Origin of the sequence: Streptomyces sp. 35G-GA-8 (assembly GCF_023534745.1) — a bacterium.
Classification (GTDB): domain Bacteria; phylum Actinomycetota; class Actinomycetes; order Streptomycetales; family Streptomycetaceae; genus Streptomyces.
The window spans coordinates 346,029-403,699 of record NZ_JAMHJQ010000004.1 but is presented as its reverse complement, the minus strand read 5'-3'; the positions used below and the strand labels follow the sequence as shown (position 1 = coordinate 403,699).

The 57,671-nt window shown below is 70.1% G+C and carries 44 protein-coding genes and 2 tRNA genes (2 of these 46 cut by a window edge); 31 read left to right on the top strand and 15 right to left on the bottom strand.

Going from position 1 to position 57,671, the window contains the following annotated elements; translation table 11 throughout:
* Nucleotides 1-1,582, bottom strand: partial view of a beta-N-acetylglucosaminidase domain-containing protein gene (locus M1203_RS10980; RefSeq protein WP_249949386.1) — the 5' portion only. It extends 1,448 nt beyond the left edge of the window; only the first 1,582 of its 3,030 coding nucleotides appear in the window; the start codon lies at nt 1,580-1,582; its stop codon lies off the left edge, out of view.
* 288 nt (nt 1,583-1,870) lie between these two features.
* Between M1203_RS10980 and M1203_RS10975 the strand changes: the two genes are divergently transcribed.
* The 3 genes from M1203_RS10975 (at nt 1,871) to M1203_RS10965 (ending at nt 4,605) form a co-directional block, all read left to right on the top strand.
* The gene (locus M1203_RS10975; RefSeq protein WP_030352405.1) at nt 1,871-2,104 is read left to right on the top strand and encodes a hypothetical protein; all 234 of its coding nucleotides are present in this window, start codon (nt 1,871-1,873) and stop codon (nt 2,102-2,104) included.
* Between the two features lie 19 nt (nt 2,105-2,123).
* Entirely contained in the window at nt 2,124-4,271 is a 2,148-nt protein-coding gene (malQ, locus tag M1203_RS10970) for a 4-alpha-glucanotransferase (protein WP_249949385.1), read from the top strand.
* Between the two features lie 103 nt (nt 4,272-4,374).
* A complete protein-coding gene (locus M1203_RS10965) occupies nt 4,375-4,605 on the top strand; it encodes a hypothetical protein (protein ID WP_249949384.1) in 231 nt (76 codons plus the stop codon).
* 353 nt (nt 4,606-4,958) lie between these two features.
* Here M1203_RS10965 and pepN (M1203_RS10960) read toward each other — a convergent pair whose 3' ends face one another.
* The gene (pepN, locus tag M1203_RS10960; RefSeq protein ID WP_249949383.1) at nt 4,959-7,535 is read right to left on the bottom strand and encodes an aminopeptidase N; all 2,577 of its coding nucleotides are present in this window, start codon (nt 7,533-7,535) and stop codon (nt 4,959-4,961) included.
* A 100-nt stretch (nt 7,536-7,635) separates the two neighbouring features.
* On the opposite strand from pepN (M1203_RS10960), the gene M1203_RS10955 reads away from it, so the two are divergent.
* Both M1203_RS10955 and M1203_RS10950 read left to right on the top strand, forming a co-directional pair.
* On the top strand, nt 7,636-7,866 hold the full coding sequence (locus M1203_RS10955) for a ribbon-helix-helix domain-containing protein (protein WP_249949382.1): 231 nt from the start codon (nt 7,636-7,638) through the stop codon (nt 7,864-7,866).
* Complete coding sequence (locus tag M1203_RS10950; RefSeq protein ID WP_249949381.1) at nt 7,853-8,200, top strand: type II toxin-antitoxin system PemK/MazF family toxin; 348 nt, start codon at nt 7,853-7,855, stop codon at nt 8,198-8,200. Before M1203_RS10955 ends, M1203_RS10950 begins: the two co-directional genes overlap by 14 nt.
* A gap of 190 nt (nt 8,201-8,390) precedes the next feature.
* On the opposite strand, the gene M1203_RS10945 is transcribed toward M1203_RS10950, so the two are convergent.
* The 4 genes from M1203_RS10945 to pepN (M1203_RS10930) form a co-directional block, all read right to left on the bottom strand.
* Nucleotides 8,391-9,419, bottom strand: coding sequence for an aspartate-semialdehyde dehydrogenase (locus tag M1203_RS10945; protein ID WP_249949380.1), 1,029 nt, complete (start codon nt 9,417-9,419; stop codon nt 8,391-8,393).
* A gap of 157 nt (nt 9,420-9,576) precedes the next feature.
* Nucleotides 9,577-12,891: a S8 family serine peptidase gene (locus M1203_RS10940; RefSeq protein WP_249949379.1), complete on the bottom strand. Its 3,315-nt coding sequence runs from the start codon at nt 12,889-12,891 to the stop codon at nt 9,577-9,579.
* Between the two features lie 253 nt (nt 12,892-13,144).
* Entirely contained in the window at nt 13,145-14,305 is a 1,161-nt protein-coding gene (locus tag M1203_RS10935) for a hypothetical protein (protein WP_249949378.1), read from the bottom strand.
* Between the two features lie 131 nt (nt 14,306-14,436).
* Nucleotides 14,437-17,052 carry an aminopeptidase N gene (gene pepN / locus M1203_RS10930; RefSeq protein WP_249949377.1) on the bottom strand — a complete coding sequence of 872 codons (2,616 nt, stop codon included), beginning with the start codon at nt 17,050-17,052 and terminating at the stop codon, nt 14,437-14,439.
* A gap of 149 nt (nt 17,053-17,201) precedes the next feature.
* Between pepN (M1203_RS10930) and M1203_RS10925 the strand changes: the two genes are divergently transcribed.
* The gene (locus tag M1203_RS10925) at nt 17,202-17,825 is read left to right on the top strand and encodes a DsbA family protein (protein ID WP_283958451.1); all 624 of its coding nucleotides are present in this window, start codon (nt 17,202-17,204) and stop codon (nt 17,823-17,825) included.
* Nucleotides 17,826-17,998: 173 nt separating this feature from the next.
* On the opposite strand, the gene M1203_RS10920 is transcribed toward M1203_RS10925, so the two are convergent.
* Nucleotides 17,999-18,643: a superoxide dismutase gene (locus M1203_RS10920; RefSeq protein ID WP_249949375.1), complete on the bottom strand. Its 645-nt coding sequence runs from the start codon at nt 18,641-18,643 to the stop codon at nt 17,999-18,001.
* A gap of 320 nt (nt 18,644-18,963) precedes the next feature.
* On the opposite strand from M1203_RS10920, the gene M1203_RS10915 reads away from it, so the two are divergent.
* Entirely contained in the window at nt 18,964-19,548 is a 585-nt protein-coding gene (locus tag M1203_RS10915) for a biotin transporter BioY (RefSeq protein ID WP_030352395.1), read from the top strand.
* Nucleotides 19,549-19,584: 36 nt separating this feature from the next.
* Here M1203_RS10915 and M1203_RS10910 read toward each other — a convergent pair whose 3' ends face one another.
* Both M1203_RS10910 and M1203_RS10905 read right to left on the bottom strand, forming a co-directional pair.
* Complete coding sequence (locus M1203_RS10910; protein ID WP_249949374.1) at nt 19,585-20,232, bottom strand: response regulator transcription factor; 648 nt, start codon at nt 20,230-20,232, stop codon at nt 19,585-19,587.
* Nucleotides 20,223-21,443, bottom strand: a complete 1,221-nt coding sequence (locus M1203_RS10905) for a sensor histidine kinase (protein ID WP_249949373.1) — start codon at nt 21,441-21,443, stop codon at nt 20,223-20,225. The genes M1203_RS10910 and M1203_RS10905 overlap by 10 nt, the downstream gene beginning before the upstream one ends.
* Nucleotides 21,444-21,553: 110 nt before the next feature.
* Here M1203_RS10905 and M1203_RS10900 point away from each other — a divergent pair, with 110 nt between their 5' ends.
* Nucleotides 21,554-23,140 carry a serine hydrolase gene (locus M1203_RS10900; protein WP_249949372.1) on the top strand — a complete coding sequence of 529 codons (1,587 nt, stop codon included), beginning with the start codon at nt 21,554-21,556 and terminating at the stop codon, nt 23,138-23,140.
* A 16-nt stretch (nt 23,141-23,156) separates the two neighbouring features.
* Here M1203_RS10900 and M1203_RS10895 read toward each other — a convergent pair whose 3' ends face one another.
* Nucleotides 23,157-24,608 (bottom strand): amino acid permease, encoded by a 1,452-nt coding sequence (locus M1203_RS10895; protein ID WP_249949371.1) that lies wholly within the window; start codon nt 24,606-24,608, stop codon nt 23,157-23,159.
* Nucleotides 24,609-24,796: 188 nt separating this feature from the next.
* Between M1203_RS10895 and M1203_RS10890 the strand changes: the two genes are divergently transcribed.
* Both M1203_RS10890 and M1203_RS10885 read left to right on the top strand, forming a co-directional pair.
* On the top strand, nt 24,797-25,285 hold the full coding sequence (locus M1203_RS10890) for a ribose-5-phosphate isomerase (protein ID WP_249949370.1): 489 nt from the start codon (nt 24,797-24,799) through the stop codon (nt 25,283-25,285).
* A gap of 82 nt (nt 25,286-25,367) precedes the next feature.
* The gene (locus M1203_RS10885; RefSeq protein ID WP_249949369.1) at nt 25,368-26,189 is read left to right on the top strand and encodes a DNA-formamidopyrimidine glycosylase family protein; all 822 of its coding nucleotides are present in this window, start codon (nt 25,368-25,370) and stop codon (nt 26,187-26,189) included.
* A 7-nt stretch (nt 26,190-26,196) separates the two neighbouring features.
* On the opposite strand, the gene M1203_RS10880 is transcribed toward M1203_RS10885, so the two are convergent.
* Nucleotides 26,197-27,432: a GNAT family N-acetyltransferase gene (locus tag M1203_RS10880; RefSeq protein ID WP_249949368.1), complete on the bottom strand. Its 1,236-nt coding sequence runs from the start codon at nt 27,430-27,432 to the stop codon at nt 26,197-26,199.
* Between the two features lie 106 nt (nt 27,433-27,538).
* Here M1203_RS10880 and M1203_RS10875 point away from each other — a divergent pair, with 106 nt between their 5' ends.
* Nucleotides 27,539-28,684 carry a PP2C family protein-serine/threonine phosphatase gene (locus M1203_RS10875; protein WP_249949367.1) on the top strand — a complete coding sequence of 382 codons (1,146 nt, stop codon included), beginning with the start codon at nt 27,539-27,541 and terminating at the stop codon, nt 28,682-28,684.
* A 107-nt stretch (nt 28,685-28,791) separates the two neighbouring features.
* Here the strand turns inward: M1203_RS10875 and M1203_RS10870 are convergent, their stop codons facing one another.
* Together M1203_RS10870 and M1203_RS10865 are read right to left on the bottom strand one after the other, a co-directional pair.
* Nucleotides 28,792-30,015, bottom strand: coding sequence for a cation:proton antiporter (locus M1203_RS10870; RefSeq protein WP_249949366.1), 1,224 nt, complete (start codon nt 30,013-30,015; stop codon nt 28,792-28,794).
* A gap of 201 nt (nt 30,016-30,216) precedes the next feature.
* Nucleotides 30,217-31,413: an acyltransferase family protein gene (locus M1203_RS10865; RefSeq protein ID WP_249949365.1), complete on the bottom strand. Its 1,197-nt coding sequence runs from the start codon at nt 31,411-31,413 to the stop codon at nt 30,217-30,219.
* Nucleotides 31,414-31,869: 456 nt separating this feature from the next.
* Here M1203_RS10865 and M1203_RS10860 point away from each other — a divergent pair, with 456 nt between their 5' ends.
* Nucleotides 31,870-32,064 carry a hypothetical protein gene (locus M1203_RS10860; RefSeq protein WP_249949364.1) on the top strand — a complete coding sequence of 65 codons (195 nt, stop codon included), beginning with the start codon at nt 31,870-31,872 and terminating at the stop codon, nt 32,062-32,064.
* Nucleotides 32,065-32,177: 113 nt separating this feature from the next.
* Here M1203_RS10860 and M1203_RS10855 read toward each other — a convergent pair.
* Nucleotides 32,178-32,248 (bottom strand) — tRNA-Gly (locus tag M1203_RS10855).
* Nucleotides 32,249-32,399: 151 nt separating this feature from the next.
* On the opposite strand from M1203_RS10855, the gene M1203_RS10850 reads away from it, so the two are divergent.
* From M1203_RS10850 to clpX, 5 genes are all read left to right on the top strand, one after another.
* Nucleotides 32,400-32,476 (top strand) — tRNA-Pro (locus M1203_RS10850).
* A 177-nt stretch (nt 32,477-32,653) separates the two neighbouring features.
* Complete coding sequence (tig, locus tag M1203_RS10845) at nt 32,654-34,048, top strand: trigger factor (RefSeq protein WP_249949363.1); 1,395 nt, start codon at nt 32,654-32,656, stop codon at nt 34,046-34,048.
* Between the two features lie 334 nt (nt 34,049-34,382).
* A complete protein-coding gene (locus M1203_RS10840; protein WP_030352383.1) occupies nt 34,383-34,988 on the top strand; it encodes an ATP-dependent Clp protease proteolytic subunit in 606 nt (201 codons plus the stop codon).
* 46 nt (nt 34,989-35,034) lie between these two features.
* Entirely contained in the window at nt 35,035-35,709 is a 675-nt protein-coding gene (locus M1203_RS10835; protein ID WP_030352382.1) for an ATP-dependent Clp protease proteolytic subunit, read from the top strand.
* Nucleotides 35,710-35,855: 146 nt separating this feature from the next.
* The gene (clpX, locus tag M1203_RS10830) at nt 35,856-37,148 is read left to right on the top strand and encodes an ATP-dependent Clp protease ATP-binding subunit ClpX (RefSeq protein WP_249949362.1); all 1,293 of its coding nucleotides are present in this window, start codon (nt 35,856-35,858) and stop codon (nt 37,146-37,148) included.
* Nucleotides 37,149-37,232: 84 nt separating this feature from the next.
* Here clpX and M1203_RS10825 read toward each other — a convergent pair whose 3' ends face one another.
* A complete protein-coding gene (locus M1203_RS10825) occupies nt 37,233-38,204 on the bottom strand; it encodes a hypothetical protein (protein WP_249949361.1) in 972 nt (323 codons plus the stop codon).
* A 136-nt stretch (nt 38,205-38,340) separates the two neighbouring features.
* On the opposite strand from M1203_RS10825, the gene M1203_RS10820 reads away from it, so the two are divergent.
* From M1203_RS10820 to M1203_RS10755, 14 genes are all read left to right on the top strand, one after another.
* Nucleotides 38,341-40,962 carry a valine--tRNA ligase gene (locus tag M1203_RS10820; RefSeq protein ID WP_249949360.1) on the top strand — a complete coding sequence of 874 codons (2,622 nt, stop codon included), beginning with the start codon at nt 38,341-38,343 and terminating at the stop codon, nt 40,960-40,962.
* Nucleotides 40,963-41,075: 113 nt separating this feature from the next.
* On the top strand, nt 41,076-42,590 hold the full coding sequence (locus tag M1203_RS10815) for a folylpolyglutamate synthase/dihydrofolate synthase family protein (RefSeq protein ID WP_249949359.1): 1,515 nt from the start codon (nt 41,076-41,078) through the stop codon (nt 42,588-42,590).
* A gap of 5 nt (nt 42,591-42,595) precedes the next feature.
* The gene (locus M1203_RS10810) at nt 42,596-42,949 is read left to right on the top strand and encodes a DUF4233 domain-containing protein (RefSeq protein ID WP_249949358.1); all 354 of its coding nucleotides are present in this window, start codon (nt 42,596-42,598) and stop codon (nt 42,947-42,949) included.
* A 65-nt stretch (nt 42,950-43,014) separates the two neighbouring features.
* On the top strand, nt 43,015-43,428 hold the full coding sequence (gene ndk, locus M1203_RS10805) for a nucleoside-diphosphate kinase (protein ID WP_249949357.1): 414 nt from the start codon (nt 43,015-43,017) through the stop codon (nt 43,426-43,428).
* Nucleotides 43,429-43,676: 248 nt separating this feature from the next.
* Nucleotides 43,677-44,696 carry a rod shape-determining protein gene (locus M1203_RS10800; protein WP_030352375.1) on the top strand — a complete coding sequence of 340 codons (1,020 nt, stop codon included), beginning with the start codon at nt 43,677-43,679 and terminating at the stop codon, nt 44,694-44,696.
* Nucleotides 44,697-44,824: 128 nt separating this feature from the next.
* Nucleotides 44,825-45,853, top strand: a complete 1,029-nt coding sequence (mreC, locus tag M1203_RS10795) for a rod shape-determining protein MreC (RefSeq protein ID WP_249949356.1) — start codon at nt 44,825-44,827, stop codon at nt 45,851-45,853.
* Between the two features lie 11 nt (nt 45,854-45,864).
* The gene (gene mreD, locus M1203_RS10790; RefSeq protein ID WP_249949355.1) at nt 45,865-46,533 is read left to right on the top strand and encodes a rod shape-determining protein MreD; all 669 of its coding nucleotides are present in this window, start codon (nt 45,865-45,867) and stop codon (nt 46,531-46,533) included.
* 88 nt (nt 46,534-46,621) lie between these two features.
* A complete protein-coding gene (gene mrdA / locus M1203_RS10785) occupies nt 46,622-48,814 on the top strand; it encodes a penicillin-binding protein 2 (RefSeq protein ID WP_249949354.1) in 2,193 nt (730 codons plus the stop codon).
* A 3-nt stretch (nt 48,815-48,817) separates the two neighbouring features.
* Nucleotides 48,818-50,017 (top strand): rod shape-determining protein RodA, encoded by a 1,200-nt coding sequence (rodA, locus tag M1203_RS10780; protein WP_249949353.1) that lies wholly within the window; start codon nt 48,818-48,820, stop codon nt 50,015-50,017.
* A gap of 72 nt (nt 50,018-50,089) precedes the next feature.
* Nucleotides 50,090-51,652, top strand: coding sequence for a CYTH and CHAD domain-containing protein (locus M1203_RS10775; protein ID WP_249949352.1), 1,563 nt, complete (start codon nt 50,090-50,092; stop codon nt 51,650-51,652).
* Nucleotides 51,653-51,705: 53 nt separating this feature from the next.
* A complete protein-coding gene (locus tag M1203_RS10770) occupies nt 51,706-53,631 on the top strand; it encodes a TIGR03960 family B12-binding radical SAM protein (protein ID WP_249949351.1) in 1,926 nt (641 codons plus the stop codon).
* Nucleotides 53,632-53,696: 65 nt separating this feature from the next.
* Nucleotides 53,697-54,230, top strand: coding sequence for a GNAT family N-acetyltransferase (locus M1203_RS10765; protein ID WP_249949350.1), 534 nt, complete (start codon nt 53,697-53,699; stop codon nt 54,228-54,230).
* Nucleotides 54,231-54,496: 266 nt separating this feature from the next.
* Entirely contained in the window at nt 54,497-55,312 is an 816-nt protein-coding gene (locus tag M1203_RS10760) for a TIGR03936 family radical SAM-associated protein (RefSeq protein WP_249949349.1), read from the top strand.
* A 232-nt stretch (nt 55,313-55,544) separates the two neighbouring features.
* Nucleotides 55,545-57,671: the beginning of an Rne/Rng family ribonuclease gene (locus M1203_RS10755; RefSeq protein ID WP_249949348.1), read on the top strand. It continues 2,172 nt past the right edge of the window; the window shows 2,127 of its 4,299 coding nt (coding positions 1-2,127); its start codon is at nt 55,545-55,547; its stop codon lies beyond the right edge, outside the window.

The window sequence follows — 57,671 nt, the reverse complement described above, 5'->3', positions numbered from 1 at the left end:
CCGACAGGCCGAGAATCGACGAGGCGTCATTGCCCGCGAGCACGCCCAGCGCCGCGCGGGCACTCCCGTCCTGGCCCGCGAGGTCGTCCAGCGCGGCCTGCCAGGACTGCCCCGGCTGGTAGCCGCGCGGGTTCCAGGCGTAGTCGGCCGCCGTGAACAGCGGGATACGGGACGCCGACGCCTGCTCCATCGCGTTGGCGAGCAGCCCGAGGGAACCGGACGCCACGGCGGGCTCCCGGCCGGTGTACGGACCGAGGAAGAGCCGGTCCTGCTCGTAGTCGTTGACCGGGTAGTTGTCCATGGTCACCAGCCGGCGCCCGAACGCCGCACGCGCGCCCGTCAGTTCGCGGCCCGTGATCGTGCGCGGCACGACCCCGACGCCCGTCCAGGCCACCTGCACCCGCGCGTCGAGCGCGCCGCCGAGCGCCGTGCGGTAGTCCGTGGGGCCGTCCTGGTAGTACTCGGTCGGCATGACCGTGAGCGGCTCGGCGTCCGCGTACCGGTCCGCCAGATGCGCGGCCACCACGTTCGCCACCCGGGCCTGTGCCCCGGCCGCCGCCTCCGGTCCCGAGCCGAACGTTTCCGTGTCCTGGTCGCAGTGCCACTCGCTGTAGCTGACGTCCTGGAACTGGAGTTGGAAGGCGCGCACGCCCAGCGCCCACATCGCGTCGATCTTGCGGATGAGCGCCTTGAGATCCGCGTCCGAGGCCATGCACATGGACTGGGCGGGGGAGACGGCCCACGCGAGCGTCACATGGTTGCGGCGGGCGCGCTCCGCCAGTTCACGGAACTCCGCGCGCCGGTCCGCCGGATAGGGATCGCGCCAGCGCGCCTGGCGGTACGGGTCGTCGCCGGGCGCGTAGAGGTAGCGGTTCTGCTTGGTGCGTCCCATGAAGTCGAGTTGGGCCAGCCGCTGCCGGTGGTCCCAGGGCTGTCCGTAGAACCCTTCCGTCGTGCCGCGTACGGCCGTGCCCGGCCAGTCGCGTACGACCACGCCGGGCAGGGCGGGCCGGTCCGGCGTCCGACGCGTGATCAGCTGGCGCAGGGTCTGCGCCGCGTGGAAGAGGCCGTCCTCGCCGACGCCGTCGAGGGCGACCGTCCCGCGGCCCGCGACCATGCCCACGGCGATGCGGTAGCCGCCGGACGGAAGGTCGGCGCGCTCGGGTGCGCGCAGGGCGCGCAGCGCGTTCCACGCGTCGCCGCCCCCGGCGAAAACGACGGGCCCGCGGTCCGGGGCCCCCGAGGACGCGGCGGACGAGGCGGACGAGGTGGTGCGGACGGTACGGACGCCGGCCGCGCGCAGCAGCTCCACCAGCGCCCGCACGGCGTATGTGTCGGCGCCCGCGCCGGTGACGACGGTCACCTCGTCCCCGAGCGTGACCGGCCTCCCCGCCGCCTTGATCGTGTGGGGCCGAGGCCAGACCGCGGGCACCGCCACCTCGCCCTCGCGGTCGGGGGTGGTGGCCGAGGGGGATCCGGGGTCCTGGGGAGCAGCCGACACGCTCGGCGCGGCGCCGAGCAGTCCGCCGATCACGGCGACCGCGACGGCGGTCGCGGTCCGTTTCGTGTGCCCGAGCCGCATGCCTTGTCCCCTCATGCTCACTGGTTTCGCTTCTTGGCACCGCCGGCGTCCCGCAGGAGTCTCGACCGGACAGCCGTCGAGCGGCATCGAGCCCACCACCCCGTGGTGACAGTGTCAATGCGCGTGGCCGTTGTGTCGCAAATGCCCGTTTGTGATAGGCAGGACCTTCAACTGCCGCACGGGGAACGGATCGTGACTCGACACACGTTTACGGGGCGAACACGTCTGCGGCTCCGTCCGCTGGGTAGGGCTGCGATGACCTGTTCCCTGTTCCTTGGAGGCGCCGTCATGGCCGCATCCGCGCAGCTTCTGCTCTCCGCCCTCTCCAAACAGGCGGAGCCCGCCCCGCTGACCAGCGAGCCCCCGCTCGGCGGCGTCGGCGCGGGACCCCTGACCAGCGAGCCTCCGCTCGCCGACGCGGCGCCCCTCACCAGCGAGCCCCCGCTCGCCGACACCGCCCCGCTGACCAGCGAGCCGACCGCTCCCGGCACGGCGGGCGGCACGGAGTCCCCAGGAGTATGACCGTCTGAACGGAGTGCGTATGGGTCTGGCCAGGCTCGCCGAGCTGCACGGTGTCGCCACCGCGCACTCACCTTCCCCGGGCGTCACCGTCCCGGTCCCCGACGACACCGTGGTCGCGGTGCTCGCCGCGCTGGGGGTCGACGCGGCCACGCCCGAGGCGGTGGACGACGCGCTCGGTGACGCCGAGTCCGCCGAGGCGAGGCGGCTGCTGCCCGCGACGCTCGTGCTGTGGAGCGCGTGGGACGGTGCCCCGGGCGCCCCTGAGGAGTCCGCCGCCTCCCTTCCCGCACCGGCCCCGCCGTCCCCCGAGCTGCCGCCCGCCCTGACCGCGCTCCCGCCGGGCTCGGTGCTCCGGGTGGAGACGGAGGAGGGCGAGTCGTTGGAGCTGCCGCACTCCGCCCCCGAGGAGCCCGCCGCGTGGGCGAGGATCCCGCTCGGGGTGCACCGGCTGGCCGTCGAGGCCCCCGACGGGCGCACCGCCTGGGTGGTGCTGATCGTCGCGCCCGCTCGGGTGCCGGGGCCGCCCGCCCGCACCCATGGCTTTCTGGTGCAGCTCTACTCCCTGCTCTCCGCGCGCTCCTGGGGCATGGGCGATCTGGGCGATCTCGCCGAGCTGGCCGGCTGGTCGGGCCGGACCCTGGGGGCCGGGTTCGTCCAGATCAATCCGCTGCACGCGGCCGTACCGGGCGATCCGACCGACCCGTCCCCCTACCGCCCCTCCTCACGCCGCTTCCCCGACCCGGTGCATCTGCGGATCGAGGACATCCCCGAGTACGCGTATGTACGGGGACCCGACCGCGCGCGCCTCGACGCGCTGGTGGAACGGGCCGCGGCGCTGCGGGAGTCCGTTCTCGACAAGACGCCGGGCGAGGGCGCGCTGATCGACCGCGACGCCGTGTGGGCGCTCAAGCGCGCGGCCCTGGACATCCTGGACACGGTCCCGCTCGGCCCCGGGCGCCGCGCCGCCTACTGGGACTTCCTGGCCGCGCAGGGCCGTGCCCTGGAGGACCACGCCACCTGGTACGCCCTCGCCGAGGTGCACGGCCCCGAGTGGCACGACTGGCCGGAGCCGCTGCGGGACCCGCGCTCCGCCGAGACGGCCGCGGCCCGCCGGGAGCTGCTCGACCGGATCGACTACCACTGCCGGCTGGCCTGGCTGACGGACGAGCAGCTGGCCGCCGCGTCCCGGGCCGCCGTGGACGCGGGGATGGCCGTCGGGATCGTCCATGACCTCGCCGTCGGGGTGCACCCGGGCGGCGCCGACGCCTGGGCCCAGCAGGACGCGTTCGCAGCGGGCATCTCGATCGGCGCGCCCCCGGACGCCTTTAACGCGCTCGGCCAGGACTGGGGCCTGCCGCCCTGGCGCCCCGATGTGCTGGCCGCGTCCGGCTACGCCCCGTTCCGCGGGCTGCTCCAAGGTCTGCTGCGGCACGCCGGAGCGCTGCGGATCGACCATGTGATGGGGCTGTTCCGGCTCTGGTGGGTTCCCCGGGGCCAGGACCCCACCCGGGGAACGTATGTCCGATACGACGCCGAGGCGATGCTCGCGGTCCTCGCCCTGGAGGCACACCGCGCGGGCACCGTCGTCATAGGGGAGGACCTGGGCACGGTCGAGCCCGGCGTACGCGAGGCGCTCCAGCGGCGCGGGGTGCTCGGCACGTCCGTGCTCTGGTTCGAGCGCGACTGGGCGGGCACGGGCCGCCCGCTGCCGCCCGAGAGCTGGCGCGAGGGGTGCGTGGCCACCGCCACCACCCATGATCTGCCGCCCACGGCGGCCCGGCTCACCGGTGAGTACGCGGAGCTGCGCCACCGGCTCGGTCTGCTCACCCGCCCGCTGGAGCAGGAGCGCTCGGAGGAGCAGGCGGAGATCGCGGAGTGGCTGGGCCGTCTCGCGCGTCTGGGGCTGCTGCCCGGGGGCGGCGGGGACGAGGAGGAGGAGATCCGCGCCTTCTACCGTTTCCTGACGCTCACACCCGCGCGGATGATCGGGGTCTGGCTGCCGGACGCGGTCGGCGACCGCAGACCGCAGAACCTGCCGGGCACCTGGAACCAGTACCCGAACTGGCGGCTGCCGGTGGCCGACGCGGAGGGCCGCCCGATGAGCCTGGAGGAACTGGCCGCCTCGCCCCGGCTGCACGGCCTGATGGAGGCCCTGCGCGGCCACTGAGGCGCTGGTGGAGGCCGCGCGCACCGGCGGAGGAGCGGCCTCACGACAGGCCCTAAGGCACCCCGGGCGCGCGGCCCGCGGACGGGTTCGCTACGTTTGCACCGTGGACAAGAAGAACGCTCTGCGCGCCGGCGCCCTGGCGACCGGTACGACGCTGATGATGCTGCTCATGTCGTCCCCGGCGCTCGCGCTGACCCGGGACGACGGCGACGACCCGGGTCCGGGCCTGAGTGTGGGCGAGACCCTCGGCCTGTTCGTGGCCGCGCCGCTGGTGATCTTCGGCATCATCGCCGGTCTGGTGATCGTGCTCGACAAGTCGCGCAAGCAGGCCTGACCCACCCGGACTTCCTGGGCGTCGCCCGGCACCTCCTGTGCCGGGCGGCGCTTTCGTGTGCCGCCGTCGCCGTCGCCGTACCGCGTCGGGCCGACCGGCCGACCTCCGACGCGGACGGGCGGGCCGGGGAACGGCTCCCACAGGATCCGCCCCGACCCGCCCGCCCTGGGCCCTGTCTGACAAATCCCGCCTGGCTCGCGACGCCTGGCACGCGCGCTCGCCGCGTTGTCGGGTCACCCCAGTACGTCCAGTACTGGGGAGACCCTCCGCCTTGCGATCGCACGCACCAGACGCCGCGAGCCCCGCCCTCCGGGCGGACGGCGCTATGTGTCAGACAGGGCCTAGGAACCGGGCTACGCGACGGCCGCCGCCGCGTCCGCCTCCTGCGCCTTCAGCGCGCGCTCGACGCCCGCCCTCGACTCCGAGATCAGCCGCCGCAACGCCGCGTTCGGGCTCGCGGAGGCCAGCCAGGCGTCCGTCGCGTCCAGCGTGGCGGGGGAGACCTGGAGCGACGGGTACAGACCGACCGCGATCTGCTGGGCCATCTCGTGCGAGCGCGACTCCCAGACCTCCCCGACCGCCGCGAAGAACTTCTCCGCGTACGGGGCCAGCAGCTCACGCTGGTCGGTCTGGACGAAGCCGCTGATCACCGCCTCCTGGAGGGCGTTCGGCAGCTTGTCGCTCTCCACCACCGACGCCCATGCCTCCGCCTTGGCCTCGGCCAGCGGTCGCGCCGAACGGGCCGCGGCGGCGTGGCGTTCGCCCGCCGCCGTGCGGTCGCGCTCGTACTCCGCCGAGATCTCCTCGTCGTCGTGCAGCCCCACCGCCGCCAGCCGCTGGACGAACGCCCAGCGCAGCTCGGTGTCGACGGTCAGGCCCTCGACCGTCTCCGTACCGTCGAGAAGGCCCTGCAACAGGTCGAGCTGCTGCGGCGTACGCGCCGTCGCGGCGAACGCGCGCGCCCACGCCAGCTGGTGGTCGCCGCCCGGCTCGGCCGCCCGCAGATGCGCCAGCGTGGCGTCCGTCCACCGGGTCAGCCCGGCCTCGCGCCAGGCGGGCGCCGCGTACAGGTCGAGCGCCAGCTTCACCTGGCGGTGCAGCGACTGCACCACCCCGATGTCCGACTCCTTCGCGATCCCCGAGAGCACCAGCTCCAGATAGTCGCGCGTGGCCAGCTCGCCGTCGCGCGTCATGTCCCAGGCCGACGCCCAGCACAGCGCGCGCGGCAGCGACTCCTCGAAGTCGCCGAGGTGTTCGGTGACGACCCGCAGGGACTCCTCGTCGAGCCGGACCTTCGCGTACGACAGGTCGTCGTCGTTGAGCAGGATGACGGCCGGGCGCGGGGTGTCCGCCGGGAACGGCACCTCCGTCAGCTCGCCGTCCACGTCCAGCTCGATCCGGCTCGTACGGACCAGCTTGCCGTTCCCGTCCAGGTCGTAGCAGCCGATCGCGATCCGGTGCGGGCGCAGTACGGGCTCACCCTTGGCCCCGGCCGGCAGCGCCGGCGCCTCCTGCCGTACGGCGAGCGAGGCCACATGGCCCGAGGCGTCCAGCTCGATCTCCGGGCGCAGGATATTGATACCGGCCGTCTCCAGCCACGCCGTCGACCAGGTCTTCAGATCACGGCCAGAGGTCTTCTCCAGCGCGCCCAGCAGATCGGACAGCTGGGTGTTCCCGAACGCGTGCGCCTTGAAGTACGCCTGCACGCCGCTGAAGAACTCGTCCTGGCCGACGTACGCGACCAGCTGCTTCAGTACGGACGCGCCTTTGGCGTAGGTGATGCCGTCGAAGTTGACCAGCACATCGTCCAGATCACGGATGTCCGCCATGATCGGGTGCGTGGAGGGCAGCTGGTCCTGCCGGTAGGCCCAGGTCTTCATGGAGTTGGCGAACGTGGTCCAGGAGTGCGGCCACTTCGAGCCCGGCGCGTACGCCTGGCAGGCGATCGAGGTATAGGTGGCGAACGACTCGTTCAGCCACAGATCGTTCCACCACTCCATGGTGACCAGATCGCCGAACCACATGTGCGCCAGCTCGTGCAGGATCGTCTCGGCCCGCGTCTCGTACGCCGCGTCCGTCACCTTCGAACGGAAGACGTACTGGTCGCGGATGGTGACCGCGCCCGCGTTCTCCATCGCGCCCGCGTTGAACTCCGGCACGAACAGCTGGTCGTACTTGGCGAAGGGGTAGTCGTAGGCGAACTTCTCCTGGAACCAGTCGAAACCCTGCCGGGTGACCTCGAAGATCGCGTCCGAGTCCAGATACTCCGCGAGCGAGGGCCGGCAGTAGACGCCCAGCGGCACGGACTGGCCGTCCTTCTCGTACGAGCTGTGCACCGAGTGGTACGGACCGACGATCAGCGCCGTGATGTACGACGAGATGCGCGGCGTCGGCTCGAAGACCCAGACATGGTCCTTGGGCTCCGGCGTCGGCGAGTTGGAGACGACCGTCCAGCCCTCGGGCGCCTTCACGGTGAACTGGAAGGTCGCCTTCAGGTCGGGCTGCTCGAACGAGGCGAAGACCCGCCGCGCGTCCGGCACCTCGAACTGTGTGTACAGATAGGCCTGCTCGTCGACCGGGTCGACAAAACGGTGCAGCCCCTCGCCGGTGTTGGTGTAGGCGCAGTCCGCGACGACCGTCAGCTCGTTGGGGCCCTCGTGCAGATGCGCCAGCGAGATCCGCGAGTCACGGAAGACGGCGGCGACGTCCAGGGCGGTGCCGTTGAGTACGACCTCGTGCACCGCGGGCGCCACCAGATCGATGAAGGTCTCCGCCCCGGCCTCCGCGCTCAGGAAGCGCACCGTGGTCACGGACCGGTACGTGCCGCCCTCCTGCGCGCCGCTGAGATCGAGATCGATCTCGTACGAGTCCACGGTGAGGAGGCGTGCGCGCCGCTGCGCCTCTTCACGGGTCAGATTTGTGCCAGGCACCCGGGTCATCTCCTCGGTATGTGACGTTTTCCGACATCCTTCCATGCCGCCCTCACGCGTGCGGTAGCAATAGTTCTGCTACCCGGGTAGCATTCGAGGTATGAAGATCAGTGTGAGCCTGCCGGAGGAGGATGTCTCCTTCGTCGACGCGTACGCCGTCGCCTCGGAATCGGCCTCCCGGTCCGCTGTCATACACGCCGCGATCGAGCTGCTGCGCGCCTCACAGCTGGAGGCGGACTACGCGGCCGCCTTCGAGGAGTGGGACGCGAGCGGGGACGCGGCCTTCTGGGAGCGGTCGACGGGGGACGGGCTGACCGATGCGCAGAGGTGACATTTTCCTGATCGACTTCGAACCGGTGCGGGGGAGCGAGGCGAACAAGTCGCGGCCTGCCGTCATCGTCTCCAACGACGCCGCCAACCGCTCCGCGGACCGGAACGGCAAGGGTGTGTTGACGGTCGTTCCCGTCACGTCGAACACCTCCCGGGTCTACCCGTTCCAGATCGTCCTGCCCGCGGAGGAGTGCGGGCTGACAAAGGACTCCAAGGCGCAGTGCGAGCAGGTGCGCGCGGTGTCGACCGACCGCATGCGTCAGCGCCTCGGCGCCGTACCGAAGCAGCGGATGACGGAACTGGACGCGGCGCTGCGGAGGCATCTGGCCCTGTGAGCGCGAAGACCCGCCCGTGTACGAAGAGCCATACGCGCGCCGCCGCCCGACCGGGAGGCCGATCGGGCTCGGCGACGAGCAGCAGCACGGGGCGGTCATGGCGGCGGGGCGGGATCCTCGTACGGCTCGTACGAAAGGAACCCCGCCCCGCCTGCCCGCCGAGTGAGCGGACCGCTCGGCCCACCGGCTCTCAGCCCTGGAGCTCGGCCGCGACCAGCTCCGCGATCTGGACGGCGTTGAGCGCCGCGCCCTTGCGCAGATTGTCGTTGGACAGGAACAGCGCCAGACCGTTCTCCACGGTCTCGTCGTTCCGGATCCGGCCGACGTACGAGGCGTCCTTGCCGGCCGCCTGGAGCGGCGTCGGGATCTCGGACAGCTCCACCCCCGGCGCGTCCTTCAGCAGCTCATAGGCGCGCTCCACACTGATCGGGCGGGCGAAGCGGGCGTTGACCTGGAGCGAGTGGCCGGTGAAGACCGGCACCCTGACACAGGTCCCGGAGACCTTCAGGTCCGGGATCTCCAGGATCTTGCGGGACTCGTTGCGGAGCTTCTGCTCCTCGTCGGTCTCGAAGGAGCCGTCGTCCACGAGGGAGCCCGCGAGCGGGAGCACATTGAAGGCGATGGGGCGCTGGTAGACGCTCGGCTCGGGGAAGTCGACGGCCCCGCCGTCATGGGTGAGCCGGTCGGCCTCGGCGACGACCTTCTGCGCCTGGCCGTGCAGCTCGGCCACGCCGGAGAGGCCGGAGCCGGACACCGCCTGGTAGGTCGTGGCGACCAGCGCGGTCAGCCCCGCCTCGGCGTGCAGCGCGCGCAGCACGGGCATGGCGGCCATCGTGGTGCAGTTCGGGTTGGCGATGATGCCCTTGGGACGGTTCTTGATCGCGTGCGCGTTGACCTCGGAGACGACCAGCGGGACCTCGGGGTCGCGCCGCCAGGCAGAGGAGTTGTCGATCACGACGGCGCCCTGTCCCGCGACCTTCTCCGCGAGCACCTTCGAGGTGGCGCCCCCGGCGGAGAAGAGCACGATGTCGAGCCCGGAGTAGTCGGCGGTGGACGCGTCCTCGACCGTGATCGCCGTGCCCTGCCACTCGATGACCGACCCCGCCGACCGCGCGGAGGCGAAGAGCCGCAGCTCGGCGACCGGGAAGCGCCGCTCGGCCAGAACCTTGCGCATGACTGTGCCGACCTGACCGGTGGCTCCGACGATTCCGACCTTCACTGGGGCTCCTTCATTCGCGACTGTCCCGGGCACGCGTCCCATTCATCATGCGTCTGTCCCGGGGCGGCTTGTCCAATCCATTGTCCAGGGAGCGGACAGAGGGCGGGCGCCCGTACGGACGCCCGCCCCCTGGTACCACCTCATACGTTACGTCCCGTTACGGGGTGACGCTCTCGATGATCACACTGCCGGTGCCCGCGGCGGTGCCGCGCGCGTTGAGCAGCCGGACCTCACCGAAGAACTGCCGGCCCGCCGGGGCCGCGCTGTTCACCAGCACCTCGGCCGCGACCTGCGCGGAAGCGCCGCTGGCGAGCTTGACGGCACCGTCCGCCTTGATCGAGCCGAGCGAGTCCGAGTAGTACACGTCGCGGTAGTCGTACGCCGTGGACCCGGCCGGGACCGCGTAGGCGTCGACGGTGATCGTGTACGTACCGGCCGCCGGGTTGACCAGGCTGACGGACTCATCCGAGCTGGCCGTCGTGGACTGACCGACCGTACGGCCGTCCTTCGCGACAAAGAGGTCGAGGTCGGCCCCCGTGTCGGACGTGCCGCCGAGCGCGATGTCGAGCCGCTCGACGCCCGCACCGATGGTGACGGTCGTCACCTGCTGCTCGCCGTCCGCGATCGTCGGACGGGTGACCTTCGCCGAGCCCAGCGAGCCGCCGCCGAGCGTGCCGTCGATGGCGGCGTAGCCGTTGGTGACCTTCCAGGACACCGGGGCGGGGGTGCCGATCTTCGCCTCGGGGATCGTGGTGACCGCCGGGTCGAAGACCGCGCCCATCAGGGTCGTGTCCAGCGTGTACGGGTTGTCGAGCAGCGGCGACGTACGGCGCGACTCGACCTCGATCTCCCAGACGCCCGGCAGCGGGTCCTGGTACGAACGCACGTCCGGACGGCAGGTGTTGGCCGGGTTCGGGTAGTTCGGGTAGCAGAAGATCGTCGAGCTGTCCTCCATCTGCACGCCGTACGGGCTGATGGCGATGAACCGGGTCTGGCTGTCCTTGGCGAGTCCGCCGAGCGCCACCTCCAGGGTCTTCGCGCCCACCGGCACCGTCACGAAGTACGACTTCGAGGCGTTGCGCTGCACCGAGTCCGACGCCGAGAACGCGTACGCCGGCTTGGCCAGCTCCTTCGAGACGACCACGGTGGTGAGGACCTGCTTGTCCACACCCTCCGTACGACGGTCGTCGACCTCCAGAATCGCGCTGTGCACCCCGGCGGAACCGGGCCTGGCCTGCACGGTCACGGTCACCGGCTGGTTCAGCGGCAGCTTGATCCGGTCGCTGCCGAGCAGCCGGAAGGTCTTGTTGTTGTCGTACTTCCACTTCAGCCGGTGCTCCAGCGCGCCCTGCGCGCCGGTGGTCCGGGTGATGGTGATGTCGTACGTCCGGCTCTGGCCCGCCTTCAGACCGCCCTCGCGGTCGTACAGACCGGTGCCGGAGCCGGGGGTCTTCAGGTACTGGTCGAGCGCCGTGTCGACCGGCGCCTTGACCGTGTACTCGTGAGCGTTGGCGCCCTTCTCGATGGACTTCCACGCGCCCACGACATCGATCAGACCGGCGCCCTGCTCATGTGCCTGGAGACCGGAGATCTTGGTGGCGCTGCTGGTGAGCGCCGTCCGCAGGGTGGCGGGGGTGAGGCTGATCCGCTTCTGCTTGGCGGCGGAGAGCAGCAGCGCGCTCGCGCCGGCGGCCTGCGGAGAGGCCATCGAGGTGCCCTGGAGCATCGAGTAGCCGGGCGGCAGCTGGTAGCCCGCCTCGGCGACCGGGCCACCGGCCGTCCAGGTCTGGGTGGTGTTGATGGCCGCGCCCGGAGCGGTGAGGGTCGGCGTGAAGCCGCCGTCCTCGCGGGGGCCGCGCGCCGAGAACGGCAGCAGGCCGTACTTCGTCGTCACACCGGAGCCGTAGTTGGCGGCCCAGGTCTCCTTGGAGATCGACGCGGCGACCGAGATGACCTTGTCGGCCAGGGCCGGGTCACTGATGGTGTTGGTGCCGGGGCCGTCGTTGCCCGCCGAGATCACGAGCTGTACGCCGTACGTGTCGATGAGCCGCGTGTACAGCTGGGCGCGGGCGTTGTTGCCGTCGTTGAGCGGCGGCAGACCGCCGATCGACATATTGACGATGTCCACACCGCGGTTGGCGACGAGGTCGATCATGCCCTCGGTCAGCGCGACGCTGGTGCAGCCGCCGCTCCAGGAGCAGGCGCGCGAGGACACCAGCTTGGCGCCGGGGGCGGCGCCGTTCATCTTGCCGCCGAAGAGGCCGTTGGCGGCGGTGATGCCGGCGACGTGCGAGCCGTGCGCGCCCTCGATGACACCGATGTTGACGAAGTCGGACTTCGCGCCCGCCGCGTTGTAGACGACGTCCTTGCGGATCTCGACGACGAACGGGATGCGCTCGACCACCGGGGTGGCCGGGTTGTCCGTGCCGAAGTAGCCGATCTGGAAGCCGTCCTTGTACGGCTTCATGACGGTGTCGTTGGTGAAGTCGCCGTCGTTGTCCAGGTCGACGCGTACGGTCCCGCTGGCCGGGTCGTAGAGCACGCCCCAGGCGTCGGTGGTGTCACCGTCACGGTTGAGGTCGCCCGCCATGTCGCCACCCAGGGTGGCGTCCTCGCGGAACGCGCGGTACTTGTACGAGCCGGCCGGGGCCTTCCACGTACGGCCGTCCGCCGTGAAGGTCGGGCCCGACACCGAGGTGTCCATCCGGCGCCAGGTGCCGTCGCCGTCGGACACCGGGTCCGTCGCGGTCACCCAGTCGACGATCTTGCGCTCGCCGGTGGTGGTCTTCTGGAGCGCGGGGTGGCCGAGATCGACCCCCGAGTCCAGGATGCCGATGGTGACGCCGCGGCCGTCGGCCTTCGGGTTCTTCTTGACGAAGTCCACCGCGCCGGTCTCGAAGGACGGGTTGTACGGGTTCTTCGCCGGGGTCTTGCTGCTCGGCGCCGGGTACTTCGTGGCGGCCGAACCGGTGGCGCCCTTCGCGGCCTTCGCCGTGTCCGCCGCGGGCGTCGGGTCGTCCAGCATGATCTCCTGGTTGAGATCGATGCCGTGGACGGAGGAGAGCTTCTGGGCCGCCCTGATCGCGGCGTCCGCCTTGGCGGTCGGGAGCGTGGCCCGTACATAGCCGAGCTTGTCGTCGGTCTTGCCGACGATGGCGCCCTCGACGGCGTCCAGTTGACCGGCGACCTGCTCGGTCGCCCCCGGCGCGGTGGCGACCATCAACGTGATGTTCTTCTCGCCCTTGGCCTTCGCCTTGTCGAGCAGATCGGCGTCGGCCGCCCCGAGCTTGTCGGAAGAGCCGGAGGCGGGGGAGGACTTGACGGGTGCGGCCGGGTCGTCGGCGCCCGTCGCGGAGAAGGCGGGTACCGCGCCGGTGGCTATCAGCGCGGCCACCAGACCGGCGGCCGCCGCGACCCTGGCCACGCGTCTCGGCCCGGATATGGAGCTCTCGGATTCGGAGGTCATCAGCATCCCTGTGTGGTGAAAGAGACAGTCCGGAATTCGGTACCGGATGACCGCTCACTTTTTCGCAATGACAGGGGTTTGTGGAGAGCTGTCAGGGGCGGGATTCAGTCGTGGCGGAGACCCGCCAGTGCGGTGTGTGCGCCACCGGGGACCAATGGGGCGAAATCCGCGTGCTGGTGGGGCCGGTGGGGCTGGTGGTCCCGGTGACGCGGGGCCGGTGTCTCCGTTACGGCCGGCACCGGCGCCCGCCTCGCCGCGGTCATCTCGGCAGGATGACCACCGGTGCGGCCGGATCCCGGTCGTTCGCCGCCATCAGGGCCGTACGGACCACCGTCGCCTGCTGATCCAGCGCCTCGCGCAGCTTCCTGGGCGTGAGATGGACGACCGTGATACCCAGCCGCTCCAGATGCTCGCGCTTGCGGACGGCCGCGGACCACTGCTCGTCGTCGTCCTCGTCGTCCGCCCGGTCGGCGGCCCGGCCGCCCGGCCTCGGTGCCCGGGTGTCCAGCTCGACGGCGACCGCCTGGTCGGGCCAGTAGGCGTCCACGCTGCCCAGACGCGGTCCGCCCGGCAGCCGCAGATCCACGTTCCACAGCGGGTCCTGGAGCCCGTACACCCGCACCAGTTCATAGAGCCGGCCCTCGGCCAGCGTCCGCCCCTCGGCGAGCAAGGAGTCCACCGCTTCCACCACATGCGGGCGCGCCAGCAGCCCGGACTGGGTCAGCTCCCGTACCACCAGGGCCGGTTCGCAGTGTCCCGCGCGTACCGCCTCGGTCAGCAGCGCGACGACGGCGTCCGCGTCGGACAGCTCCGCGACCGCGTCGGCCAGCGCGCGCCCCACGGGTGCCACCGGCATCCCGTCCAACTCCTCGGGCCGAGGCAGGGAGTGGGCCCGGATCAGCCGGGCGCACCCAGTGGACCGCAGCCGCCGGGTGCGCGGTACGAGCACATCGATCCGCTCCAGCGAGAGCAGCGGGGGAGCGGACGTGAATCCGTACAGCGCCAGCGCCGCCAGTCCCGTGATCATCACCGCGCCGTACGGGGACGCCGAAGTCGCCGACGAGGAGGCGGAGGTGGCGGAGGAGGAAACGGGGGAAGCGGAGGTGGCGGAGAGGCCAGCGGCGTCGGACGGCGAGAGCCGGCCGGGCTGGGCCGGCACACCCCGGGAACTCTCCGCGCTCGGCCGCCCCGCGTACAGCAATACCGCCCGCAGCCGTTCATCCGCGGTCGGCGGACCCGCGTGCAACAGGAAGACCCCCGGCAGCGGTTGCTGCCAGGGGCCGCCGGGCCGGCACTGAGCGGTGGCCCGGCCACCAGGGACACCGCGCTCACGCAGCTGCGCGAGCGAGAGCACACGACTCCGCACATCATCGGAGAGGTGGCCGAGGGGGCGGGGGGAGACCGGGGTGTTGTTGTTCATGTCCCGGTGTCTCCCCCTACTCAGGCGTCCCTCTAACCCCCGTTACCCGTTTGTCGGCAAAACCGGACAAGATCGTCCTAAAGTAAGGGCGTTCGACTGCCGATCAGAGGCCCCCCGTCAGTCGGCCGCCGTCAGCCGGCCGCCGCCGTGTCGCACTCCTGACCGCGCAGCCCGCGCGCCAGATCGTCCGTCGCCTCCAGCACCAGCCTGCGCAGCGCGGGCGCCGCGTCCCGGTGCGAATCGAGCCACGCCGTCGCCGCGTCCAGGGTCCGGCGGTCCCCCTGGAGCCCCGGGAAGAGCCCGCGCACCACATCCATGGCGATCTGGATCGAGCGCTCTGCCCACACCCGCTCGATCACCTCGAAGTACTTCGCGGCGTACGGCGCGAGCAGCTCCCGCTGGTTCGACCGGGCGAAACCGGCGATCGTCGCCTCGACCAGCGCGTTCGACAGCGCGTCCGACTCGACGACCTGGGCCCATGCCTGCGCCTTGACGGCGGCCGACGGCCGGGCCGCCAGACAGCGCACCTGGTGCCGCTTGCCCGACGCCGTGTCGTCGCGGGCCAGTTCGTCGTCGATGACGGACTCGTCCGCCCGCCCGTGCGCGGCCAGCGGCCCCAGGAACGCCCAGCGCAGCTCCTGGTCGACATCGAGACCGTCGATCTTCGCCGTACCGTCCAACAGCCCGCGCAGCAGCTGGAAGTCCGCTTCCGACGACGCGACGGAGGCGAAGAAGCGGGCCCAGGTCAGCTGGTGCTCACTGCCGGGCTCGGACAGCCGCAGCTCGCGCAGCGCGCCCTCGGCCAGCAGCCGCCCGCCCTCCTCGCGCCAGGCCGGAGCCGCGTAGTGCGTGAGCGCCGATTCGGCCCAGGCGTGCAGCATCTGGAGCACGCCGATGCTCGTCTCACGGCCCGCGTGGGTGAGCACCAGACCGATGAAGTCCCGGGCCGGCATGAGCGCGTCGCGCGTGAGGTTCCAGAGCGCGGACCAGCACAGGGCGCGGGCGAGCGGATCGCTGAGGTCACCGAGATACGCGCGCAGGGTGTCCAGCGAGCCCGCGTCGAAACGGATCTTGCAATAGGTCAGATCGTCGTCATTGACGAGGATCAGCTCCGGCCGCTCCGCGCCCGCCAGTTCGGTGACGACCGTGCGCGGCCCGGCCACATCCGTCTCGGTACGGGCGAACCGTACGAGTTCGCCCTCCGGCGTACGCCGGTACAGCCCGATGGCCACCCGGTGCGGCCGCAGCTCCGGGTGTGATTCGGCGGCGTCCTGGACCACGGCCAGTTCGGTGATCCGCCCCTCGGCATCGAAGATCACCTGAGGGGTGAGGGAGTTGAGCCCGGCGGTCTCCAGCCATGACCGGGACCAGCCCGCCATGTCCCGCCCGGACGTCTCCTCCAGTACGGAGAGCAGATCGGCCAGCCGCGTGTTGCCGTACGCGTTCCGCTTGAAGTAGCGCCGGGCGCCCTCCAGGAACGCGTCCTGGCCCACGTACGCCACCAGTTGCTTCAGCACCGACGCGCCCTTGGCGTAGGTGATGCCGTCGAAGTTCAGCTTGGCGTCCTCCAGATCACGGATGTCGGCCGTGATCGGATGGGTGGACGGCAGCTGGTCCGCGCGGTACGCCCATGACTTGCGATTGTTGGCGAAGGTCGTCCAGCCATTGGTGAAGCGGGTCGCCCCCACCTGCGCGAACGATCCCATGAAGTCCGCGAACGACTCCTTCAGCCACAGGTCGTCCCACCACCGCATGGTCACCAGATCGCCGAACCACATATGGGCCATCTCGTGCAGGATGGTGTTCGACCGTCGCTCGTACGACGCCTGCGTCACATGTCCGCGGAAGATGTACTCCTCGCGGAATGTCACCAGACCGGGGTTCTCCATCGCGCCGAGGTTGTACTCGGGCACGAACGCCTGGTCGTACTTCCCGAACGGATACGGGTAGTCGAAGTGGTCGTGGAAGAAGTCCAGGCCCTGCTTGGTGATCAGGAAGACATCGTCCGCGTCGAAGTGCCGGGCGAGCCCCTTGCGGCACATCGCGCCGAGCGGGATCTCCAGGACCGTGCCGTCGTCGAACGTGCGGTGGTAGGAGTCGGTCACATAGTGGTACGGACCGGCCACGACCGCCGTGATGTACGTCGAGATCGGCTTCGTCTCGGCGAAGTGCCAGACCCCGTCGGTCAGCGTGCCCTCGCCATTGCCCCATACGGTCCAGCCCTCGGGCGCGGTCACCCGGAAGCGGTACGGAGCCTTGAGGTCCGGCTGCTCGAAGTTGGCGAAGACCCGGCGCGCGTCGGCCGGCTCGTACTGCGTGTAGAGATAGACCTCGCCGTCCTCCGGGTCGACGAAGCGGTGCATGCCCTCGCCGGTACGGCTGTACGCGCACCGCGCGTCCACCACCAGGACGTTCTCCGCCAGCAGGCCGTCCAGCGCGATCCGCGAGCCGTCGAAGACCGCGGCCGGGTCCAGCTCCGCCCCGTTGAGCGTCACGGCGGTCACGTCCGGGGCGATCAGATCGGCGAAGGTGGCGGCCCCGGGCTCGGCGCAGCGGAACCGGATCGTCGTCAGGGAGCGGAATGTCCGCGGTGGCGTGTCCGAGCCCGGTGCCTCACCGCTCGGTGTCGCACCGCCCGGCACCTCGCCGACCGCCGAGCGCAGGTCGAGGTCCACCTCGTACCCGTCTACGGTCAGCAGGCCGGCCCGCTCACGGGCCTCTTCGCGGGACAGGTTCTCACCGGGCACGGTCACTCCTTTGTGGCTCGCCTTCGTGGCTCGTCCGAAACAGCCACGATCCTCGCATGTGCCACTGACGTGCGGCATCCGGGAATGCCCCCGACCGGCCGGGACGTTGTTGACGTGAGGTGCGTTCGCAGCCGTTCATGAGGAGAGACATGTCCGAGAAGACTCCCGTCGACTTCTGGTTCGACCCGCTGTGCCCCTGGGCCTGGATGACCTCCCGCTGGGTCCTCGAAGTGCAGAAGGTCCGCGATATCGAGGTCCGCTGGCATGTGATGAGCCTGGCCGTCCTCAATGAGGACAAGGACATCCCCCAGGAGTACCGCGAGGGCCTTGCCAAGGCGTGGGCCCCGGTGCGTGTGGTCATCGCGGCCCAGCAGAAGCTTGGTGACAAGGTGGTGGGGCCGCTGTACACCGCGCTCGGCACCCGTTTCCACAACCAGGGCGAGGGCGCGACCCGCGAGGCGATCGTCGCCGCGCTGGACGATGCCGGTCTGCCCGCCGATCTGATCGAATACGCGGATTCCGACACCTATGACGCCGAAGTGCGCGCCTCCCACAAGGAGGGCATCGACAAGGTCGGCCAGGAGGTCGGTACGCCCGTCATCGCCGTCCCCGGCGCGGACGGCGAGCAGATCGCCTTCTTCGGCCCGGTCGTCACCCCGGCCCCCAAGGGCGAGGAGGCCGTGAAGCTCTGGGACGGCACGCTGATGGTCGCGTCGATCCCGGGCTTCTACGAGATCAAGAGGACGCGTACCCAGGGCCCCATCTTCGACTGATCCAGTACCGGCAGTACCGGCAGTAGCGGCCGATATCAGCTCCGCCTTACAGAAGGACCCCCGCGAGTCACGTCCTCGCGGGGGTCCTCCCTCATTCCGCCCGCACGTGAAAGGTGAGAAGACGATCACGAGCAGGACGCGTACGGCCCGGTGTCCGCGGCGGCCCGCCGGTCCTACGGGGCGAGCAGCAGGCCCTGGGCGCGCTCCTTGGCGGACGCGTAACGCTTCGCCACGTCCTGCCAGTTGACGACCCGCCACATGGCCTCGATGAAGTCCACCTTCTGGTTCTTGTACTGGAGATAGAAGGCGTGCTCCCAGGCGTCGAAGACCAGGATCGGCACCGAGCCCTGGCCGACATTGCCCTGGTGGTCGTAGATCTGCTCGACGATCAGCCGGCCGCTGACCGGCTCGTACGCGAGCACGCCCCAGCCCGAGCCCTGGGTGGTCGCGGCGGCCTTGGTCAGCTGGGACTTGAAGCCGGCGAAGGAGCCGAAGGACTCGGCGATCGCGTCCGCCAGGTCGCCGACGCCGTCCGCGGCGAGCGGCTCGCCGCCCCCGTTCTCACCGGTCATGTTGTGCCAGTAGATCGAGTGGAGGATATGGCCGGAGAGATGGAACGCGAGGCTCTTCTCCAGCCCGTTGATCGCGCCCCAGGACTCCTTGTCGCGCGCCTCCGACAGCTGGTCGAGCGTGTCGTTGGCGCCCTTGACGTAGGCCGCGTGGTGCTTGTCGTGGTGCAGCTCGATGATCTGCGGATTGATGACCGGTTCGAGCGCCGCGTAGTCGTACGGAAGTTCAGGAAGCGTGTATACCGCCATGGTCAAACCCTCCGGCCTCTTATTGCACATCCTATGCAACTGCACGCTAGCAGCAACAGGATCGTGCGCCGATCGGGCGATGGTCCTGGGCCTGTCTGAATGGACAGCGCCGCGCGGCCGTTGCCGGAGTGGCACTTTGTGCCATCTCTGACAACGCGCTGACCTCCCCTTTGTGGATGACCGACGGTGATACGGCGCGGGACCGTCGGTTACCGTCGGGCTGTTCGACCCGTTCGACCTGTTCGACCCGTTCGACGCATGCCGCAAGAAGCCCGTAACCCGACGTCGGAAGCCCGACGCCCCACGACCGCGGAGACCCCATGAGTACTGCTGCCGCAGCCCCCCGTACCGGAGCGGTCCTCGCCGATCTGCTCCCCGCCACCCGCACCCGGGACATCGCCCTGGTCGTCGGGGGAGCGGTGCTCACCGGAGTGGCGGCGCAGATAGCCGTACCGGTCCCCGGCTCGCCCGTCCCGGTCACCGGCCAGACCTTCGCCGCGCTGCTCGTCGGCACCGCGCTCGGCGCCCGCCGCGGTTTCCTCTCCCTCGCGCTCTACGCGGTGGTCGGCATGGCCGGAATGCCATGGTTCGCGGAGGGCCGCTCAGGGCTGAGCTTCGCCTCCTTCGGCTATGTCCTCGGCATGCTGCTCGCCGCCACGGTGGTGGGCGCGCTGGCCCGCCGCGGCGGCGACCGCTCCGTACCGCGTACGGCGGGCACGATGGTGCTCGGTTCGGTGATCATCTACGCCGTGGGCGTGCCCTACCTGGCGCTCTACACCGGGATGTCACTGAGTGCCGCCGTCAGCGCCGGTCTGGTGCCCTTCCTGCTCGGGGACGCGCTCAAGGCGGCCCTGGCGATGGGCGCGCTGCCCGCCGCGTGGAAGCTCATCGGCCGCCGCGGCTGACCTCACCGACCTCATCCGAGGGCCGACCGCGCCGGGTCAGGCGCGGAGGTAGGTGAGGACGGCGAGGACGCGGCGGTGTCCCTGCCCGTCCAGGTGGAGTCCGAGTTTCTGCAGGATGCCGCTGACGTGCTTGTTCACCGCCGCTTCTGTGACATACAGCTCGCGGGCGATCTCGGCGTTGGCGTGGCCCTCGGCCATGAGGGCGAGGACTTCGCGTTCCCGTGGGGTGAGCCGTCGCAGGGGGTCGTGGCGGCGGTTCAGGAGCTGGCGTACCACCTCGGGGTCCACGACCGTCGCACCGGCGGCGACCTGGGTGACCGCGTCGACGAACTCGGTGACGGCGCTCACGCGGTCCTTCAGGAGATAGCCGATGCCGCTGTCACTGCCGAGGTCGAGCAGATGGGCGGCGTAGGACTGCTCGATGTACTGGCTGAGGACCAGGACAGGCAGCGTCGGCCGCTCGCGGCGCAGGGCGATGGCGGCGCGCAGACCGTCGTCGGTGTTGTCCGGTGGCATGCGGACGTCGGTGACGACGATGTCGGGGCCGATCTCCCGGACCGCGGTGAGCAGGGCGTCCGCGTCGCCGACGGCGGCGAGCACCTGATGGCCGAACCGGGTCAGCACACCGGCCAGCCCGTCCCGCATCAGCGGGGAGTCCTCGGCGAGTACGACGGTCAGCGGCACGGCAGCTCCACGTGCAGGAGTGTAGGGCCGCCCCGCGGGCTGGAGACGCGGAGTCTGCCGTCCGCGGCGGCGACGCGGTCGGCGAGGCCGATCAGACCGGTGCCCGCCTCCGGGTCGGCGCCGCCGATGCCGTCGTCGCTGATGGACAGGGTGAGGACGTCGGTGTCCAGCCGGGCGTGCACCCGGGCCCGGGTCGCGCGACTGTGTTTGGTGGCGTTGGTCAGGGCTTCGGCGATCACGAAGTACGCCGTGGTCTCCACCGGGAGGGGCACCCGGCGGGGCAGGCGTATGTCGGCCGTCACGGGCAGGACGGAGCGGGTCGCGAGGTTCTCGACCGCCGCTGTCAGACCGTGGTCGGTGAGGGCTTTGGGGTGGACGCCCCGACTCAGCTCGCGCAACTCGTCGACGGCGAGGGTGACTTGTTCCTGGGCGTTGCCGAGCTGCCCGGCCAGGGAGGAGCCGGGCTCGGCATCGAGACGGGCCAGGCCGAGCATCACATTGAGCGAGACGAGCCGCTGCTGAGCTCCGTCGTGCAGATCCCGCTCGATCCGGCGTCGCTCCGCGTCGAAGGCGTCGACCAGACGTGCCCTGGAGGCTCGTACGTCGGTCAGCCGGCGCCCCAGTTCGCTGTCGCGGGGTGCCAGCATCAGACGCGTGACCGCCGCCCGCGCACCGGCCCAGGCGGTGATGGTGTACGGCGCGGCGGGCAGCAGACACAGGCCGACGATCAGCAGGGGCCAGGCATCGGGATCGTCGACCGGCGACAGCATCACCAGTACGGGGACGGCCAGGGCGAATCCCAGGACCAGGAGATCCATCCACCACAGAGCGGTCACCGACACGGCGGTGAAGCCGAGCTCGCGCCAGGTCGCGGGCTCGCGCAGCCGCGTGCGCAGCCAGCCGCGCGGCCCGGCCCGTTCGGGGGTCTGGTGGGGGTCCGGCACCGGATCCAGGTCCACGAGACGCAGGCGCCACCGCTCGAAGCGGGTGACGACGATGCCGGACAGCGCGACGCCGAGCAGGAACACCGCCCCCACGGCGACGACCAGCGAAACGACCCCCGCGACCAGCATGATCACCAGAACGGTGGTGGTGACGGCGCCGAAGACGACCCCGGACAGCAGATAGGCGAACGCCCGCCAGGGCCAGCAGGAGCCGAGCACTTTCAGCGGGGTCTGGGCCAGGGCCTGCCAGGCGGTTCGGTGTCGCACGCGCTCGACCGTACCGGGGCGGGGAGCTCGAAACGGTAGTGCCGGCACTACCTTTGGACTCCCGTGTACGCCAATGCGCCGGCGGGGTCCGGCCCGGTGCACTGGGCCCCATGAGAATGTTCACCGCCCCCGCCGCACGCACCGCCCCCGCCGCACGCACCGCCCCCGCCGCACGCACCGCCCCCGCCGCACGCACCGCCCCCGCCGCACGCGCCGCCGGGTCCGGGGTCCGTCGCGCACTGGCCGCCCTGGTGGCCGCGCTCGGCATCGCGGCCACGCTGGCCGCCGCCCCGCCCGCGTCCGCCGCGAAACCCGCCGCCACCTTGGACCCGCCTGCCATCGACCGTTACGTACGGGACTACATGGAGCGGACGGGTCTGCCGGGCGCGGTGGTCACCGTCACCAAGGGCGACCGGGTTGTGCACACCGCCGGTTATGGGCACAGCGCGTCCGGGCGGGCCATGACCGCGCGGACGCCCGTACCGGTGGCGTCGCTGTCGAAGTCCATGACCGCACTCGCCGTCATGCGGCTCGTCGAGGCGGGCAGGGTCGACCTGGACCAGCCCGTGCACCGCTATCTGCCCGAGTTCACCATGGCCGACCGGCGCGCCGGAGAGATCACCGTCCGGCAGCTGCTGACCCAGACCTCCGGCATGGCCGACTCCGCCTACCCCGATCTCAGGCGCGCCCAACCGGGGACTCTCAAGGAGGCGGTCGCCGCGATGCGCGAGGCGCACCTGGCCGCCGATCCCGGCACCAGGTACAGCTACCACAACCCCAACTACTTCGTCGCGGCCCGCCTGGTCGAGGTCGTCGGCGGCCGGCCTTTCGCCGACTTCCTGGCCGCGGAGATCTTCCAGCCGCTGCGCATGACGCGCACCACGTCCGTCGACACCACCGACGACATGCCCGATGGCGCGCGCGGCTACGTCCGCGCGTACGGCTCGGTGTTCTCCCGTCCCCATCCCCGCTGGTTCACCGCGGGCGGCCACGGAGTCGTCACCACGGCCGACGACCTCTCGCGGTGGCTGATCGCCCAGAACAACCAGGGCGTGACCGCCGACGGCCGACGGGTCGCCACCGCACGCACCATCGATCTCACGCACACACCGCCCACCTCACCGCCGGAGGGCCACTACGCGATGGGCTGGTCGGAGAGCACGGAGGACGGCGAACCCAGGGAGATCCAGCACACCGGCCAGCTGCTGACCCACAACTCGATCGCCACCCTGCTGCCCGACAGCGGGATCGGTATCGCGGTCGTCACCAACACCGGCATGATCTCCGGGGACGACGCGCCGCAGATCTCGGACGGCCTCGTCGACCTTGCCAGGGGCGAGAGCCCCGAGGTGGCCGAGCCGTTCTCCATGACGGCCGACTGGGTCCTCGCGGCCCTCACCCTGCTGGCGACGGGCCTCGGCGTCCGTGGCGTCCTCCGGGCCCGCCGGTGGGCCCGGCGCACCGCGGGGCGACCGTGGCGGCGAGTGGCGCGGCTGCTGCCGTACGCACTTCCCCTTCTCTTCCTCACGCAACTCGCCGCACTCTTCGGCCTGTTGATGAACCGCTCGGGAACCCTGGCGCAGGTCGCCTACGCCTGGCCCGCCCTTGTCATCTGGACGGCCGTGACCGCCCTCGCCTCGACCGCGGTGATCACCGCACGGGGGCTCGCGGCCTTCCGCCTCCACCGGCGCGCCTGACACGGGAGGGGAGGATTCACCCCCGGACGTCGGCCTCCGCCGCCTTCTCCTTCCGCCCACGCGCCTCCTTGACCAGCGCGATCGCCACCACGAGCGCCGCCACCAGCAGTGAAAGCAGCACCTGCTCGCGCGCCGTGTCGTCGGTGAGCATGTAGACCAGTACGAACGAGATCATCGCGATCGTCGCCCAGGTCAGATACGGGAAGAGCCACATCCGTACGACCAGCTTCTCCGGCGCCTCGCGCAGGATGATGCCGCGCATCCTCAACTGGGTGAAGCAGATGACCAGCCATACGAACAGCGCCACCGCGCCCGACGAGTTGAGCAGGAACGCGAAGACCGTGTCGGGCCACTGGTAGTTGAAGAAGACGGCGACGAACCCGAAGAGGACGGACGACAGGATGGCGGCCGTGGGGACACCGCGCGCGTTGGTCCGGGCGAACGCCTGGGGCGCGTCCCCGCGCAGGCCGAGCGAGAAGGCCATACGGGAGGCCGTGTAGAGACCGGAGTTCAGACAGGACAGGACGGCCGTCAACACGATGAAGTCCATCACCTGCCCGGCGTGCGGGATTCCGATCGAGTTCAGCGCCGCGACGTACGAGCCCTCCTTGAGGATCGACGGATCGTTCCAGGGCAGCAGTGTCAGCACGACGAAGATGGAGCCCAGATAGAAGACGGCGATCCGCCAGATCACGCTGTTGGTCGCCTTGGCGACGGCCCGCTGCGGGTTCGAGGACTCCCCGGCCGCGAGTGTGACGATCTCGCTGCCCATGAAGGAGAAGACGACCATCAGCACGCCGGTCAGGATCGCCCCTGGCCCCTTGGGCAGGAATCCGCCGCTGTCCGTGAGATGCGCGAGACCCGCGCCCGGATTGTCGGACCCCGGCAGGAGACCGAAGACGGCGAGCAGACCGACGACGACGAACGCCGCGATCGCCACGACCTTGATGCCGGCGAACCAGAACTCGAACTCACCGTACGAGGCCACCGACGCGAGGTTCGTGGCGGTCAGTACGACCATCACGATCAGCGCCCACGCCCACTGCGGCACGGCGGGTATCCAGCCCTCCAGGATCTGGGCGCCCGCGGTCGCCTCGACCGCCAGCACCACCACCCAGAAGAACCAGTAGAGCCAGCCGATGGAGAACCCGGCCCAGCGGCCGAGCGCCTGGTCCGCGTAGGCGGAGAAGGATCCGGAGCTGGGCCGCGCCGCGGCCATCTCGCCCAGCATGCGCATGACGAGTACGACCATCAGGCCGACCAGCGCGTAGGAGAGCAGAATGCCGGGACCCGCGGCGGCGATACCGGAAGCGGAGCCGACGAACAGCCCGGCGCCGATCACTCCACCGATCGCGATCATGGACAGATGACGGTTCTTGAGACCGGCTTGCAGGCCGTCGGAGGACTGCGGATTCCCAGGCTCGCTGGGATTTCCGCCTTCCTTCGTGGGGGACGGCAGGGAGGTCATGCGGCAATCCTTACGTCTTCGGTCCACTCAAGTAGTGAGTCCCGGCATTCAAACGTTCGGCTCCCAGAAGCGGAAGCAATGATTCCGTTTCGTTATCCGGAGCTGTACGTGGGGTTACCGGAAGGTTGACCCCGCTGACCGCTACCCAGCGGAGCGTGAGCCACACCCCGCGTGCCACACTTCGCTTCATGCGCGTGTATCTCGGTTCCGACCATGCCGGCTACGAACTCAAGAACCACCTTGTCGAGTGGCTCACGGCCCATGGCCACGAGCCCGTCGACTGCGGACCCCACATCTATGACGCCGAGGACGACTATCCGCCGTTCTGCCTGCGCGCCGCGGAGCGCACGGCGGCGGACCCGGACAGTCTCGGCGTCGTGATCGGCGGCTCGGGCAACGGCGAGCAGATCGCCGCGAACAAGGTCAAGGGTGTCCGCGCCGTCCTCGCCTGGAGCGAGCAGACGGCGGCTCTCGGGCGCGAGCACAACGACGCCAACGTCATCTCCGTCGGCGGCCGGATGCACACGCGGGACGAGGCGACGAAGTTCGTCGAGGTCTTCCTCAGCACCCCGTATTCGGGCCTGGAGCGCCACGCGCGCCGTATCCAGATGCTCACCGACTACGAGTCGACCCACGAGCTCCCGCCGGTCCCGGCCCACCACCCCCAGCAGGACTGAGGCCCCGGACTCACCAGGTGCCGCCGGGCCCGCCCCCGGCGGCACAGCCATGTCACCGAGGACCTGTCACAGAGGAGATCCCGTGCCCGAGGGGCATACGATCCACCGGCTCGCCGAAGACCATCTCGACCGGTTCGGCGGCCGGCCGACCCGGGTCAGCAGCCCGCAGGGCAAGTTCTCCGACAGCGCGGCGCTGCTCGACGGCCGGGTCCTCGACGGCGTCGACGCCCACGGCAAACATCTCTTCCTCGGCTTCGAGGACCAGGGCTGGGTCCATATCCACCTCGGCCTGTTCGGCAAGGTCGGCTTCGGCGACGCGCCGGCCCCGCCGTCCACGGACACGGTCAGGCTGCGGCTCGCCTCCGGGACGGCGTACATGGATCTGCGCGGCCCCACCACCTGCGCCCTGATCACCGCACCCGAGAAGGCGGCGATACACGACCGCCTCGGCCCGGACCCGCTGCGCCGCGTGGACGACGGCGAGAAGGCCTGGGCGCGGATCTCCCGGTCCCGTACGACCGTCGCCGCCCTGCTCATGGACCAGAAGGTGATCGCGGGCGTCGGCAATGTCTACCGCGCCGAGGTCCTCTTCCGGCACGGCATCGACCCGTACCGCGCGGGCAAGGACCTCACCCGCCGCGAGTGGGACGCGATCTGGGCGGATCTGGTGGCGCTGATGCGTGAAGGGGTACGGAACAACCGGATCGACACCGTCCGCCCCGAGCACACCCCCGAGGCGATGGGCCGCCCGCCGCGCGTCGACGATCACGGCGGCGAGGTGTACGTCTACCGCAGGGCGCGGATGCCCTGCCTGCTGTGCGGCGACGAGATCCGCACCGCGACCCTCGCCGCCCGCAACCTGTTCTGGTGCCCGGGCTGCCAGCAGCGCCGGGGAACGCCTTAGGACCGGATTAGAACCCGTGCGGCAGCCAGGGCGCGATCTCCGACGAGAACGCGGCCGATGCCTCGCCCAGCGCTCCTGGACGTATCTCCCGGACCCGCCCCGCGCGCGCCAGCGCCGCCAGGGAGACGCCGCCCAGATACGCGGCACCCAACTCGTTCACGGACAGCGCCAGCTCGGCCTCATCGGCGGTGCGCTCGCAGGACGCGCCCTTGGAGTCGCCGGACAGCCGCCAACGCCCCTCGTTCCAGGGGCAGAACGCGTCCGTCACCTCCAGCACCACATCCACCGGCGTCCGGTACGTACGGGCCTCCAGCGCGGCCCCGACCTCCACCGGCCGCAGATACAGCGAGTCCCGCAGCCGCACCTGGCACCGCCGGATGTCCGAGACCAGATACTGGAACGGGTCGTCCGGCGGCCGGTTGCCCGCCCGGACCGCCGATGTCAGATCGATCGAGAAGAGGAAGTCCCAGAGCGACGCGTACGCCGCCGGGTCCAGGGCGTACAGATCCCGCAGCTCGATCGTCCCCTTCGGGCCCGACCTGTCCCACTCCGGCTTGTTGTGGAAGAGCGTGAACCCCACCACCTCGCCGTCCCGCTCCGCCAGCACGCACTGGAGCGCCGACATGCCGTCCTTCACCTGTCCGGCGTCGACGACCGGATGCCGCTCCCAGCCAGGCCGGCGGGCGAGCATCCCCGGCCGCCCCGCGACCTCCGCGGCGTACACCGCTTCACACGCGTCGCGTACCACCGGGTCATCCGGTTTCACCCGACGAAGACGTATATCGTCCGATCCTTCGGGTATCGAGATCCGCACTCGGGAGGTGTCGATCTCCGCCGAGAGCTGTTCGGTCGCGACGCCGTAGCCGTAGCGTCCGTAGATCACCGGCTCGGAGGCCGTCAACACGGCGAGCGGTTCGCCCCACGACCTGACATCATCGAGCTGGCGCCGCATCATCGACGTCAGCACCCCGCGCCGGCGGTGCGTCGCCGCGACACTCACCATCGTCACACCGGCCGCGGGGACCTGCGCACCGCCGGGCACCGTGAGCCGGAAGCTGAACGCCCCCGCCGTGCCCACGCACTCGTCCCCGTCCCAGACCCCGAGCGAGCGGTCGAACTCGGTGAGATCCCGCATCAGCCCGGTCTCCCCGATCGTGTCCGGGACACCACCGAACGCGAGCTCCAACGCCCCGTACCAGGTGTCCCATTCGGCCGGTTTCAGTACCCGTAGATCGATAGTCATATGCCATCAGTACCAGGGGTACGACAACGAGGCGACCCGATTTCGAACGCAATGTCACAGGGGTCCCCCTGCACGCCGGGCGGACGGATCGATAGGGTCCACAACAATGGCCGGTGTCGCGGGAGCGGAATCCTACTCGGCCCGGATGCGCAGGAAGCTGCACCGGGTCCGCAACGGCGTGCGCAAATCCGGGGTGGACTACTTCCGGGGCGACGGCTCGGACTGGATCGCCCTCGTCGGTCTGCTGCTCACCATCCCGGCCATCACGCTCACCACCATCGCCGTCCCCGTCTGGTGCGCGCCCTCCGCGCTCGTCCTCCCGATCGTGGCCGGCGGGCTGCTGCTGCGACCCGCGAGTCTGCTCAGTCTGTACGCGGCTGCCGCCGCCGCGCTGATCATCGAGTCGATGGTCCTCGGCCCGTACCCGGACGGCCCGGCCCGCGTCACCCCGGGCACGGTGCTCGTGGTCGCCGCCTGCGGGCTCTTCGGACTGCTGATCGCCCAGTTCAGGGCGCGCGTCGGGGTTCCCTGGCGGCGCGGCGGGACGATGCTCTTCGACCTGCGCGAACGGATCAGGGTGCAGAGCGCCCTGCCCCGGCTCCCCAAGGGCTGGCACCGCGAGATGGCGCTGCGCCCGGCCGGCGGCCAGTCCTTCTCGGGCGACTTCGTGGTGGCCGCCAGGACGAACGGCGGCCGGACGCTCGAAGTCGTCCTGACCGATGTCTCGGGCAAGGGCATGGACGCGGGCTCCCGGGCCCTGCTGCTCTCGGGCGCCTTCGGCGGACTCCTCGGCTCCCTCCCGTCGCACAGCTTCCTCCCGGCGGCCAACGGCTATCTGCTCAGGCAGGACTGGGACGAGGGCTTCGCCACCTCCATCCATCTCGTGCTCGATCTGGACTCGGGCGACTTCGAACTGCTGTCGGCGGGCCATCTGCCCGCTCTCCAACTGCACGCGGGCAGTGGCCGCTGGGAGGAGAAGTCGGGCGAGGGCCCGCTGCTGGGGGTGTACGGAGGGGCGCAGTTCGACCCGGTCAAGGGCTCACTGCGCCCCGGTGACGTGCTGATGCTCTTCACGGACGGGCTGGTCGAGGCCCCTGGCCGCGATCTGGGCGAGGGCATCGACCGGCTCACGGGGGAGGCCGACCGCTATGTCGTCCCGGGCTTCGAGGGCGCGGCCTGGCATCTCATCGAGGCGGTCGCGAAGGACGTGAACGACGACCGCGCGCTGCTGCTGATCTGCCGCGAGCCCTAGAGAGCCGGACACCTCGCGTAGAGACAGAACTCCCCTCCGCCGTGATGGGCGGAGGGGAGCGCGGAGGGTGGTACGGGCCGTCGCGGGTGGTGGTAAAAGCATGGGCGTCAGCTCGTCACCGGTGCCCCCCTGTCGCCCGAATCGGGGGCGTACGAGGGCTCGTTCCCCGCGGATCCCGGGCCGTCACCACCGGTCCTGCCACCCGGCAGGATCCGGGCCAGCCAGTGCGACCTGCCCGCCGCCAGCGGGCCGAGGACCGCGAGGACCAGGACATATCCGGCGATGAACGGAGCGAGCCGGCTGTCGAGCCCCGCGCCCGCCGCCATCGTGGCGAGGATCAGCGCGAACTCGCCCCGGGCCAGCAGGGTCGTCGAGATGTTCGCCGCGGGCTGGGCGCCGAAACCGAAGATCCTGGCCGCGGTCAGCCCCGCGGCGACATTCATCACCAGGGTCACGGCCGCGGCGGCGAGCACGGGCCAGAGCACGGTGGGCAGATCACCCGGGTTGATCGACAGCCCGAAGGCGAAGAAGAAGATCGCGCCGAACGCGTCCCGCAGCGGGTGGACGAGCTTACGGATCCGGGGGCCCGAGGTGGTGCCGCCGAGCATCAGACCGACCATGAACGCGCCGATGGCGTCCGCGACCCCGAACCACTCGGAGACACCGGCCACGAGGACCGCCGCGCCGAGGAAGGAGATGACGAGAAGCTCGTCGTCCTTGGTGTTCATGAGCCGTCCGACGACCTTCGTGCCGAACCGGGCGGCGAGCGCCAGCAGCAGCAGGAAGCCGAACGCCTTCCCGCCGTCCATGACGGCGGCCGAGGCGCTGTCCGCACCCGACAGGATGGGCTGGAGCGCGGCGAGATAGAGGGCCAGGAAGATGTCCTCGACCACGATGATGCCGAGGATCGGTTTGGTCTCCGGGTTGCCGATCCGGCCCAGGTCGACCAGGACCTTGGTGACGATCGCGGACGAGGAGATACCGAGCACACCGGCGAGCACCAGCGCCTCCGACGTGCCCCAGCCGAGCGCGAAGCCGAAGCCGAGCCCCGCGCCCACGTTCAGCGCGAGATACGCGCCACCGGCGAGGGCCATCTTCCGGCCGCCCGCCTTGAGGTCGTCCAGATGGAATTCCAGGCCGAGGTAGAAGAGCAGCAGGACCAGCCCGAGGGCGGAGAGCATCTCCAGCTCGTGCGGGTCCTTGACCAGCACGATGCCGGGGGTGTGGGGGCCGAGCAGGATCCCGGCGAGGATGAACAGGGGAATGGTGGGCAGCTCGATGCGGCTGCCCAGACGGGCGAGTACGGCGGCGGCGAGGAAGGCGCCGCCCATGGCTATGAGGGTCTCTGCGTGTCCGATGGGATCGTTCCTCCGTCAAGTCAAAGGGGCGTCAAGAAATCGTCAGTAATTAGTTTACCAAACGGTTTATTGAGCAACTGTGGACGGGGAAACCGGACGAATCGGGAGCGGGCTCGACGGGGCCCGGGGCGGGCCGGTCGCCGAGCGGGCGTGACTACCGAGAAGCGCGCGTGACTACCGAGAAGGACGTGCCTCCGCCTCGCGCCGGAACGCCCACCGCATCTCGGGCTCGGTCGCACAGCGCAGCAGCCGCCGTACCGGAGGCGTGCACAGCAGTGTCACCGCGGCGGCGGCCACGACGGTCAGCACGACCTTCCCGGCGGGGCCGGCCAGCCACGGGTACGCGGCGAAGAGGCCGCCGTACTCCGCGCCCTTGACCAGGAATCCGTGCAGCAGATAGCCGCAGAGCGTGCCCGCGCCCAGCGCGGTGAACCAGGTCCGGCGGCGGGGCACCCAGGCCAGGAATCCGGCTGTCAGCAGCAGTGAGCAGCCGAAGAGCGCGAACGTCATCACGGGCCCCGCCCACCAGGGGAAGTCCAACTGCTGGGCGCTGGCGCTGTGGTAGAGCCAGCCGGACGCGATCCGGGGGCCGGCCCAGTACGCGAGGACGAGCGCGCCCGCGAACAGCGGCACCGCGAGCAGCCGCACCTCGCGGCGCCGTACCAGCTGGAAGTGCTCGGGCCTGAGCAGCAGCCCCAGGACGAAGTACGGCCCGAACTGGAGCACGCGCTGAAGATTGAGGTCCGCGCCGATGCCCGGCGTGAGCGACGCCAGCGCGGCGAGAGCGAGCGCCACCGTCAGCGGGTGGCGCAGCGAGAGCCAGAGCGGGGTGGTCAGCCGCCAGATGAACAACGCGGCCAGGAACCAGGTGAGATACCAGGGGTCGAGCAGGCTGATGGGCTGGTCCGGGCTGTCGTCCGCGTACCGCTTGAAGAGCGAGTACGCCACCTCGAAGACGACATACGGCACGGCCACCCCGGTCACCAGGCGCCTGATCTGGTGCGGGCGGGCGGCGAAACTCCGGGAGAAGTAGCCGGAGATGAGGACGAAGGCCGGCATGTGGAAGGCGTAGACGACCAGATAGAGCGCGCGCGTCGCCCGGCTGCCCTCCATGACGGGTTCCCAGAAGTGCGCCACCGCCACCAGGACGATCGCCAGGTACTTGGCGTTGTCGAAGAACGCGTCGCGCTTGGTGGACCCCGCGCTCGTATCCGCGCTCGGGTCCGCGGCAGGACCGGCGGGCCGGGGCCCGGTCGGCACCGGCGTGTCGGCCACCGCGGAAGCTCTGGTTCCGGTGGCGGGATCCGCCTCCGCGGCCGGAAACGCGCGGGGGAGCGTGGACGTCTCGTCGGAATGCGGCGCCTGGAACATTCGAGGCACCCTAGCCGCGCTCAAACCAATTCGTAAAACCTCTCCGTCAGGTAACCCATTCGAATCTGAAACCGCCGACAACCAAGCGATATGCCCTGGTTAATCAGTATTAAAAGGGGCATATCGATGAGATCTCTTATGCGTGACCGATCCCGGTCAATGCGCCCGTCGACCGGTCGCGCGAAACGGGGGAATGGGTTGTGAATGATGTGTGCCCGCTGGAAGGCGATGGATTTGAATTCGCGTCCACATGCCATTCACGCGCGGCCGGCCCGTGCGCGTCGCGCTCGTGCGGAACCCGGCGCGCGGGGGGCGTGATTGGCGCGATCGTGATGTCGCGGATTCGTCACCGGACAACATCCGCACGGAGGTTGATGGCACGATGGTCGGAGCGGGGGTGTGGCGTGCGCGCTCCCCGGGGCTGGGCTAGGCGGACCGACCGAGGGTGTGATCAGTGTGGCCATTTCGCTGTCTGTGGTGGTTCTGTTGGCGGTCGTTCTCGTGGTGCTCATACGCGGTGGCTCCCTCAAGGGCGGCCCCGCGATAGTCGCGATCCTGTTCGGCTTCTTCCTCGCCTCCACCAACATCGCTCCGTCGGTGAACAACTTCATGAACTCCCTGGCGGAAATGATCAACAAGATCAGCTTCTAGCGCCGGCGGCTTCGGCCGCGGATGGCCCTGGCGGCGGGAGCGGGAGCGGAAACGAGGAGAGCCGGCCTCCGTGTCACACGGAAACCGGCTCCGACCCATGAGTTCTGCACAAGAGCGGGCGACGGGAATCGAACCCGCGTAGCTAGTTTGGAAGACTAGGGCTCTACCATTGAGCTACGCCCGCACGCGTCGTGCCGCAGGTCATGCGGCCTCGGCACGGACCACATCGTAGCGGGTTCCGGGCGCTCGCCGCACACCGGTAAAGAGGCGGTCAGGGCACCGGGCAAAGCGGTCGGCCGCACCCCCGCGGGCATGTACCCTACGTGTCGCACCGACGGGGTGTGGCGCAGCTTGGTAGCGCGTCCGCTTTGGGAGCGGAAGGTCGTCGGTTCGAATCCGGCCACCCCGACCATTTTTCAAGATCGCGTCGCAAGATCGCATTGTGGGGCTCTTCCCGCTTCCGGTTACTATGCAAGCTGCGCGCCCGTGTGTCCGCAGAGTCTCTGAGGAACCGGGCCGATCCGCTGGATCGCGCCGCACCGCGGCGGACCGGCAGAACCCAAGAATCAGCCACCAAGGAGACCGAACCGTGAAGAGCGCCGTGGAGACCCTGAACCCGACCCGGGTTCGGCTCACTGTCGAGGTGCCCTTCGAGGAGCTCAAGGACAGCCTCGACGCGGCGTACAAGAAGATCAACCAGCAGGTCACGGTGAAGGGCTTCCGCAAGGGCAAGATCCCGGCCCGCGTCATCGACCAGCGGTTCGGCCGTGGTGCTGTGCTGGAGGAGGCCGTCAACGACGCCCTCCCGAAGTTCTACACCGACGCGGTCAACGAGGGTGAGCTCAATGTCCTCGGCCAGCCCGAGGTCGACATCACCGAGCTCAAGGACGGCGAGCTGCTGGCCTTCACCGCCGAGGTGGACATCCGTCCGGTCATCGAGATCCCCGACTACTCGGGCATCGAGGTCACCGTCGACTCCATCGAAGTCAGTGACGAGGACGTCGACAAGTCGGTCGAGCAGCTGCGCGACCGCTTCGCCTCCACCAACCCGGTCGAGCGCGCCGCCGCCGAGGGCGATGTCGTGACGATCGACCTTGAGGCCAAGGTCGACGGCGAGGTCCTGCCCGACGGTGTCGCCACCGGCGTGCAGTACACCATCGGCTCCGGCGAGCTGCTCGACGGCATCGACGAGGCCGTCATCGGCCTGGAGGCCGGCGGCGAGGCCACCTTCACCTCCGAGCTGAAGGGCGGCGCCGCCGAGGGCAAGGCCGCCGAGGTCACCGTCAAGGTCAGCCAGGTCGCCGCGCGCGAGCTGCCCGAGCTGGACGACGAGTTCGCCCAGATGGCGAGCGAGTTCGACACGCTCGACGAGCTGAAGGCCGACAGCCGCAAGCGCCTGGAGAGCAGCAAGCAGTACGACCAGGCCACCCAGGCCCAGGAGCGCGTCCTCGACGAGCTGCTGAAGCTGGCCGAGGTGCCGATCCCCGAGAAGCTGCTCGCGGAGGAGATCAACACCCGCAAGCACAACCTGGAGCACCACCAGCTCGGTCAGATGGGCCTCGACCTCGCGAAGTACCTGGAGATCCAGGGCAAGACCGAGGAAGAGTTCGACGCCGAGACCAAGGAGCAGGCGGAGAAGGGCATCAAGACCCAGTTCATCCTGGATGAGCTGGTGAACAAGGAGAAGCTGAACGTCAACCAGGAGGAGCTCACCGAGCACCTCATGCGGCGCGCGCAGTCCTCCGGCATGTCCCCCGACCAGTTCGCCCAGGCGGTCGTCGAGGGTGGCCAGGTGCCGATGCTGGTCGGCGAGGTCGCCCGCGGCAAGGCGCTCGCGGTGGTCGTCGAGGCCGCCAAGGTGATCGACACGAACGGTGAGATCGTCGACCTGAACGACGAGGACGAGGACGAGTCGGCCGAGACCGTCGAGGCCGCCGACGCCGACACCAAGGCCGAGGAGAAGGCCGACAAGAACGAGGCCTGAGCCGTCTCGCTCTGAACGCCAGGACGGGCCCCGGACGCACACGCGACCGGGGCCCGTCCCGTACGCCCCCGGCGCCGTACGGGACCGGTGAGGGCCCGACGGTGCCCGGGGTGGCACGGGGGGCCGGGGGCGGGCCGGCAGGCCCGCTCAGGGCCGTATGGGGCCCCAACTGCCTTGCGCTCCCAGCGAACAGCCACGGAAGCGGGATGGCCCGCGCCGACCAGCGCGTTAGGGTCCATGAATACGAGGGCAGGGGAGTCTCCCGTCCCCGGTACGAAGACGCTGAGACGGCCGCAGCCGTCAGAGACGAGCAGGTGTATACGTGACGAATCTGATGCCTTACGCCGCCGGTGAGCCGTCCCTCGGTGGTGGCCTCGGCGACCAGGTCTACAGCCGGCTGCTCGGAGAGCGGATCATCTTCCTCGGCCAGCAGGTCGACGATGACATCGCCAACAAGATCACGGCGCAGCTCCTCCTCCTCGCGGCCGAACCCGAGAAGGACATCTACCTCTACATCAACAGCCCCGGTGGCTCGGTGACGGCCGGCATGGCCGTCTACGACACCATGCAGTACATCCCGAACGACGTGGTCACCATCGGTATGGGCCTCGCCGCCTCGATGGGCCAGTTCCTGCTGACCGGCGGCACCGCGGGCAAGCGCTTCGCGCTGCCGCACACCGACATCCTCATGCACCAGGGCTCCGCGGGCCTCGGCGGCACCGCCTCCGACATCAAGATCCAGGCCGAGCAGCTGCTCCGTACGAAGAAGCGCATGGCCGAGATCACCGCGCGCCACACCGGCCAGACGGAAGAGGCGATCATCCGCGACGGTGACCGCGACCGCTGGTTCACCGCCGAGGAGGCCAAGGCCTACGGCATCATCGACGAGATCATCTCCGCTGCTTCGGGTGTTCCGGGCGGCGGCGGTACCGGGGCCTGAGATCACCAGCCCCGACCAGCCGGCCCAGCCCACCGAACGCCACAGGATGGTGAACACCCACATGAACAACTACTCCGCGAGCGGCCTCTACACCGGCCCGCAGGTGGACAACCGTTACGTCGTCCCGCGCTTCGTGGAGCGCACGTCGCAGGGCGTGCGCGAGTACGACCCGTACGCGAAGCTCTTCGAGGAGCGCGTGATCTTCCTCGGGGTGCAGATCGACGACGCCTCCGCCAACGACGTCATGGCGCAGCTGCTCTGCCTGGAGTCGATGGACCCGGACCGCGACATCTCGATCTACATCAACAGCCCCGGTGGCTCGATGACGGCGCTCACCGCCATCTACGACACGATGCAGTTCGTGAAGCCGGACATCCAGACCGTGTGCATGGGCCAGGCCGCCTCCGCCGCCGCCGTGCTGCTCGCCGCCGGCACCGCCGGCAAGCGACTGGCGCTGCCGAACGCGCGTGTGCTCATCCACCAGCCGTCCAGCCAGACCGGCCGGGAGCAGCTCTCCGACCTGGAGATCGCGGCCAACGAGATCCTGCGGATGCGCGCCCAGCTCGAAGAGATGCTGGCGAAGCACTCGACGACGCCGATCGAGAAGGTCCGCGACGACATCGAGCGCGACAAGATCCTGACCGCCGAGGACGCGCTCGCGTACGGACTTGTCGACCAGATCGTGTCGACCCGCAAGACCACGGCCGCTGCGGCCGCCTGACACACCCGGCGCCCTTGGCGCGGTCCCACGACCATGTGTGAACCGCGCCAAGGGGGGCCCGAACGAGGGCCCGGGCAAGGTACCGTCGGATATGAGGCACAGGAGCCGCTGAACCAGGCTGCTCCCAGGCGAAGGGGAAGCACCTCGTGGCACGCATCGGTGATGGCGGCGATCTGCTCAAGTGCTCGTTCTGCGGGAAGAGCCAGAAGCAGGTGAAGAAGCTCATCGCGGGTCCCGGTGTGTACATCTGCGACGAGTGCATCGACCTCTGCAACGAGATCATCGAGGAGGAGCTCGCGGAGACCTCCGAGGTGCGGTGGGAGGAACTGCCCAAGCCGCGCGAGATCTACGAGTTCCTCGAGGGATACGTCGTAGGCCAGGAGCCCGCGAAGAAGGCCCTCTCCGTGGCGGTTTACAACCACTACAAGCGCGTTCAGGCCGGCGAGAACGGCGGAGTGTCGGGGCGCGAGGACGCGATCGAGCTCGCCAAGTCCAACATCCTTCTGCTGGGCCCGACCGGCTCGGGCAAGACGCTGCTCGCCCAGACGCTCGCGCGCATGCTGAACGTACCGTTCGCGATCGCCGACGCCACCGCGCTCACGGAGGCCGGTTATGTGGGCGAGGACGTCGAGAACATCCTGCTGAAGCTGATCCAGGCGGCCGACTACGACGTCAAGAAGGCCGAGACCGGAATCATCTACATCGACGAGATCGACAAGGTCGCCCGCAAGAGCGAGAACCCGTCGATCACCCGCGATGTCTCCGGCGAGGGCGTCCAGCAGGCCCTGCTGAAGATCCTGGAGGGCACCACCGCCTCCGTACCGCCGCAGGGCGGCCGGAAACACCCGCACCAGGAGTTCATCCAGATCGACACGACGAACGTGCTCTTCATCGTGGGCGGCGCCTTCGCCGGTCTGGAGAAGATCATCGAGTCGCGCGCGGGAGCGAAGGGCATCGGCTTCGGCGCGACGATCCGCTCGAAGCGCGAGATCGAGGCGAGCGACCAGTTCCAGGAGGTCATGCCGGAGGACCTGGTGAAGTTCGGGATGATCCCGGAGTTCATCGGCCGCCTCCCGGTCCTCACCTCCGTCCACAACCTGGACCGCGAGGCCCTTCTCCAGATTCTGGTCGAGCCGCGCAACGCGCTGGTGAAGCAGTATCAGCGGCTCTTCGAACTCGACGGTGTGGAGCTGGACTTCGACCGCCCCTCCCTGGAGGCCATCGCCGACCAGGCGATCCTGCGCGGCACGGGCGCGCGCGGTCTGCGCGCCATCCTCGAAGAGGTGCTCCAGTCGGTGATGTACGAGGTGCCGTCCCGCAAGGACGTCGCCCGGGTCGTCATCACGGCGGAGGTCGTGCGCGACAACGTGAACCCGACGCTGGTCCCGCGCGAGCCGCGCATCGTGAAGAGCGACGGCCGCCACGAGAAGTCGGCGTAACCGTCGGCGCGACGGTCCGCGTACGCACAACAGAGGGGCGCCCGGCCAGTGCGACTGGCCGGGCGCCCCTCTGTGGCTACGCGCTCAGAGCTTGACGCGGACATCGCTCCGGAGCTTCGCGGCGATGGCCGCGGCGTCTTCGAGAGACGCGCTCTTGCCCGCCATCGCGTTGGCGATCTCGATGTGCATCGAGAAGCCGAGGGTGCTGCGGTCGCCCCAGACGCAGAGGGGGAAGGTGATCTCCTTCGGTCCGGCGGCGGCGCCGGTGCCGGACCCGTCGTTCTTGACCTTCAGCTCCTGGCACTTCAGGACGGCGTTGTCCAGACCCTCGGGCGTGAACGCCTGGGGGCTGCCGACCATCTCGCCCATGGAGTCCTTCCCCTCCGTGGACTTCTGCTTCATATAGGCGAACATGGCGTCCACGACCTTCTCCGGGTCGTCGATCTCGCCATAGACCCCGCCGAAGTTCAGGGCCTTGCCGGCCAGCGGGTTGTCCTTGTCGCCGGCCTCGTAGTCGGCGCTGACGTCCTTGGGGTTCTTCACGCCCCAGCTCTCGGCGTCCTTGAGGTCGCTCTCGGTCATGCCGCCGTCGCCGCCGCTGCTCTCGCCCTTCTTGTACTCGCCGTTGAGCACCGTCGCCGGCGTCGTCAGCTTGTGCGGGCCGTCGTCCGCGACGGAGGCGCCGCCGCCGTCTCCCACCAGGAAGTACGCGCCGCCCGCGATCACCGCGAGAGCCAGCACGGACGCGCCGATTATCAGGCCCGTCTTCTTCTTGGGGGCCTGGCCGGGCGGGGGCGGGTACTGGCCGCCGCCGTAGGGGGGCTGCTGACCGTACGGGGGCTGCTGGGGAGGCTGGCCGTACGGTCCAGGCTGCTGCGGATAGCCGTAGCCCTGCGGCTGCTGCGGGGGGACACCCTGCGGGGACTGCTGCGGGTAACCGTAGCCGGGCGCCGGGGGCCCCTGGGGCGGCTGCTGGCCGTAGGGACCCGGCTGGCCGTACGGTCCTGGCTGCTGAGGCTGCTGGCCACCGTATGGGCCCGGCTGGTTATAACTCATGTGCTGTCCCCTGTTAGTTGCTTATGCGTTCCGAACATCCTGACGGACGAGCCGGTGACCGGGGCCACCCGGGGCCGCACCGTTACCGAACTATCCCGTTTCAGTACGGGGCGGTGACACCTCTAAACTGTGCCCCGTGACCGAGAACACTCAGCAGCAGCCAGCGAGCAACCCCGAACTGCCGACCCAGTACGTGCCGGCCGAGGTGGAGGGGAAGCTGTACGAGCGCTGGGTAGACCGCGGTTACTTCGAGGCCGACGAGAAGAGCGGGAAGCCGCCGTTCACCGTCGTCATCCCGCCGCCGAACGTCACCGGCAGCCTGCACCTCGGGCACGCCTTCGAGCACACGCTCATCGACGCCGTCACGCGCCGCAAGCGCATGCAGGGGTACGAGACGCTGTGGCAGCCCGGCATGGACCACGCGGGCATCGCCACGCAGAACGTCGTCGAGCGCGAGCTCGGCAAGGAGGGCAAGTCCCGGCACGACCTGGGGCGCGAGGCGTTCGTCGAGCGCGTCTGGAAGTGGAAGGCCGAGTCCGGTGGACAGATCTCCGGACAGATGCGCCGCCTCGGGGACGGTGTCGCCTGGTCGCGTGAGCGGTTCACCATGGACGAGGGGCTGTCCAAGGCCGTTCAGACGATCTTCAAGAAGCTCTACGACGACGAGCTGATCTACCGCGCCGAGCGCATCATCAACTGGTGCCCGCGCTGTCTCACCGCGATCTCCGACATCGAGGTGGAGTACCAGGACGACGACGGCGAGCTGGTCTCGCTCAAGTACGGCGAGGGAGAGGACTCCGTCGTCGTCGCGACCACCCGCGCCGAGACGATGCTCGGTGACACGGCCGTCGCCGTCCACCCCGACGACGAGCGGTACGCGCATCTCGTCGGCAAGCGGATCAAGCTGCCGCTGACCGACCGTACGATCCCGGTCGTCGCGGACACCCATGTCGACCCGGAGTTCGGTACGGGCGCCGTCAAGGTGACGCCCGCGCACGACCCGAACGACTTCGAGATCGGCCGCCGGCACGATCTGCCGAACATCACGGTCATGGACGAGCGCGCCGTGATCACCGTCCCGGGACCGTTCCAGGGGCTCGACCGGATGGAGGCGCGCAGCGCCATCGTCGCCGCGCTGCGGGCCGAGGGCCGCATCGTCGCCGAGAAGCGCCCGTACACGCACTCCGTCGGACACTGCTCCCGCTGCAAGACCACCATCGAGCCGCGCCTTTCGCTCCAGTGGTGGGTCAAGGTCGGGCCGCTGGCCAAGGCGGCCGGTGACGCCGTCCGTGACGGTGAGGTCGCGATCCACCCGAAGGAGATGGAGTCCCGCTACTTCGGCTGGGTCGACAACCTCCACGACTGGTGCATCTCCCGGCAGCTGTGGTGGGGCCATCGCATCCCCGTCTGGTACGGGCCCAACGGCGAGACCGTCTGCGTCGGTCCCGACGACGAGGCGCCGACCGGCGAGGGCTGGACGCAGGACACGGATGTCCTGGACACGTGGTTCTCGTCGGGGCTGTGGCCGTTCTCCACGCTCGGCTGGCCCGAACAGACCCCGAGCGTCGAGAAGTTCTATCCGAACTCGATCCTGATCACCGGCTACGACATCCTCTTCTTCTGGGTCGCCCGGATGATGATGTTCGGTCTGTACGCGATGGACGGCACGCCGCCGTTCCACACGATCGTGCTGCACGGCATGGTCCGTGACGAGCACGGCAAGAAGATGTCGAAGGCCTTCGGCAATGTCGTCAATCCGCTGGACTGGATGGACAAGTACGGGACGGACGCGGTCCGGTTCACCCTGGCCCGTGGTGCCAACCCGGGCATTGACGTGCCGATCGGCGAGGACTGGGTCCAGGGCTCCCGGAACTTCGCCAACAAGGTCTGGAACGCCACGCGCTTCGCGATGATGAACGGCGCGACCGTCGAGGGCCCGCTGCCCGACGCGGCCGAGCTGTCCGCCACCGACCGGTGGATCCTGTCGCGGCTCAACGCCGTGATCGCGGAGGTCGACGCGTACTACGAGGACTACCAGTTCGCGAAGTTGTCCGACGCGCTCTTCCACTTTGCCTGGGACGAGGTCTTCGACTGGTACGTGGAGCTGTCCAAGACCACCTTCATCGAGGGCGGCGAGGCGGCGAAGGTCTCCGGACGGGTCCTCGGCGAGGTCCTCGATCTCACCCTGCGTCTGCTGCACCCGGTCATCCCCTTCGTCACCGAGACGCTCTGGACCACGCTCACCGGCAAGGAGTCGGTCGTCGTCGCCGACTGGCCGGCCGACAGCGGGTTCCGCGACCCGGCGGCCGAGCGGGAGATCGAACACCTTCAGCAGGTGATCACCGAGGTCCGCCGGTTCCGCTCCGACCAGGGGCTCCAGCCCGGCCAGAAGGTCCCGGCGCGGCTGGATCTCACGGGTACGCCGCTGGCCGCGCACGAGGCGGCGATCCGGCAGCTGCTGCGCCTCCAGCCGGAGGGCGAGGGCTTCCACGCCACCGCGACGCTGCCGGTCGAGGGGGCGACGGTCGCGCTCGATCTGTCGGGCACGATCGACGTCGAGGCGGAGCGCAAGCGCCTGACGAAGGACCTCGGCGCGGCGGAGAAGGAGAAGGCGCAGGCGACGGCGAAGCTCGGCAACGAGGCGTTCCTCGCCAAAGCCCCCGACAATGTGGTCGAGAAGATCCGCGGTCGGCTCACCAAGGCCGAGGCGGACATCGAGCGGCTGACCGCGCAGCTCGCGGGCCTGCCCCAGGGCTGACCTGCCCCACGAGCACCCGCGAGCGGGGCCCCTGCCACCTGGCCGGGGCCCCGCTCCCGTACGGAGCCGGGGCGCGGGCGACCGGTGTCGGTGGTGCTCCGTAGACTGGTCGCGTGAGCGAGCACCGTCCTTCCGACCAGCCCGGCGAGTACGACGAATTCGATGAGATCGTCGACGCCGCGACCGACCGAGACCCCGACCTCGCGGTGATCGAGGCCGGCAGCCGTACGCTGCGCGCCCAGGCCGGGCCCGCGCAGGGTGACGGCGTCCCGGCACGCCCCGAGGACCCGGAGGTGGACAAGGCGCTGCGCACCGTCGAGCAGGAGCTGGCGGGCCGCTGGGGCGAGACGAAACTCGACCCGTCGGTCACCAGGATCAAGGGTCTGATGGATGTGCTGGGCGACCCCCAGCGCGCCTATCCGTCGATCCACATCACCGGCACCAACGGCAAGACCTCCACGGCCCGCATGATCGAGGCGCTGCTCGGCGCGTTCGATCTGCGTACCGGCCGGTATACGAGCCCGCATGTCCAGTCCATCACCGAGCGGATCAGTCTGGACGGCGCCCCGATCTCCGCCGAGCGGTTCATCGAGACGTACGGGGACATCAAGCCGTATGTCGAGATGGTCGACGCCGCGCAGGAGTACCGGCTCTCCTTCTTCGAGGTGCTGACCGGCATGGCCTACGCCGCCTTCGCGGACGCGCCGGTGGATGTCGCCGTGGTCGAGGTCGGCATGGGCGGCACCTGGGACGCGACGAATGTCATCGACGCCTCCGTCGCCGTCGTCATGCCGATCGATCTGGACCACACGGACCGGCTCGGCTCCACACCCGGTGAGATCGCCGTGGAGAAGTCCGGGATCATCAAGCCGGGCTCGACGGTCATCCTGGCGCAGCAGCCGGTGGACGCCGCTCAGGTGATGCTGAAGAAGGCCGTCGACGTGGACGCGACGGTCGCCCGCGCGGGCATGGAGTTCGGTGTGGTCGCCCGCGAGATCGCGGTCGGCGGCCAGCTGCTGACCCTGCGCGGTCTCGGCGGTGAGTACGAGCAGATCTTCCTTCCGTTGTACGGCGCGCATCAGGCGCAGAACGCGTCGGTGGCGCTCGCCGCCGTCGAGGCGTTCTTCGGGATCGGCGCGCAGCACGCCCGCCGGCTCGACATGGACACGGTCCGCAAGGCGTTCGCCTCGGTCTCCTCGCCGGGCCGCCTGGAGGTCGTACGGCGTTCGCCGACGGTGGTGCTGGACGCGGCGCACAACCCGGCCGGGGCGCGTGCCGCGGCCGAGGCCATCACCGAGTCGTTCGGCTTCAGCCGGCTGATCGGTGTGGTGGGTTCCAGCGACGGCAAGGACGTCCGCGGGGTGCTGGAAGCGCTGGAGCCGATCTGCTCGGAGATCGTCGTCACGCAGAACTCCAGTTTCCGCGCGCTGGGCGCGGACGAGCTGGCGGCTGTCGCCGTCGAGGTCTTCGGGGAGGACCGGGTCCAGGTCGAGCCGCGCCTCGATGACGCGCTGGAGGCGGCGATCACGCTCGCCGAGGAGGAGTCCGAGTTCGCGGGCGCCGGGGTCCTGGTCACCGGCTCGGTGATCACGGTCGGCGAGGCCCGGCTGTTGCTGAGGAGGCGCTGAATCCGATGCGTACGCTCTGTGCGTCCACACTGATCGGTGAGTTCTTCGTGATCGGCTTCGCCGGTCTCGTCGCGATGAAGCTGGACGATCTGTCGGTGGGGACGGTCTGGACGGTCTGCGGCATCGGGATGCTGCTGTCCCTGGTGCTCTGCGGGATGATCACCCGTCCGGGCGGTGTCGAGCTCGGCTGGGCGCTCCAGGTCGCGCTGTTCGCCAGCGGTTTCGTGGTGCCCGCCATGTTCGTCCTCGGCGTGATCTTCGCGGCCCTGTGGGCTGCCTCGGTCCACTTCGGCCGGCAGATCGACCAGGCGAAGGCGCGCTGGGCCGAACAGTCATCGGCAGAGGCTGACGCTGTGTGATCGACAGTGTGGTATGCCCTGTAGCCTCTGAGGGCCCGCACCCCGTAGTAGAAGGAGCCCGCACAGTGAGCCAGCGCACGCTTGTCCTGCTCAAGCCGGATGCCGTACGCCGCGGCCTGGTCGGCGAGATCGTCGGCCGTATCGAGCGCAAGGCCGGCTGGACCATCAGCGCCATGGAGCTGCGCACGCTCGACCAGGACACGCTGGAGCAGCACTACGGCGAGCACAAGGGGAAGCCCTTCTACGAGCCGCTGGTCGCGTTCATGGCCTCAGGGCCGGTCGTCGCTCTGGTCGTCGACGGCGAGCGGGTCATCGAGGGCGTCCGCGCGCTCGCCGGTCCGACTGACCCGATCGCCGCAGCGCCGGGGTCCATCCGGGGGGACTTCGGGACCATCGTCCGGGAGAACCTGATCCACGCTTCGGACTCGGAGGAGTCCGCCATTCGGGAACTCAAAATCTTCTTCCCGGGACTTTCCTGACCGCACGTCAGCCAAACGGAGCTGACAGCCTGGGGCGACCGAAGGAATTCGGTCGCCTTTGGGCATATCTAAGCCACTTTCGGGAACGCATCGGTCCGACACTTCGTCACCCTTACTGAGGTGGGCCACCGCGCCGTCGCCCTTGCGACGGCACTACGATGGAAACCTCCAAGCCACAGCACCCACCTCGCCATCCTGAAAAGCCATCAACGCTTGGGAAGGCCAGACGCATCCTCATGGGGAACAACATGTCGTTCATCGGCCGTGACATGGCTGTCGACCTCGGGACCGCCAACACGCTGGTGTACGTCAGAGGCCGGGGGATCGTACTCAACGAGCCGTCCGTCGTCGCCATCAACACCAACACCGGCGGTATTCTCGCGGTCGGCGCCGAGGCGAAGAAGATGATCGGCCGGACACCGGGCAACATCGTTGCCGTCCGGCCACTGAAGGACGGCGTTATCGCCGACTTCGAAATCACCGAGCGCATGCTGCGCTACTTCATCCTGAAGATCCACAAACGCCGCTATCTGGCGCGTCCGCGGGTCGTCGTCTGCGTGCCCTCCGGCATCACGGGCGTTGAGCGCCGCGCCGTCATCGAAGCGTCCACCCAGGCGGGCGCGCGCCAGGTGCACATCATCGAGGAGCCCATGGCCGCGGCCATCGGCTCCGGACTCCCCGTCCACGAGGCCACCGGCAACATGGTCGTGGACATCGGTGGCGGTACGACCGAGGTCGCGGTGATCTCGCTCGGCGGAATCGTCACGGCACAGTCCATCCGGGTCGCCGGCGACGAGTTGGACAACGCGATCATCCAGCACATCAAGAAGGAGTACTCACTCCTCCTCGGTGAGCGGACCGCCGAGAGCATCAAGATCACCATCGGTTCCGCCTATGACCTCGACAAGGACGAGCACACCGAGATCCGCGGCCGTGACCTGGTCTCCGGGCTGCCGAAGACCGTCGTCATCTCCGCCGCCGAGGTGCGCAAGGCCATCGAGGAGCCGGTCAACGCGATCGTCGACGCGGTGAAGACCACGCTCGACAAGTGCCCGCCCGAGCTGTCCGGCGATGTGATGGACCGCGGGATCGTGCTCACCGGCGGCGGCGCCCTGCTGCGCGGTCTCGATGAGCGGCTGCGTCGCGAGACCGGGATGCCGATCCATATCGCCGAGGATCCACTGGACTCCGTGGCGCTCGGATCGGGCAAGTGTGTCGAGGAGTTCGAGGCGCTTCAGCAGGTGCTGGACGCCCAGCCCCGCCGATGACGGAAGAGTCCCCGTCCCCCCGGTCCTCCGGGCCGGGGGGACGCCCGGCAGGGGCCTCGAACTCCCGCGCGGCGGATCGTTGATATCACCGCAGAATCATTCCTACGAGGAAGGCACGGCCGCCGCACGTGAGGGACACACGAGAGAGCCGTTTGCTCCTGGTGCTGCTGATCGCCATCGCGTTCGCACTGATCACGGTGGATATCCGCGGTGGTGAGGATTCCCCGGTCGACGGCGCGCGGCACGCCGCCGCGACGGTCTTCGGTCCGGTGGAGAACGGTGTCGCGTCCGCGGTCAATCCGGTGGGCAATGCCATAGGAGCGGTACGGGATTCCGGCGCGCGGCACAATCGCATCGCCGTGCTCCAGAAGGAGAACACCGAGCTGAAACAGCGGCTCGGCAGTGACGACCGCAATCGCAGCCGGGTGCGCGAACTGGACAAGATGCTCGCGAAGGCCGGCGCCGGTCAGTACGGAATCAAGGGCGCCGAGGTCATCGCCATAGGAGCGGCCCAGGGATTCTCCTGGACCATCACGATCGATATCGGTGCCAAGGACGGCATCACGCGCGATATGACCGTGCTGAATGGTGACGGACTTGTCGGGCGTGTGACGACCGTCGGGCCGAGCACCTCGACCGTACTGCTCGCCAATGACCCGGACTTCACCGTGGGCACCCGGATGGAGAGCAGCGACGAACTGGGCTTCGCCACCGGCCAGGGCGACCGTCCGCTCTCCGTCCAGCTCCTCAACGGCAAGGCCAAGATCAAGAAGGGCGACCGGCTGGTCACCTTCGGATCCAGCAAGGACAAGCCGTTCGTGCCCGGTGTCCCGGTCGGCGAGGTGGTCCAGGTCGACCCGTCCGGCGGCGATCTGACCCGGACCCTGTACGTACGCCCCTTCGTCGGCTTCACCAAGCTCGACCTCGTCGGCGTCGTCGTGGAGGCTCCCCGGCAGGACCCGCGCGACACGGTCCTGCCGCCCAAGTCCCAGCCGACCCCGACGCCCACCGTCACCGTCACGGTCACCCCGTCGCCCAACGCCGACGTCGAGGCGAACGGCGAGGCCGGCACCGGCAATCCGGACGCCAACGCCAATCCGGACCCGAACGCCAATCCGGATCCCAACGCCAACGGCCAAGCAGACGACCAGGAGTAGGGCTGATCCCCATGCGCTTCAACCGGATTCTGCTCTCGACCACGCTGGTCGTGGTCGCCCTCGTCATCCAGGTGTCCGTACTCGCCAGACTCCAGCTCCCCGGCGCCGTCCCCGATCTGATGCTCCTCGTCGTCCTCGCCCTGGCCTTCGTGTACGGCCATGTGGGCGGCGCGCTCATCGGCTTCGGCGCCGGACTGCTGGCCGATCTGGCGCCCCCGGCCGACCACGCCGCCGGCCGCTACGCCCTGGTGCTCTGTGTGATCGGCTATCTGGCCGGCCTTGCCCGCCCGGAGAAGGGCCAGATGCGCTCGGCGTTCGTGCCGATGGCCGCGGTCGTCGGCGCGGCGCTCGGCTCGACCCTGCTGTACGCGGCGGTCGGCGCGCTCGTCGGTGACACCGCCGCCCGCCATGTCGGGCTGGCCGGGCTGCTGTTCACCGCCGCGGTCTACGATCTGCTGCTCGCGCCGTTCACCGTTCCGCTGATCATGTTCCTGGCCAGACGCGCCGAGAACGATCCGCTCGCCGAGACCCAGAGCAGCGGCGGCGCCGATGTCGCGTCCGGCTGGACCACCACCGGCACCGGCCTGCGGATCGGCGGCCAGCGCGGCGGACTGCGGCTGAGGGCCGCCCGCAACCGCGCCACGCGGGCCGGACGCATCAAGGGGGTCAAGCGACTGTGACACCGCATCACCCGGCGGCCGTCGCGCGGACGTCCGCGCGCACGGCCGGCCACGCACCGTCCGGCCGCACCGTCCGTGGGGGATCGCAGTGAGCAATATTCCGGAGACCGGGCGGACGCCGCGGGTCCAGATCCGGCTCGTCATCATTCAAGTCCTTGTCTTCTCGCTTCTCCTCACCCTCGGCGGCCGGCTCTGGTACCTCCAGGTCCGCAACGGCCAGGAGTACACGGACGAGGCCAAGAGCAACCACGTGCAGCAGGTCGTCCAGCCGGCCGTCCGCGGCTCGATCCTCGACAGCCGCGGGGTCGCGCTCGCCGACAACGAGACCCGGCTCGTCGTCTCCACCAGCCGTACCGAGCTGATGAAGATGCCGGACAAGGGCGTGGCCGTCCTGACCCGGCTCGCCGATGTCCTCGACATGAAGCCCAAGGACGTCATGGACAAGGTCAGGCTCTGCGACTCGAAGACCCCCAAGCCCTGCTGGAACGGTTCGCCCTATCAGCCGATCCCGGTCACCGACGAGGCCACCACCCAGCAGGCCCTGCAGATCCGGGAGCGCGCCGAGGACTTCCCCGGCATCACCGCCGAGCCCACCGCCGTACGCCGCTACGCCGCGCCCGGGCTCGCCAACACCGCCCAGGTGCTCGGCTATCTCTCGCCCGTCACTGACGACGAGATCACCAAGGCCCAGCAGAGCGACTCGCCGTATCTCCGCTCCGACCAGGTCGGCCGCTCGGGACTGGAGCGCACCTACGACAAGCAGCTGCGCGGCAAGGCGGGAGTCACCCGGTACGAGGTCGACAACCTCGGCCGCGTCATCGGCCAGGCGCGCAACGACAAGGCCGAGCCCGGAGCCAATGTCGTCACCTCGATAGACGCGCGCGTGCAGGCCGTCACCGAGTACGAGCTGAACGAGGCGATGAAGGCCGCCCGCAAGGAGTTGGACCGCAACACCGGAAAGAACTACAAGGCGGACTCCGGCGCCGCGGTGGTCATGGAGACGAAGACCGGACGGGTCGTCGCGATGGCCTCCCTGCCCACGTACGACCCCAATGCCTGGGTCGGCGGCATCTCCGCCAAGGAGTACGCCAGGCTCACCGGCAAGAAGTCCAACTTCCCGCTGCTGAACCGGGCGATCCAGGGCCAGGCGGCCCCCGGCTCGATCTTCAAGGTCGTCTCGTCGACCGCCGCGGTCAACGCCGGGTACAAGTTCAACGGCAACTACCCCTGCCCCAGTTCGTACAGCGTCGGCGGCCAGGTCTTCCAGAACTTCGAGTCCAGGGGCTACGGCAGCATCACCCTCGGCAAGGCCCTCGAAGTCTCCTGCGACACCGTTTTCTACGGCATCGCGCACAAGGAGTGGCAGAAAGACGGCGGCATGAAGCCGAAGCACCCCAACGACTGGTTCTACAAGACGGCGCACCAGTTCGGCCTCGGCAAGGAGACCGGCATCGACCTCCCCAACGAGGTCACCGGACGCATCCCGGACCGTCAGTGGAAGCAGAGCTTCTGGGAGGCCAACAAGGTCAGCTGGTGCAAGCAGGGCAAGAAGGGCGGCACGTACGTCGAGAAGATCGCCTACGAGGGCTGCCTCGAAGGCAACCGGATGCGCGCCGGTGACTCCGTCAACTACTCGATCGGCCAGGGCGACACCCTCGTCACCCCGATCCAGATGGCCACCATCTACTCGGCCATCGCCAATGGCGGCACCCTCTACAACCCCACGGTCGGCAAGGCGATCATCAGCGCCGACGGCAAGCGGGTCGAGGAGATCGCGCCCAAGTCCCACGGCAAGCTGCCGACGAAGGGGCGGACGCTGGAGCAGATCGACCAGGCCCTCGCGGCGGTCACGACCAGCGGCTCCGCCGCCTGGCGATTCGGCGGCTGGCCGCAGGACAAGATCCCGATGCACGCCAAGACGGGTACGGCCGAGGTCTACGGCAAGCAGACGACCTCGTGGTTCGCCTCGTACACCGAGGACTACACGATCGTCATGACGATCTCCCAGGGTGGTACCGGCTCCGGTGCCTCGGGGCCCGCCGTGCGAAAGATCTACGAGGCGATGTACGGGCTGAACGCCAAGGGCGACCAGGACCTCAGCAAGGCGCTGATGCCCGAGCCGCGCACGGAACTGCCGAAGATCCAGCCGGACGGTTCGATCGACGCGCCGAAGATCAGGCCGTACGAGCCGGTGACGGAAGCCCCGGAGGAGCAGCTGCTGGCGGGCCCGCTCGACACCGATACCGACGACGAGACCGACACGCCCATTGGGAGGGACTGAGCGATGGCCGGCACAAGTGGCTTCTCGGTCTCCGGATACGGACCGGAGCGGGGGACCTGGGCCAAGCTCGTGGCCCGCGACTCGATGGTGCGCAGACTCGACTGGCCGCTGCTCTTCTCGGCGGTCGCCCTGTCGCTGATCGGCTCGCTGCTTGTCTGGTCGGCGACCCGTAACCGCACCCAGCTGAACCAGGGCGATCCCTACTACTTCCTCGTACGCCATCTGCTCAACACCGGCATCGGGATCGCCCTGATGATCGGCACGATCTGGGTCGGGCACCGCCTCATGCGCGGGGCGGTCCCCGCGCTGTACGGGCTCTCCGTCGTCCTGGTCCTGCTGGTCCTCACCCCGCTCGGCGCGACCATCAACGGCGCCCACGCCTGGATCGTGATCGGCGGCGGCTTCACCCTCCAGCCCTCCGAGTTCGTGAAGGTCACGATCATCCTGGCCATGGCGGTCATGCTGGCGGCCCGGGTGGACGCCGGGGACCAGGTCCATCCGGACCATCGGACGGTCGCGAAATCCCTCGGTCTCGCCGTCGTCCCGATGGCCATCGTCATGCTGATGCCGGACCTCGGCTCCGTGATGGTCATGGCCGTCATCGTGCTCGGCGTACTGCTCGCCTCCGGCGCCTCCAACCGCTGGATCATCGGCCTGGTCGGCGCGGGGGTGGCGGGCGCCATCGCGGTCGCGGCGCTCGGCGTGCTCGACGAGTACCAGATCAACCGCTTCGCGGCCTTCGCCAACCCGGAGCTGGACCCCGCGGGCGTCGGCTACAACACCAACCAGGCGCGGATCGCCATCGGCTCCGGCGGACTCACCGGCACCGGGCTCTTCCACGGCTCCCAGACCACCGGCCAGTTCGTGCCCGAGCAGCAGACCGACTTCGTCTTCACGGTCGCGGGCGAGGAGCTGGGCTTCGTCGGCGCCGGGCTCATCCTGGTGCTGCTCGGCGTGGTCCTGTGGCGCGCCTGCCGGATCGCCCGGGAGACCACCGAGCTGTACGGCACGATCGTCGCCGCGGGGATCATCGCCTGGTTCGCGTTCCAGTCCTTCGAGAACATCGGGATGACGCTCGGGATCATGCCGGTGGCGGGTCTGCCGCTGCCGTTCGTCTCGTACGGCGGCACCGCCATGTTCGCGGCGTGGATCGCCGTCGGACTGCTCCAGTCGATCCGGGTACAGCGACCCATGTCGGCCTGAGCGACGCCCGGGGACGCCCCGGACAGGTCCCAGGGGCTGCCCAGGAGCCGCCCCTGGGACTAAATTCGGTACATGGCGGACACAAAGCGAGAGATCGAGCGCAAATACGAACTTCCCGCGCCCTCCGACGCCGACGAACGCCCCGGACTGCCGGATCTCACCGGGGTGAAGGGGGTCGCGTCCGTTCACGCCCAGGGCGTGGTGGAGCTGGACGCCGTCTATTACGACACCGCGGATCTGCGCCTCACCGCGGACCATGTCACGCTGCGGCGCCGCACGGGTGGCCCCGACGAGGGCTGGCATCTGAAATTCCCGGTCTCCACCGGCATCCGTGACGAGATCCGGGCGCCGCTCGCGGACACTCTCCCGGACGAACTCGCCGCGCTGGTCCGCTCACGCGTACGCGGCGCCGGGCTGATCCCCGTCGTACGGCTGACGACCTCACGCGATGTCCTTCAGCTGCTCGACACGAACGGCACGGCGCTCGCCGAGGCGAGTGTGGACGCCGTACGGGCCCGACGGCTCACCGGGGACGCCGGCGGCGAGGACGCCGGGACCGCCTCCTGGACCGAGGTCGAGGTGGAGCTCGGCGACGACGCCGATCCCGCGATCCTCGACGCGGTGGAGAAGAAGCTCCGCAAGGCCGGTCTGCGCCCGGCGTCCGCCGCGTCCAAGCTCGGCAGGGCACTGGCCGAGACGGCGCCCCACGAGCCGGGCGGAGCCGCGACCAGGGCGCCCAAGGGGAGGCCGCGCAGCGCCGGGGACCACATCCTCGCCTATCTGCGCGACCAGGCCGACGCGATCGTCGCCCAGGACGCCGCCGTACGCCGCGACCTGCCGGACTCCGTGCACCAGCTGCGCGTCGCCACCCGCCGCATGCGCTCCGCCTTCCGCACGTACCGCAAGATCCTCGACCGGTCCGTCACCGACCCGGTCGCCGAGGAGCTCAAATGGGTCGCGGCGGAGCTGGGTGTCGACCGCGACCACGAAGTCCTCGACGAACGGCTGAGCTCCCGTATCGACGCGCTGCCCGTGACGCTGCTCCTCGGGCCGGTGCGCGGCCGGCTCCGGACCTGGGACGCCGCCCAGCGCGCCGGGTCCCGGAGCAGAACCGTCGCCGTACTCGACAGTGAGCGCTATCTGACCCTGCTGGACACACTCGACGGGCTGCTCACCGCGCCGCCGCTGCGGCCGGACGCGGCGCGGCCCGCCGCGAAGGCGCTGCCCACGGCGATCCTCAAGAACTACGAGCGGCTGGCCGGCCGGGTCGGCGACGCGCTGGCGCTCGCGCCGGGCGAGGAACGCGATCTCGCGATGCACAACGCCCGCAAGGCCGCCAAGCGCGCCCGCTACGCCGCCGAGGCCGCCGGGCCTGCCCTGGGCAAGGCGGCCAAGCGCTTCGCCAAGCGCATGAAGGCACTCCAGACCGCGCTCGGCGACCACCAGGACAGCGTGGTGGCCCGCCAGGCCCTCCGCGATCTCGCGATCCAGGCCCACACGGCGGGCGAGTCCGCGTTCACCTGGGGTCTGCTCTACGGCCAGGAGGAGGCCCAGGGCGAGCGCCGCGAACGGGAGCTGCCGGACCTGTGGGCGAAGGCGTCCGACCCCCGGTTGAGGGCGGATCTGAGCGGGTGACCATCGGGGTAGGCTGAATGGTCGCATCTGTCAGTCCACGAAAGATCGCCGTGATGCCTGCCGAATCGGTCTTCCCGCAGCTCGAAGCCCTGCTCCCGCATGTGCAGAAGCCGATCCAGTACGTCGGTGGTGAACTGAACTCCACGGTCAAGCCGTGGGATTCCACCGATGTCCGCTGGGCGCTGATGTACCCGGACGCCTACGAGGTCGGGCTCCCCAACCAGGGCGTCATGATCCTTTACGAGGTGCTGAACGAGCGCGAGGGCGTGCTCGCCGAGCGTACGTACAGCGTCTGGCCGGACCTCGAAGAGCTGATGCGCGAGCACAACGTCCCGCAGTTCACGGTGGACAGCCACCGGCCGGTCGGTGCCTTCGACGTCTTCGGGCTGAGCTTCTCCACCGAGCTCGGCTACACCAACATGCTCACCGCCCTGGACCTCGCCGACATCCCGCTCGCGGCCCGGGACCGTACCGTCGACCACCCCATCGTGCTCGCCGGCGGCCACGCCGCCTTCAACCCCGAGCCGATCGCGGAGTTCATCGACTGCGCGGTCATCGGCGACGGCGAGCAGGCCGTGCTGGAGATCACCGAGATCATCCGGGCCTGGAAGGCGGAGGGCCGCCCCGGCGGGCGCGAGGAGGTCCTTCTCCGGCTCGCGAAGACCGGCGGGGTCTACGTCCCCGGCTTCTACGACGTCGAGTACCTGCCGGACGGCCGGATCGCCCGTGTCGTACCGAACAGGTCCGGTGTCCCGTGGCGGGTGTCCAAGCACACCGTGATGGACCTCGACGAGTGGCCGTATCCGAAGCAGCCGCTCGTCCCGCTCGCCGAGACCGTCCACGAGCGGATGTCCGTGGAGATCTTCCGCGGCTGCACACGCGGCTGCCGGTTCTGCCAGGCGGGCATGATCACCCGCCCGGTGCGCGAGCGCAGCATCACCGGAATCGGCGAGATGGTCGAGAAGGGGCTGAAGGCGACCGGCTTCGAGGAGGTCGGGCTGCTCTCGCTCTCCTCCGCCGACCACAGCGAGATCGGCGACATCGCCAAGGGGCTCGCGGACCGCTACGAGGAGGACAAGGTCGGGCTGTCCCTCCCGTCCACCCGCGTCGACGCGTTCAATGTCGATCTGGCCAACGAGCTGACCAGGAACGGCCGTAGGTCCGGTCTCACCTTCGCGCCCGAGGGCGGCTCCGAGCGGCTGCGCAAGGTCATCAACAAGATGGTCTCGGAGGAGGACCTGATCCGTACGGTCTCCACCGCGTACGGCAACGGCTGGCGTCAGGTGAAGCTGTACTTCATGTGCGGTCTGCCCACCGAGACCGACGAGGACGTCCTCCAGATCGGCGACATGGCCGTCCGGGTGATCGCCGAGGGCCGCAAGGTGTCCGGCCAGAACGACATCCGCTGCACGGTCTCGATCGGCGGGTTCGTACCCAAGCCGCACACCCCGTTCCAGTGGGCGCCGCAGCTCAGCGCCGAGGAGACCGACGCCCGGCTGGAGAAGCTCCGCGACAAGATCCGGGGCGACAAGAAGTACGGCCGCTCCATCGGCTTCCGCTACCACGACGGCAAGCCCGGCATCGTCGAGGGCCTGCTCTCGCGCGGCGACCGACGCGTCGGCGCGGTCATCCGCGCGGTGTACGAGGACGGCGGCCGGTTCGACGGCTGGCGTGAGCACTTCTCCTACGACCGCTGGATGGCCTGCGCGGAGAAGACGCTGCCGGACTTCGGTGTGGACGTCGCCTGGTACACGACGCGCGAGCGCATGTACGAGGAGGTCCTGCCCTGGGACCACCTGGACTCCGGTCTCGACAAGGACTGGCTCTGGGAGGACTGGCAGGACGCGCTCGACGAGACCGAGGTCGAGGACTGCCGCTGGACGCCGTGCTTCGACTGCGGTGTCTGCCCCCAGATGGACACCGAGATCCAGATCGGCCCCACGGGCAAGAAGCTGCTGCCGCTCACCGTCGTCAAGTAACCCGGCGCGCGCCCGGCGGGCCCCGGGGCGCGCCGGGCCGCTCCACGCGCCTGCACAATGGGCTGATGCCGCAGCTCATCGCCCCGGACATCCGGATCCATGCCTCCTTCCTGGACGCCATGAAGGAATTCGTCGAAGAGGGCCCGGACGAGCGCTCGTTACTCCTGCACGAGATGGAGGAGTTCGGCCGGACCTGGCACCGGCCCGAGGTCTTCGCCGCGTATGTGGCACGGCTCAACGCCGAGCCGCTGGAGGAGACCCCGCGGATCGAGGGGTGGGTGCCCAACACCACACTCTGGTACGTCGAGGGCGAAACCTTCCTGGGACGTCTCGCCATCCGCCACCGGCTCAACCCGTACCTGCGCGAGCTCGGCGGGCATATCGGCTATGCCGTACGTCCCACCGCGCGGCGCCAGGGCCATGCGACCGCCATGCTCACCGCGTCGCTGCCCGTCGCCCGTGCCATCGGAATCGCCTCCGTCCTGGTCACCTGCGACACCACCAATACTCCGTCGCGGAAGGTGATCGAGGCGGCCGGCGGGGTGCTGGAGGACCAGCGCGGCGGAAAGCTCCGCTACTGGATCCGGACGGACGCCTGAGACTCCCGGTCCCGGGCGGGCGCCGGTGGCCGGGCTCCGCCGACCGAGGGTGGGGAACCGTAGAAGGGCCGTACGCGTACTCTGGGTAGTACAACGATCGTCCCCGGCGCGAACCCCGCACCCGAGATCTCCCCGCGAAAGCGGGGCCGAGCCGGATCCGGGGTCACCCCCACGTCCAAGGGCGGCGCGTCACCGCGTACCGCCCGCACCGAGGAGAAGAACCACTGGGCAAGCGACAGCCCGAAGGCCCGCCACCCGCACCGGCGGTGCAGCGCATCCGACTGCGCTACACCAAGCGCGGCCGCCTCCGGTTCACCAGCCACCGTGACTTCCAGCGCGCCTTCGAGCGGGCGCTGCGCCGCGCCGAGGTGCCCATGGCGTACTCGGCGGGGTTCACCCCGCATCCGAAGGTGTCGTACGCCAATGCCGCACCCACCGGCACGGGCAGCGAGGCCGAGTTCCTGGAGATCGCCCTGGTGGAGGTGTGCGACCCGGACAAGCTGCGTGAGCTGCTCGACGAGTCGCTGCCGGCCGGCCTGGACATCATCGACGCTGTCGAGGCACGTACATCGGGGCTCGCCGACCGGCTGACCGCTTCCGAATGGGAGCTGCGGCTGGACGGCGTCGAGCCGCCCGCGGCGGAAGAGGCCGTGGCCGCCTTCCTGGCCGCCGAGTCGGTCGAGGTCGAACGCCGTACGAAGAACGGTCTCCGGACCTTCGACGCACGGGGGGCCGTGGCCGGCCTGGAAGCCGTCCCGCCGGCGGGTACGGAGGGTACGGAGGGGGCTCGCTCCTGGCCTGATAGGCCGGGGGACAGGCCCTGTGCGATACTGCGGCTGGTTGTTCGGCACGTGACACCTGCCGTGCGACCCGACGACGTCCTGTCCGGTCTCCGAGCTGTGGCCGACCTGGCGCCGCCGGTCCCCGCAGCGGTGACCAGGCTGGCGCAGGGGCTCTTCGACGAGGAGTCCGGAACGGTGACCGACCCGCTCGCGCCCGACCGCGAGGCAGCCCGGCCCGCCCCACCCAAGGCCGCCGGACCCGCCGCCGCGAAGGCGCCGGAAGGTGCGGGTACCGCGTAGGGCGGTCGTTGTAACGCAGCCCTGGGACTCGGGAGCCACCTGGGTCGGGCAGCGCACTGACCAGAAGACTTTCGCCAGGCCGTACGTACATCGCGTAGGGAACCGGCGAGCCAGACATAACAGCTCCCGTGCGGCGCCCGCGCCCCGGACGGCGGCATTCGCGCAGCGCGCGAGCCGCGGCCGGACCGGAATCAGGCGTGGCGCCCGGGAGCGTGACGGGAGAACCGCCCGCATGCTTGAGCCCACTGAACCCGGCACCCCCGGGGACACCAACGAAGAGAACAACTCACCCAGCGATACGCTGCCGCCGCGCCGCAGGCGCCGCGCCGCGTCCCGCCCGGCGGGTCCGCCCGCCGCTGCCGCTGGGGCCGAGGACGCCACGAGCGTCACGGAGACCACGGAGACCGTCGCACAGGCCGTACCGGCCGCCGAGGCCGCGGGGGCGGCAGCGAGCGACGGGACGGGTGTGACGGAGGAGCCGGTGGCCGCGCCGCGTGCGCGCCGTCGTGCGACTCGTAAGACCGCCGCTCCCGCGCCTGAGGTGGCGGTTGAGCCGGTTGCGGCTGCCGCGGTGTCCGAGGCCGTGGAGTCCGTTGTGGCGGAGGAGGAGCCGGTGGCCGCGCCGCGTGCGCGTCGCCGTGCGACTCGTAAGACCGCCGCTCCCGCGCCTGAGGTGGCGGTTGAGCCGGTTGCGGCTGCCGCGGTGTCCGAGGCCGTGGAGTCCGTTGTGGCGGAGGAGGAGCCGGTGGCCGCGCCGCGTGCGCGTCGCCGTGCGACTCGTAAGACCGCCGCTCCCGCGCCTGAGGTGGCGGTTGAGCCGGTTGCGGCTGCCGCGGTGTCCGAGGCCGTGGAGTCCGTTGTGGCGGAGGAGGAGCCGGTGGCCGCGCCGCGTGCGCGTCGCCGTGCGACTCGTAAGACCGCCGCTCCCGCGCCTGAGGTGGCGGTTGAGCCGGTTGCGGCTGCCGCGGTGTCCGAGGCCGTGGAGTCCGTTGTGGCGGAGGAGGAGCCGGTGGCCGCGCCGCGTGCGCGCCGTCGTGCCACCCGTAAGACCGCCGCTCCCGCGCCCGCCGCCGAGGCCGCCGCTCCCGAGGCACCTGAGGCCGTCACGGCCCCGGCCCCGGCCCCGGAGGAGAGCCCCGCCGAGGAGACCGCGCCGGCCGGCCGTACCCGCCGCCGCGCCACCCGCAAGGCCACCGCGCCCGCCGGTGCGCCCGCGCCCGCGCCCGAAGCGAACGCGAGCGACAACGCCGACGGCGCGTCGGCGGGCGAGAGCCTGCCGGAGGCCACCGTCGCGCAGATCACCACCGACGAGGCCGAGGTCGAGGCCGCCGAGCAGGCCGCCACGCGCGGGCGCCCGCGCCGCCGCGCCGCCGCGCCCGAGACCACCGTCGAGGAGAAGCCCGCGTCGAAGGCCGCGCAGAGCGAGAGCGAGGCGCCCGAGCGCTCGCGTCGCCGCGCCACCCGGCCCGCCGTGGCCGTCTTCCGCGCGCCCGTCTTCACCGAGCCGATGTTCCAGACCCCGGAGACGGCCGCAGCGGCCGCCGCCGCCGTCACACCGGTGGACGACGACGAGGATCTTGACGAGACCGACGAGACCGAGGAGGAGACGCGGACCGCGGCGGTCCGCGAGCCCGTCGCCGCTTCCGAGCCCACGGGCCGTCGGCGGCGTCGCCGTCGCGGCGAGCCCGCCGAGCCCGTGGAGGCCCCCCGGGCCGACGCGGAGGCGGCGCGGGAGCACGCCGAGGAGACCGCGGCCGAGCCGGACACGGAGCAGTCCGCCGAGGGCGAGGACTCCGACGAGTACGAGGACCGTCCGTCGCGCCGCCGCCGCCGGGGCGGCCGTCGCCGTCGCCGCGGCGAGTCCGCGGACACCGAGGACACCACGGACGAGCAGGACGAGTCCGGGGCCCACGCCGAGGACGAGGACACCGGCAAGGACGGCGAGCGCGCCGAGCGGGCCGAACATGAAGAGGACGACGACGACCAGGAGGAGGCCGAGGCCCCCTCGGGCGGCGGCTCCTCCAGCAGCCGGCGCCGCCGTCGCAGGCGCCGTCGCAGTGGCGACGGCGGTTCCGAGGCGGAGTCCGGCGGGGACGACCCGGAGCGTACGGTCGTCAAGGTCCGCGAGCCGCGCAAGAAGGAAGAGCGCGAGCCGAGCACCAGCTCCGACGAGGTGCAGTCCATCAAGGGCTCGACCCGTCTGGAGGCCAAGAAGCAGCGCCGCCGCGAGGGCCGCGAGCAGGGCCGCCGCAGGGTGCCGATCATCACCGAGGCGGAGTTCCTGGCCCGCCGCGAGGCCGTCGAGCGTGTGATGGTCGTCCGCCAGAACGGTGAGCGCACCCAGATCGGCGTCCTTGAG

What these genes read in the sequence shown, in the direction of transcription:
- M1203_RS10975 (WP_030352405.1), top strand. Translation starts at nt 1,871, where the DNA reads ATGGCCGCATCCGCGCAGCTTCTGCTCTCCGCCCTCTCCAAACAGGCG.
- malQ (WP_249949385.1), top strand. Translation starts at nt 2,124, where the DNA reads ATGGGTCTGGCCAGGCTCGCCGAGCTGCACGGTGTCGCCACCGCGCAC.
- M1203_RS10955 (WP_249949382.1), top strand. Translation starts at nt 7,636, where the DNA reads ATGAAGATCAGTGTGAGCCTGCCGGAGGAGGATGTCTCCTTCGTCGAC.
- M1203_RS10950 (WP_249949381.1), top strand. Translation starts at nt 7,853, where the DNA reads ATGCGCAGAGGTGACATTTTCCTGATCGACTTCGAACCGGTGCGGGGG.
- M1203_RS10940 (WP_249949379.1), bottom strand. Translation starts at nt 12,891, where the DNA reads ATGCTGATGACCTCCGAATCCGAGAGCTCCATATCCGGGCCGAGACGC.
- M1203_RS10935 (WP_249949378.1), bottom strand. Translation starts at nt 14,305, where the DNA reads ATGAACAACAACACCCCGGTCTCCCCCCGCCCCCTCGGCCACCTCTCC.
- M1203_RS10925 (WP_283958451.1), top strand. Translation starts at nt 17,202, where the DNA reads ATGTCCGAGAAGACTCCCGTCGACTTCTGGTTCGACCCGCTGTGCCCC.
- M1203_RS10920 (WP_249949375.1), bottom strand. Translation starts at nt 18,643, where the DNA reads ATGGCGGTATACACGCTTCCTGAACTTCCGTACGACTACGCGGCGCTC.
- M1203_RS10915 (WP_030352395.1), top strand. Translation starts at nt 18,964, where the DNA reads ATGAGTACTGCTGCCGCAGCCCCCCGTACCGGAGCGGTCCTCGCCGAT.
- M1203_RS10900 (WP_249949372.1), top strand. Translation starts at nt 21,554, where the DNA reads ATGAGAATGTTCACCGCCCCCGCCGCACGCACCGCCCCCGCCGCACGC.
- M1203_RS10895 (WP_249949371.1), bottom strand. Translation starts at nt 24,608, where the DNA reads ATGACCTCCCTGCCGTCCCCCACGAAGGAAGGCGGAAATCCCAGCGAG.
- M1203_RS10890 (WP_249949370.1), top strand. Translation starts at nt 24,797, where the DNA reads ATGCGCGTGTATCTCGGTTCCGACCATGCCGGCTACGAACTCAAGAAC.
- M1203_RS10880 (WP_249949368.1), bottom strand. Translation starts at nt 27,432, where the DNA reads ATGACTATCGATCTACGGGTACTGAAACCGGCCGAATGGGACACCTGG.
- M1203_RS10875 (WP_249949367.1), top strand. Translation starts at nt 27,539, where the DNA reads ATGGCCGGTGTCGCGGGAGCGGAATCCTACTCGGCCCGGATGCGCAGG.
- M1203_RS10870 (WP_249949366.1), bottom strand. Translation starts at nt 30,015, where the DNA reads ATGGGCGGCGCCTTCCTCGCCGCCGCCGTACTCGCCCGTCTGGGCAGC.
- M1203_RS10865 (WP_249949365.1), bottom strand. Translation starts at nt 31,413, where the DNA reads ATGTTCCAGGCGCCGCATTCCGACGAGACGTCCACGCTCCCCCGCGCG.
- M1203_RS10840 (WP_030352383.1), top strand. Translation starts at nt 34,383, where the DNA reads ATGCCTTACGCCGCCGGTGAGCCGTCCCTCGGTGGTGGCCTCGGCGAC.
- M1203_RS10835 (WP_030352382.1), top strand. Translation starts at nt 35,035, where the DNA reads ATGGTGAACACCCACATGAACAACTACTCCGCGAGCGGCCTCTACACC.
- M1203_RS10825 (WP_249949361.1), bottom strand. Translation starts at nt 38,204, where the DNA reads ATGAGTTATAACCAGCCGGGCCCATACGGTGGCCAGCAGCCTCAGCAG.
- M1203_RS10810 (WP_249949358.1), top strand. Translation starts at nt 42,596, where the DNA reads ATGCGTACGCTCTGTGCGTCCACACTGATCGGTGAGTTCTTCGTGATC.
- M1203_RS10800 (WP_030352375.1), top strand. Translation starts at nt 43,677, where the DNA reads ATGTCGTTCATCGGCCGTGACATGGCTGTCGACCTCGGGACCGCCAAC.
- mreD (WP_249949355.1), top strand. Translation starts at nt 45,865, where the DNA reads ATGCGCTTCAACCGGATTCTGCTCTCGACCACGCTGGTCGTGGTCGCC.
- rodA (WP_249949353.1), top strand. Translation starts at nt 48,818, where the DNA reads ATGGCCGGCACAAGTGGCTTCTCGGTCTCCGGATACGGACCGGAGCGG.
- M1203_RS10775 (WP_249949352.1), top strand. Translation starts at nt 50,090, where the DNA reads ATGGCGGACACAAAGCGAGAGATCGAGCGCAAATACGAACTTCCCGCG.
- M1203_RS10770 (WP_249949351.1), top strand. Translation starts at nt 51,706, where the DNA reads ATGCCTGCCGAATCGGTCTTCCCGCAGCTCGAAGCCCTGCTCCCGCAT.
- M1203_RS10765 (WP_249949350.1), top strand. Translation starts at nt 53,697, where the DNA reads ATGCCGCAGCTCATCGCCCCGGACATCCGGATCCATGCCTCCTTCCTG.